The sequence below is a fragment of the Methanobrevibacter sp. TMH8 genome (assembly GCF_020148105.1).
Classification (GTDB): Archaea; Methanobacteriota; Methanobacteria; order Methanobacteriales; family Methanobacteriaceae; genus Methanobinarius.
Genome location: NZ_JAHLZE010000035.1, coordinates 1 through 57,671, shown reverse-complemented (window position 1 = coordinate 57,671; position 57,671 = coordinate 1). Strand labels below are relative to the sequence as shown.

At 26.0% G+C, this 57,671-nt stretch carries 53 protein-coding genes, 1 tRNA gene and 2 pseudogenes; 19 read left to right on the top strand and 37 right to left on the bottom strand.

The features are described from left to right. Window positions 1-454 precede the first annotated feature (454 nt). From KQY27_RS07685 to KQY27_RS07670, 4 genes are all read left to right on the top strand, one after another. Complete coding sequence (locus tag KQY27_RS07685) at window positions 455-910, top strand: MarR family transcriptional regulator (RefSeq protein ID WP_224425991.1); 456 nt, start codon at window positions 455-457, stop codon at window positions 908-910. Between the two features lie 8 nt (window positions 911-918). Continuing rightward, the gene (locus KQY27_RS07680; protein WP_224425990.1) at window positions 919-1,809 is read left to right on the top strand and encodes a phosphatidylglycerol lysyltransferase domain-containing protein; all 891 of its coding nucleotides are present in this window, start codon (window positions 919-921) and stop codon (window positions 1,807-1,809) included. Beyond that, entirely contained in the window at window positions 1,806-2,369 is a 564-nt protein-coding gene (locus KQY27_RS07675) for a GNAT family protein (RefSeq protein ID WP_224425989.1), read from the top strand. Before KQY27_RS07680 ends, KQY27_RS07675 begins: the two co-directional genes overlap by 4 nt. 141 nt (window positions 2,370-2,510) lie before the next feature. After that, a complete protein-coding gene (locus KQY27_RS07670; RefSeq protein ID WP_224425988.1) occupies window positions 2,511-2,930 on the top strand; it encodes a PaaI family thioesterase in 420 nt (139 codons plus the stop codon). A gap of 124 nt (window positions 2,931-3,054) precedes the next feature. Here the strand turns inward: KQY27_RS07670 and comE are convergent, their stop codons facing one another. From comE to KQY27_RS07595, 15 genes are all read right to left on the bottom strand, one after another. Further along, window positions 3,055-3,615, bottom strand: a complete 561-nt coding sequence (gene comE / locus KQY27_RS07665) for a sulfopyruvate decarboxylase subunit beta (RefSeq protein ID WP_224426021.1) — start codon at window positions 3,613-3,615, stop codon at window positions 3,055-3,057. Between the two features lie 74 nt (window positions 3,616-3,689). After that, a complete protein-coding gene (gene comD / locus KQY27_RS07660) occupies window positions 3,690-4,181 on the bottom strand; it encodes a sulfopyruvate decarboxylase subunit alpha (protein WP_224425987.1) in 492 nt (163 codons plus the stop codon). Between the two features lie 218 nt (window positions 4,182-4,399). Further along, entirely contained in the window at window positions 4,400-5,428 is a 1,029-nt protein-coding gene (comC, locus tag KQY27_RS07655; protein ID WP_224425986.1) for an L-sulfolactate dehydrogenase, read from the bottom strand. Between the two features lie 176 nt (window positions 5,429-5,604). Continuing rightward, a complete protein-coding gene (gene purM / locus KQY27_RS07650; protein WP_224425985.1) occupies window positions 5,605-6,630 on the bottom strand; it encodes a phosphoribosylformylglycinamidine cyclo-ligase in 1,026 nt (341 codons plus the stop codon). A 291-nt stretch (window positions 6,631-6,921) separates the two neighbouring features. Further along, window positions 6,922-8,826, bottom strand: a complete 1,905-nt coding sequence (locus tag KQY27_RS07645) for a beta-CASP ribonuclease aCPSF1 (protein ID WP_224425984.1) — start codon at window positions 8,824-8,826, stop codon at window positions 6,922-6,924. Between the two features lie 519 nt (window positions 8,827-9,345). Then, window positions 9,346-9,978 (bottom strand): archaeal proteasome endopeptidase complex subunit beta, encoded by a 633-nt coding sequence (psmB, locus tag KQY27_RS07640; RefSeq protein WP_224425983.1) that lies wholly within the window; start codon window positions 9,976-9,978, stop codon window positions 9,346-9,348. Window positions 9,979-10,984: 1,006 nt separating this feature from the next. Then, window positions 10,985-12,163 (bottom strand): bifunctional phosphopantothenoylcysteine decarboxylase/phosphopantothenate--cysteine ligase CoaBC, encoded by a 1,179-nt coding sequence (coaBC, locus tag KQY27_RS07635; protein ID WP_224425982.1) that lies wholly within the window; start codon window positions 12,161-12,163, stop codon window positions 10,985-10,987. A gap of 98 nt (window positions 12,164-12,261) precedes the next feature. After that, the gene (locus tag KQY27_RS07630; protein ID WP_224425981.1) at window positions 12,262-12,810 is read right to left on the bottom strand and encodes a PsbP-related protein; all 549 of its coding nucleotides are present in this window, start codon (window positions 12,808-12,810) and stop codon (window positions 12,262-12,264) included. Between the two features lie 49 nt (window positions 12,811-12,859). Beyond that, window positions 12,860-13,570 carry a hypothetical protein gene (locus KQY27_RS07625; RefSeq protein ID WP_224425980.1) on the bottom strand — a complete coding sequence of 237 codons (711 nt, stop codon included), beginning with the start codon at window positions 13,568-13,570 and terminating at the stop codon, window positions 12,860-12,862. Window positions 13,571-14,106: 536 nt separating this feature from the next. Next, complete coding sequence (pheA, locus tag KQY27_RS07620; RefSeq protein ID WP_224426020.1) at window positions 14,107-14,958, bottom strand: prephenate dehydratase; 852 nt, start codon at window positions 14,956-14,958, stop codon at window positions 14,107-14,109. A 278-nt stretch (window positions 14,959-15,236) separates the two neighbouring features. Further along, window positions 15,237-16,061 (bottom strand): CBS domain-containing protein, encoded by an 825-nt coding sequence (locus KQY27_RS07615; RefSeq protein ID WP_224425979.1) that lies wholly within the window; start codon window positions 16,059-16,061, stop codon window positions 15,237-15,239. Window positions 16,062-16,170: 109 nt separating this feature from the next. Further along, a complete protein-coding gene (locus tag KQY27_RS07610) occupies window positions 16,171-17,118 on the bottom strand; it encodes a CBS domain-containing protein (protein WP_224425978.1) in 948 nt (315 codons plus the stop codon). A gap of 314 nt (window positions 17,119-17,432) precedes the next feature. After that, a complete protein-coding gene (locus KQY27_RS07605) occupies window positions 17,433-18,128 on the bottom strand; it encodes a 7-carboxy-7-deazaguanine synthase QueE (protein WP_224425977.1) in 696 nt (231 codons plus the stop codon). A gap of 82 nt (window positions 18,129-18,210) precedes the next feature. Beyond that, the gene (locus KQY27_RS07600; RefSeq protein ID WP_224425976.1) at window positions 18,211-18,762 is read right to left on the bottom strand and encodes a 6-pyruvoyl tetrahydropterin synthase family protein; all 552 of its coding nucleotides are present in this window, start codon (window positions 18,760-18,762) and stop codon (window positions 18,211-18,213) included. A 246-nt stretch (window positions 18,763-19,008) separates the two neighbouring features. Next, window positions 19,009-19,659, bottom strand: coding sequence for a DUF366 family protein (locus tag KQY27_RS07595; protein WP_224425975.1), 651 nt, complete (start codon window positions 19,657-19,659; stop codon window positions 19,009-19,011). 252 nt (window positions 19,660-19,911) lie between these two features. Here KQY27_RS07595 and KQY27_RS07590 point away from each other — a divergent pair, with 252 nt between their 5' ends. The 4 genes from KQY27_RS07590 (at window position 19,912) to KQY27_RS07575 (ending at window position 24,688) form a co-directional block, all read left to right on the top strand. Beyond that, window positions 19,912-21,051, top strand: a complete 1,140-nt coding sequence (locus KQY27_RS07590) for a DNA polymerase subunit beta (RefSeq protein ID WP_224426019.1) — start codon at window positions 19,912-19,914, stop codon at window positions 21,049-21,051. A gap of 274 nt (window positions 21,052-21,325) precedes the next feature. After that, entirely contained in the window at window positions 21,326-22,615 is a 1,290-nt protein-coding gene (locus KQY27_RS07585; protein ID WP_224425974.1) for a homoserine dehydrogenase, read from the top strand. A 676-nt stretch (window positions 22,616-23,291) separates the two neighbouring features. Next, window positions 23,292-24,176: a Dna2/Cas4 domain-containing protein gene (locus KQY27_RS07580; protein WP_224425973.1), complete on the top strand. Its 885-nt coding sequence runs from the start codon at window positions 23,292-23,294 to the stop codon at window positions 24,174-24,176. A gap of 221 nt (window positions 24,177-24,397) precedes the next feature. Continuing rightward, a complete protein-coding gene (locus KQY27_RS07575) occupies window positions 24,398-24,688 on the top strand; it encodes a hypothetical protein (RefSeq protein WP_224425972.1) in 291 nt (96 codons plus the stop codon). A gap of 356 nt (window positions 24,689-25,044) precedes the next feature. Here the strand turns inward: KQY27_RS07575 and KQY27_RS07570 are convergent, their stop codons facing one another. The 19 genes and pseudogenes from KQY27_RS07570 to KQY27_RS07480 form a co-directional block, all read right to left on the bottom strand. Continuing rightward, window positions 25,045-25,701, bottom strand: coding sequence for a DUF5612 domain-containing protein (locus KQY27_RS07570; RefSeq protein ID WP_224425971.1), 657 nt, complete (start codon window positions 25,699-25,701; stop codon window positions 25,045-25,047). 203 nt (window positions 25,702-25,904) lie between these two features. Beyond that, window positions 25,905-26,168: an energy-converting hydrogenase B subunit EhbP gene (gene ehbP / locus KQY27_RS07565; RefSeq protein ID WP_224425970.1), complete on the bottom strand. Its 264-nt coding sequence runs from the start codon at window positions 26,166-26,168 to the stop codon at window positions 25,905-25,907. A gap of 103 nt (window positions 26,169-26,271) precedes the next feature. Then, window positions 26,272-27,270, bottom strand: a complete 999-nt coding sequence (locus KQY27_RS07560) for an NADH-quinone oxidoreductase subunit H (protein ID WP_224425969.1) — start codon at window positions 27,268-27,270, stop codon at window positions 26,272-26,274. A gap of 145 nt (window positions 27,271-27,415) precedes the next feature. Beyond that, on the bottom strand, window positions 27,416-28,549 hold the full coding sequence (locus KQY27_RS07555; RefSeq protein WP_224425968.1) for a nickel-dependent hydrogenase large subunit: 1,134 nt from the start codon (window positions 28,547-28,549) through the stop codon (window positions 27,416-27,418). A gap of 115 nt (window positions 28,550-28,664) precedes the next feature. After that, window positions 28,665-29,111, bottom strand: a complete 447-nt coding sequence (locus KQY27_RS07550) for an NADH-quinone oxidoreductase subunit B family protein (RefSeq protein ID WP_224425967.1) — start codon at window positions 29,109-29,111, stop codon at window positions 28,665-28,667. 99 nt (window positions 29,112-29,210) lie between these two features. Beyond that, a complete protein-coding gene (locus tag KQY27_RS07545; RefSeq protein ID WP_224425966.1) occupies window positions 29,211-29,729 on the bottom strand; it encodes a 4Fe-4S binding protein in 519 nt (172 codons plus the stop codon). A gap of 90 nt (window positions 29,730-29,819) precedes the next feature. Then, on the bottom strand, window positions 29,820-31,364 hold the full coding sequence (locus tag KQY27_RS07540; protein WP_224425965.1) for a 4Fe-4S binding protein: 1,545 nt from the start codon (window positions 31,362-31,364) through the stop codon (window positions 29,820-29,822). Window positions 31,365-31,473: 109 nt separating this feature from the next. Next, on the bottom strand, window positions 31,474-31,737 hold the full coding sequence (locus KQY27_RS07535; RefSeq protein WP_224425964.1) for an energy-converting hydrogenase B subunit J: 264 nt from the start codon (window positions 31,735-31,737) through the stop codon (window positions 31,474-31,476). Window positions 31,738-31,740: 3 nt separating this feature from the next. Further along, window positions 31,741-32,250: pseudogene (locus tag KQY27_RS07530) on the bottom strand (MnhB domain-containing protein); the annotation flags it as partial. A gap of 5 nt (window positions 32,251-32,255) precedes the next feature. Beyond that, window positions 32,256-32,618: an EhbH gene (locus KQY27_RS07525; protein ID WP_224425963.1), complete on the bottom strand. Its 363-nt coding sequence runs from the start codon at window positions 32,616-32,618 to the stop codon at window positions 32,256-32,258. Continuing rightward, a complete protein-coding gene (locus KQY27_RS07520; RefSeq protein WP_224425962.1) occupies window positions 32,611-32,955 on the bottom strand; it encodes an energy-converting hydrogenase B subunit G EhbG in 345 nt (114 codons plus the stop codon). The genes KQY27_RS07525 and KQY27_RS07520 overlap by 8 nt, the downstream gene beginning before the upstream one ends. Then, window positions 32,956-34,449 (bottom strand): energy conserving hydrogenase EhbF, encoded by a 1,494-nt coding sequence (ehbF, locus tag KQY27_RS07515; protein ID WP_255596645.1) that lies wholly within the window; start codon window positions 34,447-34,449, stop codon window positions 32,956-32,958. Further along, on the bottom strand, window positions 34,442-34,819 hold the full coding sequence (locus KQY27_RS07510; RefSeq protein WP_224425961.1) for a cation:proton antiporter subunit C: 378 nt from the start codon (window positions 34,817-34,819) through the stop codon (window positions 34,442-34,444). The genes ehbF and KQY27_RS07510 overlap by 8 nt, the downstream gene beginning before the upstream one ends. Window positions 34,820-34,827: 8 nt before the next feature. Next, window positions 34,828-35,064: a DUF4040 domain-containing protein gene (locus KQY27_RS07505; RefSeq protein WP_224425960.1), complete on the bottom strand. Its 237-nt coding sequence runs from the start codon at window positions 35,062-35,064 to the stop codon at window positions 34,828-34,830. Continuing rightward, on the bottom strand, window positions 35,057-35,701 hold the full coding sequence (locus tag KQY27_RS07500; protein WP_224425959.1) for a hypothetical protein: 645 nt from the start codon (window positions 35,699-35,701) through the stop codon (window positions 35,057-35,059). Before KQY27_RS07500 ends, KQY27_RS07505 begins: the two co-directional genes overlap by 8 nt. A 1-nt stretch (window position 35,702) precedes the next feature. Then, window positions 35,703-35,963: a hypothetical protein gene (locus KQY27_RS07495; protein WP_224425958.1), complete on the bottom strand. Its 261-nt coding sequence runs from the start codon at window positions 35,961-35,963 to the stop codon at window positions 35,703-35,705. A gap of 136 nt (window positions 35,964-36,099) precedes the next feature. Beyond that, window positions 36,100-36,417 (bottom strand): Na+/H+ antiporter subunit E, encoded by a 318-nt coding sequence (locus KQY27_RS07490; RefSeq protein ID WP_224425957.1) that lies wholly within the window; start codon window positions 36,415-36,417, stop codon window positions 36,100-36,102. Between the two features lie 315 nt (window positions 36,418-36,732). After that, window positions 36,733-37,557, bottom strand: a complete 825-nt coding sequence (locus KQY27_RS07485; protein WP_342765752.1) for a metal-dependent hydrolase — start codon at window positions 37,555-37,557, stop codon at window positions 36,733-36,735. Between the two features lie 294 nt (window positions 37,558-37,851). Further along, entirely contained in the window at window positions 37,852-38,637 is a 786-nt protein-coding gene (locus KQY27_RS07480; RefSeq protein ID WP_224425955.1) for a succinylglutamate desuccinylase/aspartoacylase family protein, read from the bottom strand. A 1,390-nt stretch (window positions 38,638-40,027) separates the two neighbouring features. Between KQY27_RS07480 and KQY27_RS07475 the strand changes: the two genes are divergently transcribed. From KQY27_RS07475 to fen, 5 genes are all read left to right on the top strand, one after another. After that, window positions 40,028-41,203, top strand: a complete 1,176-nt coding sequence (locus tag KQY27_RS07475; RefSeq protein ID WP_224425954.1) for an argininosuccinate synthase — start codon at window positions 40,028-40,030, stop codon at window positions 41,201-41,203. A gap of 341 nt (window positions 41,204-41,544) precedes the next feature. Next, a complete protein-coding gene (locus KQY27_RS07470; RefSeq protein ID WP_224425953.1) occupies window positions 41,545-41,724 on the top strand; it encodes a hypothetical protein in 180 nt (59 codons plus the stop codon). Between the two features lie 262 nt (window positions 41,725-41,986). Beyond that, on the top strand, window positions 41,987-43,162 hold the full coding sequence (locus KQY27_RS07465) for a homocitrate synthase family protein (RefSeq protein ID WP_224425952.1): 1,176 nt from the start codon (window positions 41,987-41,989) through the stop codon (window positions 43,160-43,162). A 116-nt stretch (window positions 43,163-43,278) separates the two neighbouring features. Next, window positions 43,279-44,535 (top strand): homoaconitase large subunit, encoded by a 1,257-nt coding sequence (hacA, locus tag KQY27_RS07460; protein WP_224425951.1) that lies wholly within the window; start codon window positions 43,279-43,281, stop codon window positions 44,533-44,535. 171 nt (window positions 44,536-44,706) lie between these two features. Then, entirely contained in the window at window positions 44,707-45,693 is a 987-nt protein-coding gene (gene fen / locus KQY27_RS07455) for a flap endonuclease-1 (protein WP_224425950.1), read from the top strand. Between the two features lie 149 nt (window positions 45,694-45,842). Here the strand turns inward: fen and KQY27_RS07450 are convergent, their stop codons facing one another. The 3 genes from KQY27_RS07450 to KQY27_RS07440 all read right to left on the bottom strand — a co-directional run bounded on the left by KQY27_RS07450 (window position 45,843) and on the right by KQY27_RS07440 (window position 48,548). Then, the gene (locus tag KQY27_RS07450) at window positions 45,843-46,475 is read right to left on the bottom strand and encodes a hypothetical protein (RefSeq protein ID WP_224425949.1); all 633 of its coding nucleotides are present in this window, start codon (window positions 46,473-46,475) and stop codon (window positions 45,843-45,845) included. A gap of 14 nt (window positions 46,476-46,489) precedes the next feature. Further along, window positions 46,490-47,134, bottom strand: a complete 645-nt coding sequence (locus tag KQY27_RS07445) for a DUF2119 domain-containing protein (protein ID WP_224425948.1) — start codon at window positions 47,132-47,134, stop codon at window positions 46,490-46,492. A 163-nt stretch (window positions 47,135-47,297) separates the two neighbouring features. After that, a complete protein-coding gene (locus KQY27_RS07440; RefSeq protein ID WP_224425947.1) occupies window positions 47,298-48,548 on the bottom strand; it encodes an adenosylhomocysteinase in 1,251 nt (416 codons plus the stop codon). Window positions 48,549-48,942: 394 nt separating this feature from the next. Here KQY27_RS07440 and KQY27_RS07435 point away from each other — a divergent pair. From KQY27_RS07435 to KQY27_RS07410, 6 genes and pseudogenes are all read left to right on the top strand, one after another. Further along, a tRNA-Met gene (locus KQY27_RS07435) sits at window positions 48,943-49,051 on the top strand. A gap of 424 nt (window positions 49,052-49,475) precedes the next feature. After that, window positions 49,476-50,630 (top strand): aldo/keto reductase, encoded by a 1,155-nt coding sequence (locus tag KQY27_RS07430; RefSeq protein WP_224425946.1) that lies wholly within the window; start codon window positions 49,476-49,478, stop codon window positions 50,628-50,630. Between the two features lie 1,091 nt (window positions 50,631-51,721). Further along, on the top strand, window positions 51,722-53,050 hold the full coding sequence (glnA, locus tag KQY27_RS07425) for a type I glutamate--ammonia ligase (RefSeq protein ID WP_224425945.1): 1,329 nt from the start codon (window positions 51,722-51,724) through the stop codon (window positions 53,048-53,050). Window positions 53,051-53,689: 639 nt separating this feature from the next. Then, entirely contained in the window at window positions 53,690-55,549 is a 1,860-nt protein-coding gene (locus KQY27_RS07420; RefSeq protein WP_224425944.1) for a DUF128 domain-containing protein, read from the top strand. Between the two features lie 436 nt (window positions 55,550-55,985). Further along, complete coding sequence (modA, locus tag KQY27_RS07415; protein ID WP_224425943.1) at window positions 55,986-56,789, top strand: molybdate ABC transporter substrate-binding protein; 804 nt, start codon at window positions 55,986-55,988, stop codon at window positions 56,787-56,789. Window positions 56,790-57,306: 517 nt separating this feature from the next. After that, window positions 57,307-57,671, top strand: a pseudogene (locus tag KQY27_RS07410) (molybdate ABC transporter permease subunit); the annotation flags it as partial.

The window sequence follows — 57,671 nt, the reverse complement described above, 5'->3', positions numbered from 1 at the left end:
TTTGTTAAGATTTTTTATTCATACCCATTAATTAAATAAAAGCAATATAAATACTTTTCTAAATAATCGTAATACTTTTTTATTTATATCGCCAAAAAAGTATTAATTAATAAATATATGTAAAAAAAGGACTATTTAGTAATAATTATTCAATATAAAAAAAATTTAATTAATATTTTTACAATACAAACATAATAACAATTTTAAAAAATATTAAAAATAATAAAAAATATTAATTTTATAAATTTTATTTATAAATTATTTATAAATAAATCTAATTTTTTATAATAAATCAAGAAAAATTATAACTTTTTACCATATAATTATATTAAATATATTAAAAGTTATCAATGATAATTGTTGTCAATGATAACAATTATATATTATGAAAAACAATATTAATTTATGCTTTATTTTATTATGAAATAAAGTAATATAAATTTCGAGTTTTAAAATGGAAAAAATTAAAGATATAAACTATATGAGTTATTATTTAAATTGCTATATTTTAATTCTTAATAAAGCTCATCAAGCATTCATAAGTCCTTATTTAAAAGAAAAGAATGTTAGTTACAATCAATATGAATTGATTTTACATATTTATCGTGATGAAGGTTCTATCCAAGGAAAGATAGCTTCATCTTGTGGAACTGATAAATGTGGAGCATCAAGATCACTTAGAATATTAGAAGATAAAAAGTTAATCATTAAAAAAATTGATGAAAATAATAGACGTTCTTACCAACTATTCTTAACAGAAAAAGGTAAAAAAGTAGTTGAAGATATAATTGAAAAAGAAATCCAATGGGAAAATTATATCTGTGAGAATTCTGACATTGAAAAAGAAAAACTTTTTAAAATATTAAATAAAGCCTGTATTAGTTCATTAAAATTACTAAAAAATGATTGAATGATAAAATGAGAGACATGAAATTCAAACCAATAACTTTATCAGATAAACCTATATTTGACGATTATTTTAATAAAACTGATTTCAATAATGCTGAAAAGAATTTTTCGAATCTTTTCATGTGGAGAAAGACATATGAATATGAATATGCAATAATTAACAATTGTTTGTGTATAAAAGGCAAATTAAGAGATAGTAAAAAACCATTTTGTCATTTTCCATATGGAGGGTGTAATATCAAAGATTCTTTATCTTTAATAAAAGAAATTTTTGAGAAAGAAGGAGAATCCTTAATTATTAAACCATTACTTCCTGAAATGAAAGAATGTTTAGAAAGAACTTTAGAAAATTTTACATTAATAGAAGATAGAGATTCATTTGATTATATTTATACTTCTAATAAATTAATTACATTATCAGGTTCTAAATTACGTAATAAACGTAGATGGCTTAAAAAATTTAGAGAAAATTATAATTATACTTATGAAGAAATTAATTCAAAAAATTTAATGGAAGCAAAAGAATTTACTATAAATATTATTAAAAATTCCAACAATGATAAAAATGAGATTATAGCTATGGAAGAAATGTTTGATAATCTATTTGAATTAAACATCAAAGGATGCATAATTAGAGTTGATGGTGAAATAGTTGGAGTATCTACTGGAGAAGAGTTAACTAAAGATACGGTCATTATACACTCAGAAAGAGCTAATACTAACTTTGAAGGAATATATAATTGTATTAATCAAGAATTTTGCGAAAAACAATGGGCAGATTACAAATTTATTAATCGTGAAGAAGATCTTGGAATCGAAGGTTTAAGACAAGCCAAATTAACCTATCGTCCTGATTTATTATTAACTAAATATATAGCTAAAATAGAGGCCCAATTATGACTTATGTTAATAAATTAGATGGAGATAGAATATTCTTAAGTTTAAGTCAAAAAGAAGATTTAAATTTATACAATGATTGGTTAAATGATTTTGAAATTAATTTAACATTTGGTAGAAGTCATATTGTTTTTAATGAGGAAGAACAAGCAAAATATATTGAAGATTATAATAATAGTAATGATAAATTTTTCTTTGTTATAGTAAAAAAAGGAAATGTTTCTGAAAAAGAGCAGGCTATTGGAATTGGATTACTATATGATGTAGATTTTGTCCATGGAAAAGCTACTTTAGGTCTTTTGTTAGATAAATCTTTCCAATCAAAAGGATATGGAAAAGAATCTGTTAATTTACTACTTAAATTTGCATTCAATATCTTAAATTTAAATAATGTTATGTTATATACTATTGATTTTAATGAGAAAGCCATAGCTATGTATGAAAGTTCTGGATTTAAAACAATTGGTCATCGAAGAGATGCATATCCTATAAATAATAAAGTTTATGACGAAGTATATATGGATATATTAAAAAAAGAATTTAATGAAAGAAACAATTCATAATATAATTAATATTGATAAAATATACAATATAATAGAAAAATAATAAAATATAGTAAAATATATATTTTATCATTATAGTTAATTATAATAAGTTTTTAACAATTTTGCTTAGCTTATTAGGCAGAAACAAGGAGAATCGAAATGAAACTAGATTTAGACCGTGTTAAAAAGTTTTTTATTAATGATAACTTTGCAAAAAGTGCAGGAATTAAAATTGAATCAATAAATGAAGATTTTGTAGAATGTAAAATGGAAATTGAAGATATTCACAGAAATGCAGTAGGAGGAGTTCATGGAGGAGCTATTTTCACTCTCGCTGATTTTACATTTGCAATACATTCTAATTTAGATAATTTACATGGGGCGGATGTAGGCAATACAGTTGGCCAATCATGTAATATATCCTATTTAAAAAGCACCAAGGGGAACTGGCTGATTGCAAAGTCAAAATGCATAAATAAAGGGAGAAATATCTCCGTATATCAAGTAAATATTACCGATGATCAAAATAATGTAATTGCAATAATGATTGGTAATGGATTTACTATAGCTAAAAAATAAACTAATAGAATAATAAAATACTTAAAAAAATTCAAAAACAAAAAATTCAAAAAAAATATTCAAAAAAAATATTCTAAATGAATTATTCAAAATAAACTAATAAAATAGAAATTAATAGAAAATTCTATTTAATAGATTCCAAAAATCTATCTCTTATTTCTTCAGGAGACATATCTATGATTGGAGAATCAGCATTTCCAGGATTTATTTTATAGTGGATAAAAATAGAATTCTTTTGATCATTTTTTAAAATATCTCTAAAATCAATATCTTTATAATTATAACAATTTTCAAACCCAATTCCTTTTGCTACTTCTAAAAGATCTATGTTTTGAGCATAAGTACATTGATTTCCTGTAGATCCATAACAACCATTATCAAAAACAATTAAAATCAAATTTTTAGGATTTTGATTGAATATTGTTACTAAGGATCCCATGTTCATCAAAACAGACCCATCACCATCAAAAACTATAACTTTTTCATTCTTATTTTCTTCATTATCTTTTGAAATAGCTAATCCCAATCCAATAGATGAAGCAAGCCCCATAGATCCTAGCATGTAAAAGTTTTTAGCCCTATCTTTTATTTGGTAAAGTTCTCTAGATGGAAATCCTATGTTACAAACAACAATTTCATTATTAACATACTCCATTATGTCTTTTATTCCATCAAAACGTTCCATCATAACAACCTCAATTCATAAGTAGATTATATTAAAAATTATAAAATTATAGAATTATAAAATTATAAAAAGATTTACCAATAATTAATATCCAATAGTATAGAAATAGGACTTTTTTCCTTAACTGATATTTTCCATGAATTAGATATTATATCTTTTGCATCAATACTATTCTTTGGATTAACATATTTTAGTTCCATTGCTTCTAAAACTTTTGGAGTAGCTTTACCCATAGGGACTTGTCCAATAATAGGTTCTCCTTCTGTTCCTCTGTGACTCATTATCATTACCAAAGGTAAAGAATATAACTGAAAAAGAGATCCTAAAGCATTTACACAATTTCCTAAACCGGAGTTTTGCATTAAAATAGCAGTTTTTTTACCTCCAAAGTAGGCACCAGCACATATTCCAAGTCCTTCTTCTTCTCTTGTAACTGGAACATGTGTGATTTCTTCATCATCATCAATTAGTTCAAGGATTTTCCCCAAATTAATACAAGGAACACTAACAATAAAATCTATTCCAGCTGATTTTAATCCTTGATATACTGCTTCACTACTGTCCACAAAATAACCTCAATAAATCAATTATATTAAATATATATTAGATATATATTAAATTTATTTAATAAATACATTTTAATTATTATATTTCATTTTAATAGATATTTTTAGATAATATTGCCATTAATCATGAAAAAATAAAATAAAATAAGCAATTAAAATAATAATAATTATAATAATTAATAAATAATGATTAAAAATTAATTAAAAAAATTTATAAATTAATTAGAAATATATTCCTTAAAATCAATTTCTAAATTTTCACAAATTTTGTTTAAATTAGCATAAAGCTTTTCATCAACTTTTAATCCAAATTTTTCATTTTTTGCTATGTTTTTTACTTCAAGATCGCCAGGAACAAATGTATCTCCACTTGCCCTTACTTGATCAACAAAATCTTCTGTTTCACTCTTAAATTGATCCATATCAACAAATTTAGAAGGATCTATAGCTATAAAAAGATCTCCTTTAGTACATTTTTTAGAATGATTAGCAGTTCCAGTAACCCCAATTCCACAAGCTGCATTTACTAAAGGTCCTGTCATTAATTCAATCATAAATGCAAGAGCATATCCTTTATGGGCACCGAAAGGCAATATTGAACCCTTTAAAGCCTCTGTAGGATCAGTTGTAGGATTACCTTCACTATCTAAAGCTACATTCTCAGGTATTTTTTCACCTTTTCTTTGCGCTTCTAATAGTTTACCTCTTGCTGAAGCAGAAGTAGCCATATCAACAGCAATATAAGTATCTTCTGCAGGAATACCAATAGCAATTGGATTAGTACCTATTATTGGATCTTTTGCCCCTAAAGGAGCGATTGCAGGATCCGTATTTGCTGTAACAACACCAATGACTCCATTTTTTATAGCTAAATCAGAATAAAAGCCTGTAACACCGAAATGGTTAGAATCATGAGTACCTACAGCAGCAATTCCAACCTTTTTAGCTTTTTCAATAGCTAACATCATAGCTTTATATGCTACTACCTGCCCAAAAAGATGATTACCATTTATTAAAGCCATTGCTTCAGTTTCTTTTTCTATTTTAATTTCTCCATCAGTTAAAATATTTCCACTTTCAATTCCATGAATGTATTGTGGAAATCTACCAATTCCATGAGAAGTAAAACCTTTTAAATCAGCATCTAAAGTAGCTTTAGCTACAATTCCAGCATCTTCTTCACTTAAACCTAATTTAGTCAAAATTTCTATTATAAGTGATTTTTCTTTTTCTGCTGTTAATATCATGACCACACCTTTTTAAATTTAATAATATTAATAATTTTTTAATAGTTTAAAAATAATTTTAATAGTTTTAAAAGTAATTTAAATTATTTAAAATATTTCCAATAAACATATGAATAAATTTATTTATTATTGGATATTTTAGTGATAATTAAATAATAATTGTAATTAATATATAATTAATATATAATTTCAGTATTTTCAAATGTCTTAATCTTGATTTCATTTGAATTAGAAGTTACTTTTCCAATCTTATAAGATTCACAATACTTATTTAAAGTATTTAATATTTTTTCAGTATCCTTTTCTTTAGCAACAACTACAAATCCAATTCCCATATTGAATACTTTATACATTTCTTCTAAAGGAACATTTTGATTATATATTAATTTGAATATTTCTTGAGGTTCAGGGAGATTATAAATATCAAAACCTACTTCTTTATTCAGTCTTTTAAGGTTAGTAAATCCTCCACCAGTAATATGAGCTAAACCTTTAATATCAAAGTCTTCTTTAAGTAAATTTACAATAGGTTCTACATATAATTCAGTTGGTCTTAATAATTCTTCACCAATTGTAATTTCAGAATTATCTAGAAGAGAATCAGTAACTTTAAACTTATGATTTTCAAGAAGAGCTTTTCTAGCTAAACTTAACCCATTGCTGTGAATACCACTACTTCTAATACCAATTAGTACATCATCTTCAACAATAGATTCTCCAGTTATAATTTTATCAATATCTACAAATCCAATTCCAGTTCCAGCTAAATCAAAATCATTAACAATTTCTGGAAGTGAAGCAGTTTCTCCACCTATGATAGCTATTTTAGATAGTTCTGCTCCTTCAGCAAGACCTTTAGCTATTTCTTCAGCGATTTCAGGATTAGGTTCCTCAACAGCTAAATAATCAACTAAAGCTATTGGTTCAGCACCCACGCACAGTATATCATTTACAACCATAGCTATACAATCAATTCCAACAGTATCATACTTTTCCATCATTTTAGCAACTAAAATTTTACTACCAACACCATCAGTACTCATTGCTATTGCACGATTACCCATTTTGACTAATGCAGCAAAATGTCCACTTTCAGTAATTATATCTCTGTATTTTAAAGTTGGTTTTAGTTTTTCTGCTAATTTTGCAACTGTAACTTCTTCAAGATTAATGTCAACACCAGATTCGGAATAGTTAACCATTTCCACACCATTTTTAAAATAAAATTTTTTAATCTATAGTTTAATCTTTCAAATATAATATCTAATCAAATACAATATCTAATAATATCTAATATAGTTATAATAATATATTCAAAATATTATTCAAATATTTTAAAACATAAATTTTATAATACAAATTTTTTATAGCATAAAATTATAACACTAATATCTATGTTTTTTATATTATTTATAATATTTATAATTATTATGCAATATTTATACACTATCTAATTTTTATAATATCAATATAATAATATTATTTTTATGTTATTATTGAATTCTAGTACATTCTAGGTTAAGAGGAGTTTTAGTTTCAATTTTATAACTTCTATGAACACTAGAAGCTAAATCCATAGTTTTATATGCGTCTCCGTGACACATGATAACTTTTTCAGGTCTTGGTGAAAGTTTTTTAACATATTCCATTAATTGACGTCTGTTAGAATGTCCACTGAAACCTTCAATAGTTTTAATCTCCATTTTAACATTATAAACTTTAGTTTTTCCTTCTTCTTTTAATGGAATTTCTTTCCAGCCTTTTTGGATTCTTCGTCCTAAAGAACCTTCAGATTGATATCCTACAAATATAAGAGTACTTTTTTCATCTTCACTTAACCATTTAAAGTATTCAACAGAATTTCCCCCAGTTAACATACCAGAAGTTGAAAGAATAATACAAGGCTCTCCTTCTACTAAGTCTTTTCTTTCATTGATATTTTGAACTTTATGGAAAGCTTCTGAAATAAATGGGTTTCTTCCCATATGGAATATTTGATCCCTAAGATCTTTACTTAAATATTCAGGTCTTGCAGTATGAATAGCTGTAGCTTCCCAAATCATCCCATCAATATAAATAGGCACTTCTTCAATCATTCCATGACGCATATATTCTTCTAGAACAATCATTAACTCTTGTGCCCTTCCTACAGCAAATACTGGGAGAAGAACTTTCCCTCCACGTTTAAGAGTTTTATAAATAGTTTTCATCATTTGCTTTTCAGCATTATTCCTAGAAGGTTGAACATCTTCATGACCACCATAAGTACTTTCCATAACAACAGTTTCTACTCTAGGGAATCTTACAGTAGCAGGTTCTAAAAGTCTACTTCTTTCATATTTGAAGTCTCCAGTATAAACCATATTATGCTGACCATCCCCAATATGCATATGAGCCATAGCTGAACCAAGAATATGTCCTGCATTGTGAAGGGTGAGACGTATATCAGGAGATATATCAGTTACTTCGCCATAATCAAGAGTTATTGTATGTTTTATACTTTTTTGAACGTGTTTTATGTTGAAAGGTAATGGATCATCTTCCCTATGTGCAATATCGATATGATCCATTTGTAATAAAGTCATAAGATCCCTAGTAGGTGTTGTACAATAGATAGGGCCCTCATAACCATAATGATAAAGATAAGGTAAAAATCCAGTATGATCCAAATGAGCATGAGAAACTACAACTGCATCAAGATCAGCTAATGAAAATTCAGGCACATTGAGAAAAGGATAAGCATTTTTTTCGTCACCTGCAACATTAACCCCACAATCAAGAAGTACTCGACTATTTGGAGTTTGAAGGAGCATACAAGATCTTCCTACTTCCCTAAATCCGCCCATGGAAGTTAATCTTGCCCATTCATTTTCATATTTAGATCCTTGATGAATCCTAGCACCAAGATCTTGAAGTATCTTCTTTCGCTCTTTACTATTGTGTTTAAGAGTGTTTCTAACCCTTTCAATAATTTCAGAAGATATTGGAGGAGTTCTTAGAATTTTTGGAGCCCAACCAGTATTTTTAACAATTTCTCTAGAAGTAACTCCATATTTTCCAATAACAAGACCAGGCTTTTTAGCTTCAATTATAACCTCACATGTAACTTCGTCAAATGAAATATTAGTAATTTTAGCTTCTTCTGGTACAATTTCATGTATTTTATCAATTGTTTTTTCAGGATCTAAAAGTACAGATTTATCAGAACGAATAATTATCCGTTTTCTTAAATCTTTAGCTAAATTTCTTATTAAATCGCCATTTTCAGTTATTATTTCAGGATTTTTAGTATAAATAACAACTTCCGGTCCTTCAAATTCGACTTTAGCTACCTGTACTCTTTCAGGCAATCTTTGTACAATTGTTTTTTTGATTTCTTCGAGAATTTCTGAAGTCATATAATCACTTTTGAAAAATAGATGTGTAAAAATCTTGGTTTAAACAATAATTATTTGATTTAACAAAATAGCCCTTGTGAAAATAGCTTAATTATATAATAATATTTTGTTTGCCCAAGTCTTTTCTATCACACATTAAATAAAATAAGTTTTAATAAATTTTTAAATAATTTCCATGATAATATCTAGTAATTTTTAATAATCTTTAATAATTTATAATAATTTATAATAATGTCTATTAATGTTTATTAAAGTCTAATAACTCTAATAATATCTAATGATTTTAAAATATTTTATAAAATAATCTCTAAATAAACTTAAATAATCTAAATAAATCTATATAAATCTATATAAGTCTAAATAAATCTAAATGAATTTAAATAGAAATAAATAAGAATAAATAAAAATAAAAAACTTTAAATAATTTTTTATTAATCATTTGATGATTTTAAAATAAATTTAAATAAATCTAAATAAATCTAAATAATATTCAATGGTAAAAAATTAAAATTAGCTAACTTAGCTAATTTCTTTTAATTTAGCTTCAACTTCTTCTTTTGATAACATTTCAAAGCCTTTATCTTTAGTAACAGTAGCTACTAAAATACCATTTCCAGAATAAGTATCACGTTCCATAGCTGATCTTATGGCCCTTACAGCCACATCGACACCTTCTTCAACAGTAATACCTTCTTTAACTCTGTCTTCTAATACACCATAAGAAAATGTAGAACCAGAACCAGTAGATATGAAAGAATCCTTAATCATGCCTCCTGCAGGGTCAAGGGAATAAATTGAAGCTCCTTCCTCATCCACTCCTCCAAGAAGAGTTTGAACATATAATGGGGAAGAATGTAAAATATTTGCAGCTAAAGCTGAAGCAGATTCAATACTAATAGTTTCTCCATTTCTCATTTTATATAAAGAAACTTCAGCACTAATAACTTTCATTAAACTTTGTGCATCTGCAACAGATCCTGCTATAGTGGCGGCAATATGATCATCAATTTTGAATATTTTTTCTGCGACTTTGTGAGCTATTAAATTTCCCATACTAGCTCTTCTTTCGCTTGCGAAGACAACTCCATCAGTACAAGTAATACCAACAGTTGTAGTTCCTTCTAATGTGTCTATTGTGTTTTTATCATTCATCTAACAACACCTCATGTGATATAGTAAATTTATAATAATAGTGAATAAATTATATATAATGAATTTCAGGAAAAGATCACCAATTAGATGATTTATATTATAATAATATTTAATTTATAATCATTACTGATGATTTATAATCATTACTAATTTATAATAGAATTCCAGAAAGCATTATTTGAATATTAAATTTAAATCAAATTTTAATAATAATAAAATGTTAAATATCATAAAAATTAGTATGATTCAATTAAAATCCATTAATTGCTTAAACAACAAAAATATTAAATTAGTGTTATTAATCACATTAATAATCAGAACTAATCATATTCTAATTTAACAATATATTGTCTAAGTATTATTATTATATGTTCTACAATATATATAATCTTTTCTATAACTTTATATTTTTTTCAAATAATTAACAAATTGTAGATATTAAAAAATATTAAACTAATTCTAAACAAAATCTAGTTAATATAAACAAATTAATCTAAATTTAAACAAATTTAAACAACATAGATTAAATTAATTAATAATTTTAATATCAAATCATCTAGCTCTGATTGAATCATAATTAGTCAAAAACTAGCATTGATAGTATTAAAGCATTTTGAAAGTTCTATTAAAGTATTATTAACTTAAATCATTCTAATTTTCACGATAATATTCTTTAATTCTAAATAAAGTTACAAAAACAATTTAAAATAAATATATTAAAACATATTCCAATTTATATTCTAATTTTTATAAATATTTATATTATATATAATTATTCAGTTTATTCTATATGATTTAATAATACTAATTTTGTACCTTCAACATAATAAACTTTACTATTGTTATAATAAAATATTAATCTTTATAAATAAATAATTCTGTTTATAAAAAATATAAAAATAAAAAAATATTGAAATATAAAGATATGAAAAAAATAATAAAAATTATAGAAAAAGAAAAATGTAACAAAAAATCTATAAATAATAATTATAACAAGATGTATTGATTATAAATCTTTATCCAGTTTATCAAATACAATTTTTGCAATTTCCTTCTTAGAACATTCTGAAATTTCAACAACATCATTATCCACTAAAATAACTTGATTAACATCAGAACCAAATCCGCATCCCCTTATGCTTACATCATTAGCAATGACTAAATCAGTTCCAACCTCTTCAATCTGTTTTTTAGCTAAATTTATCATCTTATCTTCATCTATATCATATTCTGCTTTAAATCCTACTAAAAATATATTAGGGTTTGTTTGTTTAATCTGTTTAATAATTTTTTCAGTAGGTTTAAATTCTAAAGATAGATCAATTGAAGAAGATATTTTATAGTTCTCTTTATTTATTGGAGCAAAATCAGATACAGCTGCTGTAGCAATGAAAATATCAAAATCATTAATAAGCTCTTTAGTTATATTATTCATTTCTTCACTAGATTCGACAAAATTAACATCAAAACACTTAGGTATTTTAACATCAACAGTACCTACTATTAATTTTACATCCATTCCTCGAATATAAGCCTCTTTAGCTAATTCTAATCCCATTTTTCCAGAAGATTTATTTGTTATGCCCCTAATTGGATCAATAGCCTCATAAGTTCCACCTAAACTTATCAAAATCTTTTTATTGGCTAATTTTGAAGGATCTTTTTCAATTTGATTTAAACTAATTATTCTTTTAGATTCTAATATTATATCTTCAATGCTTGGAAATTTAGCTTTTCCTTCTTCCATACGAGGTTTTACAAAATCAATTTTAGTTTCAGATTCCTCTAGTCTTATTTTCTCAATATTTTTTGAAATTGATTTATACATAGAATCATGCATAGAAGGAACAAATAAAATAGGAGTATCATGACCATGGGCAGTTATAAGAAGAGTGTTAATAAGATTATCGGCTATTTTATATGCAAATTTACTTATAACGTTAGCTGTTGCTGGAGCAACTAAAATCAAATCTGCTTTAGCATATTTAACATGTTCAATCTTTCCAGTAATATCCAATACTACATCTTGACCTGTTGCAAATTCCATAGAATTAGGATGAATAATTTTTGTTCCAGCATCACTCATGAAAGATTTTACATTGAATCCTTGCCTTTTAAGTTCTCTAGCTAACTTTATAGATTCTGTAGCAGCTATACTTCCAGTTACACATAATATAATGTCCATTTTTAAACCTACATTTACAAAATTTTATAAAAATAAAAAATAAAGAATATAATTAAGAAATTAAATGAAATAACTAAGGATATTAAGTTATTAAATCATTAAGTTATTCTAAAGTTCGCTAGAATAAAATTAAAATTTTTAACTTGACTCTGATATTCATTTTGAGGAGCTGTAAACAAAATAACATAAAGTTCATTATTATTCTCTATCCAAAGGGCCCTATGTTGTTTTACTGTTCCATTAGAGTTTTCAGTGTATAATGCTTCTAAAGCATTATAAGACCCAATAGATACATTACCTTGAGCAATTGGAGTAAAATTGGAATTAGAGAATAATTTTGTATATGTTTGATTAAAATAACTCTCTAAAGATGATGGAAGACTTCTTTTTTCAATATTTACATTAACATTACTATAACCGGTAGCTGGGTCCTTAGAGCTAGGATCTGCAACAGCAACTATTGAATCATTAGAAGCTGAATTTGCAACAACCCATGTTCCAGGATATTTAATAATTATTCCATTTTTAGCTAAAGTTTGAGGAGGTGTATCATTACCAGTACTATTATTATTGTTGCTATCAGTAATACACCCAGAAACAAATATAACAGCTAATATAATTAGAATGCCCAATATATATTTCTTCATTAATTCACCTTGTTATGAAAAGTCGTATCCAATAAAGACTTTATTTAGTTTAACCTTCTGTAGAGCCACCAGAACCACTACCAGAACCGCCATCAGAACCACTACCAGAACCTCCGCCAGAACCGCCATCAGAACCGCCATCAGAACCACTACCAGAACCACCATCAGAACCACCATCAGTTGTTCCATCACCCGTATCTGAATCTGTAGTATCAGTAGTTGTAGTACCTATACCCCCAGTATTTGAGTTAGATTGATCTCCACCACTATTTGTAGTAACATTTGAAGCATTAGCTAAAAAACTTGGAAATGCACTATCATCAATTAAAACAGTTGCACCTGGAACAGCAGATTGAGGTCCACCACTAAACAAGCCAAAGCTGATTCCTACTAAAAAAGCACCTATTAAACAAACGACTGCCAAAATAGCATATTTGCTCTTGTTTGATGATTCTGGAGCTGTTTGTACTTTTTTCTGTACTTTTGGCTTTACAATATATTTATCAACAAGATCTTTATCCTCTCTCCTACTTGCTTCAGCCATACTCCTTTGAGCAGCTTTAGAAGGAGTCTTTTGATTATTTTCCCGACCCTGCATGCTTCTTATTCTATTAGTAGCATCTAAATTAGCTAATCTATTAGAATATTCTTTAGACAAATATTTATACTTATCTTCAGAAATGTTTCCTGCTTGATAATCTTTTTTAAGCTCTTGCATGATTTTTAAAAGCTTTTGTTTATCTTGACTAATATTACCCACCTCTAGGCTTTAATAATCATTTATAACATGTTTATTAATTGTATATTTATTATTTACTAAATAGATTGAAATTAAACTGTAGTAAATGATTAAAAAATAATTCATTTATAATTTTATTACATTATAAATTTTAAAGATAATTTTAAAATTTATTGTTAAATTTGTGAAAATTTATTATTAAATTAAGTTAAAATTTATTATTAAATTTCATCATATAACTATATATAACATTGGTATTATGGTTTTTTTATATAATATAGTTTACTAATACATTAAAAAAATATAATTATAATTATTAATAATTTTTATTATTTATATTATTTATATTATATTAAATTATATTATCTTAAATTTTAATTTATTTATATCATATTAATTAATCAAATTATTTTTATATTATTTTTATAATTATCATAATATATTAGAATTATTAGAATTTTTATTAAAAATAACAGAATAATAAAAATAATATAAAAATATTTAATAAAAGTATAGAAAATTGAAAAAATATTAGAAATATTAGAATGTTAGAAATGTTAATCTTTGTTAAAATTAGCCATTGGATAAGATCCCAATATTTTCATAAAAGATGTCTTTTTTCTAAGAGTATCTAAAATATTTTTAATTTTTTCATCATTTTTATGTCCTTCTAAATCAACAAAAAATATATATTTTCCTAAACCTTCTTTGGATGGACGAGATTCAATTTTAGTTAAGTTAATACTATTTTTTGCAAATACTCCCAAAATTTCATATAAACCACCAGGATTATCATCAGAAAGTGAAAATAAAATAGAAGTTTTATCATGTCCAGTTATTCTAGATGGATTTTTAGACAATATAATGAATCTAGTTTGATTATTTTTAATATCTTGAATATTTTTATCAATAGGTTTTAATCCATATAATTCAGCAGCCTTTAAAGTTCCAATAGCTGCGACACCTTTTTGTCCTTTAATTGATTTAGCTGCAGCTGCAGTACTTAATGTAAAGTGAGTTTTCATATTGTGATTTTCTAAATAGTTTTGACACTGTGCCAGTGCTTGAGAATGAGAATAAACATCAATTATGTCACCAATATCCTCAGTATCATATATATCCTTATCTACAAGAAGGTTATGGCTAACAGGAATAATAATCTCTTTTTCAATATTAAGATCAATTTTATGAGCTAAAAGATCTAAAGTCAATCCAACCGGACCTTCAATAGAATTTTCAATAGGAACAATACCTTTTAAACACTCTCCTTCAACAACAGAATTCATGACAGAGGGAATAGAACAATAAGAGACTAATTCTCCTTCTAAAACTGATGCAGCTTCATGAGTAAAAGTTCCATTAGGCCCTAAAAATGCTATTTTAGAGTTTTTCTCATTATTTGATTTGATGCTTATAGTAAAACCTCACTTATTATTTAGAAATATATAATATATTTTATCATTTAATAAGATAAATAAAATATATTAGATTAAAGAATATATTGAGTATTATTAGAATATATTAAGGTATTAAAAATGCTAGGGATACTAGATAATATAAATCATATGTATAAATCATTTTATAGTAAAATATAGAGATTAATTATATATTGAATATAAATATTAAATATAAAATAAGCAAATAAAAGTATTAAATTGTTAAAAATAGAAATAGAATAGCTAAAAAGCTATTCTGCTAATTCTAAATCAACAATTAATCCTAGTAAATCAGATTGTGTTACAATACCAACAACATTATCATTTTCGTTTACAATAGGATATCCATTATAACCTGTTTCTAACATAGCATTAGCTATTTCAGCGACGGTAGAATTTACAGACAATGTTTTTACATTTTGAGACATTACTTCTTCTACAAAGATATTTTTTATTTGCGCTTGTTGATGATTTTCAGGAACATGTTTTCTAAAAGATATTAAAGCTCTAGCTATATCTTTAGATGTTAAAATACCTGCAAGTTCATTATTATCATTGATTAAAAGTCTACCAATATTAGAATCCATTATAACTCTTCTTGCATGAATTAATCTATCTTTAGCACCAACAGATATTATCTCACTACTCATAATTTCTTCGGCAAATATTTTTTCATATGCTTTTCCTTTACATATATCAATAAAATCAGATTTAGTAATTATTCCTACTAAATCACCATTAGAAATTACAGGTAAAGCCCCAATATTTTTTTCAAGAATCATTTTAGCTGTTTTATCAATTTTTTCTGTTTCATCAGCTATTATGACATCATTTACCATTACTGTTGAAACATGAAAATGAGAAGGAGCCATATTTCCATATTTAGAAGACCCTAATTTTGTAGCTATATCTTTTTCTGCTATTATTCCTACAAGTTCTTTTTCATGGTTTTCATTAGTGTTAATAACAGGTATTCTAGATATTTTATGTTTTTTCATTAATCGAAGAGCATCACAAATGTTTTGGTCTTTATCAATTGTTATTAGTTCTTCAGACATTAAATTTTTTATTTGCATTTAAATCACCAAAATAAGGTAGATCATTCTTTAATTCAAATTTTAATTACTCTTTACTATCTCTTTCTTTATTATTTTTTATTATTTTTAATATGATTTTAATATGATTTTATTTGCGGATAGCTTTTAGAATATCACTTTCAGTTAATATACCTAATAATTCCCCATTTTTAACAACAGGGACACCACCAATATCTTTTTCTCTGAAAATTTCACATAAATCGCCAAGTCGAGTTAATGGTTCTACAGTAGTAACATTTTCAGCCATTATTTCAGAAATTTTAGTATCTAAAATTTCGACACCACTATTAGATTCCATTTTGCTGAATAGTTTATTATCCCCTAAAAATTTTAAAACATCATTAGATGTTACAATTCCTTCTAATTCTTCAGTTTCACCATGAGCTGCTGTATCTTCCATAGCTTTACCCATTATAGGGACTCTTCTTAATTTATTTCTAACCATTATTTTGGACACCCCTTCAATAGGTGTTCCAGGAGTGGTAGTAATAACATTAGTAGTCATGTAATTTTCTACCAATTCATCAGTTAAAACTCCGGCCATTGCTAAAGTAAAATCTCTTTCAGTGATAATACCAATGACTTTATTATCTTCATCAACTATAGGAAGAGCTCCAATATCAGTTTCTAACATTAAGTCAATACAATCATTGATTGAATCTTTATTAGTCATGAACCGAACTTCACGAGTCATAATTTCTCTTACAGATTCATTTATAGCTGCTAAAAAATTATCATTGTATTTTTCTTCCACAATATTGAATTTGTCTCCCCCTCCTAAGAAATTCAAAATGTCCATAGCTGTTACTATTCCTAAAAGTTTTTCAGAACCGGGATCAGTGACTGGGAGTCTTCTAAACTTATGATTTACCATTACTTCAGCAACTTCAATAATAGTAGTGCTTGGAGGGACAGATATAACATCTTTATTGGCTAATGTCATTATGTCTCCTTCATGTTCTGAAACTCTGGTTTCATGTTCTATAGATCCACGACCCATAGATTTCCTTAAGTTTATGGCACTTTTATCTTTCATTTCTACACCTCTAGAGATATAATAAAAAAATGGTATAAACAAAAAATTCATTAATTAAAGACTTTCATATTCTTAATATATATTTAAGAATCTATATATTTTTCTATAAAAATGATAAAATATTATAATATTAACACATACTAGTATTAATTTTATTATAATTATTATCTAAGAAGTATACCTATTAAACAATTGACATTTATATAAAGAATTTTTGATTTAATGATTAATAATTAAATAGTACAATAAATTTTTGATTCAAAGATTAAATAATAAAATAATAAAATTTTACAAGAAAATTGCAATAAAACTTTTTACTCGATGTTTAAAAGTTTATGAGTCTGAGGAATGATTAAAACCTCCATATATTCTCCAATCACTTCTGAAAATGTAAATAACTTATTGCTTGAATTTTTCCATTGTTCAATAGGACTTACAGGTTGAATTACTATTGGAATACTATTATTTTTTACTTCTTCAGATAATCTTTTTGTTATTTTTCTTAAAACATTTAAATCAGTTGAAGGTGATACTACTAATTTACAATATAACTTTGTATTTTGTTGTATTAATAATTTTACTGAATCAAGTTCTTTTTCAAAAATACTCTCATAAGTATCTTTTCCAAAATGTTCAGATAACTTAATATCTAAAGAAACACAGTCCATTTTATTAATATTTCTAAATGAATTGGGTAAAGTTCCATTAGTTTCAATCATTATCTTAATATCAATTTTTTGGACCAATTGATTTATAAATTCTGAATATAAAAGAGGTTCTCCTCCAGTAAAAGAAATAGAGTGTAAATCTGGGGTTTTCAATCTTTCAATTTTTTCCAAAACTTCATCAACAGTCATTGAAATTCCGTTATCAGAAGATCTACTTTCAGGAGTATCACAATAATTACAGTCTAAATTACATCCTGCAAAACGTACAAAAATTTGTCGCCTCCCAATCCATAAACCTTCTCCTTGAAAGCTTGAAAAAATCTCAATAATAGGTGCTTTCATAAAATCATCCTCAATTCAATTCAATTAGTGCGCTTAAAAACTAAATTCTAAAAATTTAAAAAAATAAATTAAATAACTATGATTATTCTCTTTTAAAGAATGCTCCCTGACCTATTCCCTCGTTTACACATACAGAAACAAAATCAACTTCGTATCCTTTTTTTCTTAAATCTTCAAAAACAATGTTTGCAAAATATTGAGATAATTCTTCAGCAGAAGAATGTTTTAAAGGGAGAAGAACACAGTCTTCCATTGGGAATTTATATTCTTTATTCCCTACACTAAATTCAACATAATCATTATTGCAAAAATCAAGAACAGATAGTTCACTAGAATCGACGTAGTCTTCAGAATCAACATTTTTTTCAGAGTTAGAAATGCCTTTAAACATCATATTCTTATTATTAATAGGAATCAAAACCCGATGATCTAATTTTTTACATATTGATCTAACAACATTTTTAACATCTTTAAAATCAACTACAAATTCATATTCTCCAGATCTCTTTCCTTCAATTTCTACATCAACGAAGTATGAATGTCCATGTATAAACCCACATGAAGAGTGTACAGGTATGATATGAGCAGATGAAAATCTCAATCCTGCATTGATTCCATTAACTACTATTTTCATTATTTCACTCCTATTATTAGAATACTATTTTATGTTATTTATTAAATTACTTATATTCTGATTATATTCCACTTATATCATAATTATATCATAATTATATTAAAGTTATATTAAATTTATTATAATTATTATAATTATATACAATTTATATCCTAGTTATATCCTAGTTATATCCTAATTATATCCTATTCATACCATTATATGTTATTTATATATTATATTCTATTATCTATTAATTTTATATTATTATAATAAATTAGTTTTGCTTATATCTAGTTCGATATCATTTAATTCATTTATATAACTATCGACAATTGTATAGAGAAAATCAACTATATTATTTTCATTAAAATTATTATCTACATCAGAATTATTATTTAAATTATTATTTAACTCAAATAAACCTATAGCATCAACATCATCAGGAGTTCCATCACTGAAAATATTAATACCAAGATGAATTTTCATTGAACTAGGTGAAACCGTAGCTATAGAAACTGTAAGCTTCTTTAAAATATTAGAATCAGGATTATCAGGATTGTCAGAACAATCAGAAACAATATAAATATCATCCCCCTTTCTGACTGAAATAATACCTTTGTTAGATAATTCTTCTTTTAGAATCATTACTAACATTCTTTGGCGCATATAAGCCAATCGCAAGTTAGCTGGTTGTTGGTCAAAATGTTCTACAATGAAATGAAGCATTTTATCAGATTTAATTTCAATACCAATATCCTCAAAATCCTTGAGATTTTCTGGAAAAATGTTCATTGGACCAATCCAAGTTATTATACTTGAACCTTTTATTTCAAATGATTTAAAAGCCCATGATTGTTCAATCTGGCTGCCATCATATTCAAAACTTTCATCAATATGTTTATGAGTAATCAACATATAAATTCCACTATTATTTTTTAAAATTTTTAATAATAAGTTTATATAATATTAGTATAAGTCTAGTGCAATATTAGTATAATTTTTATTTACTAATTTTAATAAAGTATAATAATATATGAATCTAAACATTATTATAATTATTTAATATAAAATATAGTATAATATAGTGTATATTAATAATGTATATAATCAAATAATAATTTTATGAATATTATATTCTATATTCTATTCATAAAAAAATATAGTGAGATTATGAAAGTTCGTACAAGAGATTTCATCTATACAACAGATAATTTGTTTTTCGCATCTACAAATTATATTCATCCTGAAGATAGATTTATTTCATTTTTAAGATATATCCCTGATGAAAATGGAGACCGAACACAAAATGGAAAAAAATACTCTAAAGTTACATCAGAAGAAGCATATGATTACCTTAGGAAAAATCATCCAGAATACTTGTATTTTTGTGAAGTTAGTCAGGTTGAAATGATGGGAGTTCCACATAACAAAGTGAAAACAATTATTAAACCAGAAGAAAGACTAAATGAAATAATAAGGCAGGAAAAAGAAATACCTTCTGAAAATCCAATTATAAAGAAATTATTAAAAGTAGCGGATTTTTTCCATTATAAAGCAGGCATTAGCTATGATAATTTAGGAATTTCAGGATCTATTCTTCCAAATCTACAAAAAAACACAGTTTCCGATATAGATTTTGTAGTTTATGGTTTAAAAAATCATAGAAAAGCTATGGAAACCTTTAAAAAATTTAAAGATAGAGAAGTTGATATTGAAATAATATCTAAAAAGGATTCGGATGAAATAAAGAGTATAAATAAAATAACACTTAATTCTATACAAGATAGCTATTGGGAAAGAATTTACAATAAAAGAATGAAAGATTCTAGTTTAACAAAAGAAGAATTCTGCTGGTATGAAGATAGAAAAAATAATAGAGGAATTATAGATGGAACCCTGTTTGATATTCTAGCCACACGTAATTGGAATGAAATTGAAGGAAAATGGGGAGATACCCGTTATGAAGGAATAGGGATAGCTACAATAGAAGCTACAATAGAAGATGCAATTGCTTCTTTTGACAATCCAGCTACCTATAAAATTAAAGATTTAAATGTTCTTGAAGTAGATTCGGGAGATATAGATTTAATTGCTCAAATAAGTGAACTTGCATCATTTACACATACATATGCTGGAGAAGCTATTGAAGAAGAAAGAATAATAGCTAAAGGTAAAGTTGAAAAAGTTTTAAAGGATATTGATGGTGAAACTGAAGAAAGTTATAGATTAATTGTTGGAACAACTAGAGAATCTATAGATGAATTTATAAAGCTAAAAAATATTCCTATAAACAAAATTGTTTCTTAGTGTAACTTATAATCTCATATTATAAATTTTTGTTATACAAAAAAACTATAATTGATAAAAATATTAAATATAAAATAAATGAAAATAATTAATTATTGAAAATAAATTATATTGATTTTAAGATATTAAAATAATATAAATATATTAATATATAAAAATTATTTGATAATAGATTTAATAAAAGATTAAAAAGATTTAAAAAATTAATAAAAAATATATAAAAATATATAAAAATCAAAATTATCCAATTTAATTTTATATCTGAGGAGATTTAATGAATAAAAATGAAATAAACATCGGCCTTATCGGTTTTGGTACAATAGGTGCAGGAGTAGTTGAAATATTTAATAAAAACCAAGATATACTTTCTAAAAAATGTGGAAAACCTGTAAATCTTAAAAAAGTAGCAGATTTAGATATTACTACAGATAGAGGAGTAGAAGTAAAAGATGGACTTTTAACTACAGATGTTAATGATGTTTTAGAAAATGATGATATTGATATAGTCATTGAATTAGTTGGAGGATATGAACCTGCTAAAACATTTATATTAAAAGCTATGGAAAATAAAAAACATGTAGTTTCTGCAAATAAAGCATTAATAGCTAAGCATTGGGAAGAACTAATGGAAACAGCTGAGAAAAATAATGTTAGATTTTGTTTTGAAGCTAGTGTTGGAGGAGGAATACCAGTACTTCAACCACTTAATGAATGCCTAGCTGCAAACAAATTCGATTCTGTTTATGGAATAATGAATGGAACAGCCAATTACATACTTACAAAAATGACTGAAGAAGGTTCTGCATTTGAAGATGTTTTAAAAGAAGCTCAAGAAAAAGGTTATGCAGAAGCTGATCCAACATTTGATATAGAAGGACATGATACTGCTCAAAAGTTAATAGTACTTACTAAACTTGGATTTGGTGAGTATGTTCCTCAAGAAAAATTTTATGTTGAAGGCATTACTAAAGTAACTCCAGAAGATATAGAATTTGCTAAAAATGAATTAAATTATGTTATAAAATTATTAGGGATAGCTAAACAAACTAATAGAGGATTAGAAATTAGAGTTCATCCGACATTTTTGCCAAAAAAACATTTATTAGCTTCAGTCAATGATGTATTCAATGCAATATATATTGTAGGTGATTTTGTAGGGCCAGTTATGCTATATGGTCAAGGAGCTGGAAGAATGGCTACAGCAAGTGCAGTAGTGGGTGATTGTCTTGACATTGTATTCAATGAAGATAAAAGAATTAGCTATGGTCCAGTTGACTCACAAGTAAACTCAATCAAAAATATGAATGATGTTATATCAAAATATTATATTAGTTTAAAAGCTCTTGATAAACCAGGAGTCCTTAAAAATATTACTGAAATTTTAAATAAGAATGGAATTAGTGTTGAATCAATTACACAAAAAACTAGCTCAGAAAATGAGGCAGTTCCAATCATAATTGTTACCCATGAAACCAAAGAAGAAAATATTCAAAAGGCTATAAAAACAATAGATAATTCAGAATATGTTGAAGAAGAAAGTAAAATAATTAGAATATTAGAATAATTAATATTCATTATTATAATAATTTTTATTTTATTAAATCTTCTTATATTTCATATATTTCTTATTGATTCTTTATATACTCTTTATTTATTATTTATTTAATAATTTCCATCATTTTAATTTTCCTTAAATATTCTAATTATTAAAAAATCACTTTAATTTTTTTCTATTTTTTAAATCAGATTTTCTTTTTAATAATATTGATTTTTAATTCTATTTATTATTATAATTCTATTTATTAGCATCTAATTCTTATTAATCCATTTTTTTATATTTATGATTATTATTATAAAATATTATATTTCCAAATAAATTTTATTATTATAATTCAATTTAATTATATTAAATAAAATTATAAGAATGAAAACAATATTTATTATCAATATGAAGATAAAAATTCTATTTAATGAGAATTTTAACATTTAAAAGCAATATTTATCTGAAAAAAAGCTCAAGTATTTATTTTAGAAGTAATAATAAGATAATTGTTGGTAATAATAAAAAACTATATTCTAAAAATTATGGCTAACTTTCAATTCTTTAAAAAGGATTAATGAATTAAAAGAATTAGATAAATAGAGAATTAAAAAATGGAAAATGAAAAAATAAAGTAATAAAAAATGGATTAATAAAATAATTAGAAAATAAAAATGTTAAAATTAAAAAGAGGATTAAAATGATTAGTACATCTTCAATAAGAACCTATATGTTCTGTCCAATAAAATTATATCTCCAAAAAAGCCTTGATGAAACAATAAACAATGATATTCTTTTACACAAAACTATAAAAGAATTAAGAATCGATTTACATGATTTATTTCAAAGAAATTTGAGAAGAATTAAAAAAGAAATGACTTTGATTGAAATAGAAGAAAATTTAAGTAAAAATATAGAAGAATATATACAAAATTCAATTAATATATTAAAAAATAGTGAAAAAAAAGTATTAGAATTAAATAATATTGAAAATAAAGAAAATGTAGATTTATTTGAAAAAGAAGTTGAAAAAGAAATTGAAGAAATAGATAAAATAGAAGAGATGAAAATAGAAATCGAAGCTGAGGTATATTTTAACATAAAGATATTAGCTTTGAAAGCTCAAAAATCTATGGAATTAAATGATAAAGATGGAAGTCAGATAGCTGAGTTATTTTTTCCAACTTCTATGCATAGCTATTTAATGAGAGATAATCAGCTTGAAATTGTAGGAACTTGTGATAAAATTGAAATAATTGATGGAAAATATTATCCAATAAGTTTAAGATCATCAAAACCACCATTAAAAGGAACATGGGACGGAGATTCAATAGAATTAGTAGCAGCTGCATTATTAATAGAACAAGAGTTCGATACCGAGGTGTTCGTAGGATTTGTTGAATATTTAAAAATTGGTGATAGGAGACCTGTTATAATGGATGCAAATCTTAGAAAAGGACTTTTTAAAGTTTTAAAAGAAATAGATGATATCTTAAATGAAAAAATAGTTCCAGAAGTAAATAAAAATATGGAAAAATGTTTAAATTGTGATTATAATACTGTTTGTAATCAAGAAATAATATAAAAAAGACTTGATAAAATAAAAAATACCATATAGACAGATAAACTTAAATAGAGTAAAAAAACCTTAGAATAATACAAATAAAGATCTTGCTAATCTGAAAACAATTAATATATAATTTGAAAACATTCAAACAAAAAATAGCAAGTAAAAATAAATGATAATAATTAAGTATATGAAAAAACATAACATAACTATATTTATACTATGAAGTAGGTGTGAAAATGAAAGACGAAGAATTGATGAAAAAATGTGAATCCTGTGAACTAAACGAAGATAATGACTTGATAAGCAATTGTAAAGCAGTTTTATCCGACATAGATGAATGTAAATCAGAATTAGGACTATCAGATGAAGAAGCTGATACTTATCTTAAAATGGTTGAAAATTTAAAACCTCAAGATGTTTCCAAAGTTTTAGAATTAGCTCTTAAAATAAGAGAAAGCGGAAATATTAAAAACCCTGAAATTAAAAACGATGCAAGTAGATTAATCAGAGCTATTGAAATGAGTTAATGATAATTTATTGCATTTAACCTTTTACCCATATATAAATAAAACATAGAAGATTTAAAACTTCTATTATTCTTTTATTTTCTATTTATTATTTTTTATTTTTATTCTTTATTTTTAAATTTTTTACATAATTACTAATTTTAAATATTCATACCTGAATATCATATCTTTAAATATAAAATAATCTAATTATTGAATAATATATAATAGTTAAATAAAAAATAATAGAATAAATAGTAGAATAAATATAAAATAAAGATAATAATAAAAATTAAAATTACAAATTATAAATAAGCTATAAAATAATAATATAAAATAATAATACAAATAGAATAATATAAATAGAATAATACTATCTAAAATTTATTTTTTTTCAATTTTTTAATATCAAAAATAGCTGTATCAGCAATAGCCATCACAGCCATTACTCCAGCTTGAATTGGATCAGATACAATAAGATCAGCTATTTCAGTCACTCCACCAGGCATGTTGAGACTTATAACAATTAAATTTTGCTTATTTTTTACATCAGATATAGCATCAACAATTTTTCCACCCATTAAAGATCCTGCAAGAACAAGAACACTTACTCTCGGAAGTCTAGATAAGGCATCAACTGCTTCAGCTATATCATCTTCACCAACTAATGGAGTTGTATCAACGCTTATTCTTTCTCCACGGATATTATGGCGGTCAGCTTCTGTTATGGCACCCATTGCAACTTGAGAAACTTGAGCTCCACCACCAAAAATAATAACTCTTTTTCCATAGATATCATTAAGAGACCCATGAACTTCCACAGACTGAACAGCTTCAATAGATTCAATATCATTAATCAATGAATCAATATTACCTGTATTTTCAAGCTCTAGATTAATAAAACCAACATCATTTTTTTCTATGAAAAGATGAGTATAACTAATATTAATACCATAAGAAGATATTAAATTAGTTATTTCGTCTAGGACTCCTTTTTCCTCTAAACTTTTAATTGTTATAGCTGTATTTGGCATTTAAATCATCTAATAAGATATAATATAAAATAAAATTAACCATTAAATAATATGGGAATATAATATGAGTATATTAATTACTGCAAATATTAATACATAATATAAAATATTATACTAATGTTAATAGTAATATTATACAAACATTGAATTAATACTAATATTAACGACAACATCACAGTAATAATATATATTTATAATATCTATTAAACATTTTCTGCTTTTATCAAATCTAAATCAGCTTTTGCTTTTTTAAATAAAGAAAGAAAACTATCATCATCTTTAACTAAGATAACATCTAAACCTAAATTTTTATGTTCTTCAATCCATTCTTCATTAAATACAGGAATTTCCGCTTTAATTGGTTCAGATGTTTTATTAACCAAAATAACATTCCTATAAGGGAAATTTCGCTCTACAATATAGCCCCCAAGGCTTACAATATGATGAGCTCTTACCACAAATTTCAATATAATCACCACAAATTTAAATTCTTTAACTTTCACTTAGTTATTGATTATAAATATTTTAAATAAATTTACTAAATCTTTAGATATAATAATTATATACAAATTATAATAATCCAATAGCAATAGCTAAAACACCTAATAGAGATGTCGCGATTACAACAGGATAAAATTGTCTATATGTAAATACTGGAGAAAAAGCACTCATTATTCCCATCAAAATTGGGAAAATAATAGCTACAGCTATATTGACCAATATTCCCCAAGATAAAATATTTGGAGGAATACCAATGAATAAAACTGAAAACAATGCCCCAAGAGTAAACATTAAAAATCCTCTTGTAATATAAACAAAAGAACGATATTTAGAAGCATATTCCATATAAGGACCTTCAATAACATCAGCTTTAGATTTTAGTATATTAAAAGGATATTCATTAAGAAGAATCATGTAGCCAATGAAAAAAACAATAGCTCCAATAGCTCCAGCTACAGTGAGAATAAAAGGACCATGAATATGCTGATAATTTACAATATCACTAAGAAAAATACTTCCAGTAATAGCTACTGGTATAAAAATTGCTAAATATAATGGAAAAGAACCAAAAGCTATCATTCTAAAAGCACGATTTGAACTTAAATCTTCAAGATAAGATCTTTCAGCATTTGGATATGCAGCTCCTTTAGCTAAATCGGGAAAAGGGAGTCCAAGAGACATAATAGATTTAGAGAGAGATCCCATTAAAACATAAGCTACTTCTTCTACTTTTAAAAATCCTATAATAGCTATTATACTAGTTAATGCTCCAAAAAAATACATTTGAGGAGTTAAAGCCAATAAAATCAAAATTACAATAATGAAACAAACAATTGGCAATGATTTATAGAGACCAGGTACTGGAGAATTAGGAGATATATTTTCCTTAAAGAAAAACTTTATAGGAGCCATAATTCCAGGACTAGTAACAGGAGGTCCAACTCTTTGCTGAATCCTCGCTTGAATATATTTTCTTTCAATTCCAGGAAGAAGACTTCCTATGATTAGGGCTAAAACCAATGTACCAATCACTGCTAAAATTGAATATATAATTGTGATAGTTGACATTTTATTTCCTCTTTTATTTAATCATCTAAATTTTATTAAATATTTTATCAATATTTTATCAATACAAATTTTATCAATATAAATTCTAATAATTTTTATAAAAATTACTTTAAACATTACTTGGACATATAATTTCTTTGTTATATTAAATCTTAATTACCTTAATAGCTCTATCTGTACAAGTAAAACATGGATCACACTGAACAATACACAATTGTGCATCAGTTACATGGTCACCAATACATGCAGTTTGCATAGCTCCAATATTAGACATAGACGGAGTTCTAATTACACTTCCTCTTACTCTACCATCTTCAATAGCATAAGAATGATATAAAGTTCCTCTTGGAACCTCAATATAACTTTTAGTTATGTCACAATCAAACATTTCCCAAGATCTATTTACTATAGGGCCTTTAGGAAGATTTTTAATAGCTTGACGAATAATATTAATAGATTCTGGGATTTCAAGAACTCTCATCAAAATATTAGATTTTACATCCCCATCATCCATAGTTACAACATTAAAATCAAAATCATCGTATTCTTTCATTGTAGTTCTCAAATCTTGAGCTATTCCAGTAGCTCTAAGTGTAGGACCTGTAACTTCAAGAGCTTTAGCTTGCTTTTGAGTTATTACGCCTATTCCCTCAATCCTACTCATAACAATAGGATCAGATGCAAATCTATCTGCAAAATCATTTATTCCTTTTTCAAGAGCATTCATTCCTTCAGCTATTTTTTGGATTCTCATTTCATCAAGTTCACACCTTGGCCTTACTCCTCCAATAATAGAAGCACCATATTGAACACGATTTCCTCCAATCATACGAAGTAATTCCATTACAGTTTCTCTGAGATAGAAAGCCCTCATAGAAAAGGTTTCATGGCCTAAAACTTCACTTCCGTGAGCAAGATAAAGACTATGACTATGTAAACGTTCCAATTCTTCAACAATAACTCTTATATAATTAGCACGTTCTGAAATTTCAATTCCAAGACCTTTTTCTGCAGTTAAAACAGAATTCCAAATGTGTGCATTAGAACATATTCCACAAACTTTCTCTGTAAGAGCATTTGCTTTTTCTACAGGAAGACCTTCCATTATTCTTTCAATTCCACGATGGTTCACACCAATTGTGATTTCTGCATCTTTTACAATTTCATCTTCAACAAAAAGCCTAACTCTATATGGTTCTAAAGCAGCAGGATGGACTGTTCCCATTGCAACCTCAGTTTCTATTACTTCCTGCTTTTTTGGTCTGTTTTCATTTTTCATTATATCCCATTAATCATAATAATTGAAAAATATCTTTAAGATATTTTTATAAAATTTTAAATTTCTAAATTTCTTATAATATTTTAAAAGATTTATAATAATCTTCAAATAATATTTAATCTGCTTCTAATAATTTAGGGAGTGCAGCTACAACTCCAGAAAGAATATCTTCTGGCCTAACAGCACAACCAGGTACTTTTGCATCGACTGGGATGATATTTTCAACTGGTCCCATAATTTCTTCAGATGGAATATCTCCATGAATATTTTTATAGACACCACCCATTAAAGCACATGCTCCTGCAGCTACAACAGCTTTAGGTTCTGGAATTGCCTCATAAATCTTCTTTAGAGGTTCTTCATTAAATTTAGTTACTGGACCTGTAACAACTAAAACATCTGCTTCACGAGGATTCCATGTTAAAAAAACCTTATATTGCTCAGCATCAAATTTAGGTGAAAGAACACAGTTGACAATCTCAATATCGCAACCATTACATCCTCCAGTATATACTAACATTAAATGGACAGCTCTTGCCCTTGAAAATGACTTAAGGCTCATTAAATCCCTCATATTATATATCTATATTATTTTGTATTATACAGTTGTTAATTTATTTTAATTATTATTATGTTAAGTATTTATATCAAATTAAGTTAATTATCTATTCAATTTATGTAATTTTTCAAGTTTATTTTCATCAGTATTTTTCAATACAGTTTTATCAGATAAATATTGAGAAATAAAAGAAAGTTTATCCTCAGAAATCTTAAATGGTTTATTCATATTTTCTTCAAGATTTATTTCTACTTCACCAACATCATTAGGATGTATAGTAGCTTTTTCACCGAATAATGCATAAACTGGACAAAAATCATGACAATGATAACAGAAAACACATTTTTCACTATTAAGATTTGGAACTTGAGTTTTAGTCCAACCATCCATCAATACTTCAGGTTCATCTAAATCAACCATAGTAACTGCATTAGTCGGACATACATTAGCACAACCAGAACAACCAATACAAGCATCAGTAGCTACCTTATTTTTTGGTTTGATTTTCCCTCCTAAAATAGCTTCACGCATTTCCATATCAGTTACTCTATTAGAAGCGAAAAAAATCTTTTTAAAGTTTCCAAAAGCTCCTTCTAACATTATTCTTATTAAATTTTTCATTTAAACACCATAAGTGTGATTGTAAATTACTACAATTAATATTGTCTATAATTATTAATATAATTATTCAATATATGTTACTATAAATCATTAGGAAGTATTATCATTAATTTTATCATTCAATTCTTCAAATTCTCTCTCAAATATAAATGCTTTTGCAGGACAAGCATTACGACAAGCACCACAATATATACATTTATTTTCATCAACAACCATCATGCCGATGTCTTCACGATCGATAATTGCATCTTCAGGACATATTCTATAACATAATTTACAATTCATACATAGTTTATTATCTATTAAGTTGAAACCACTAGTTATGCGTTTTTTAGCCATAGTAGTTTTAGGAATAGCATCTACAGGACAATGGATTCCACAAGTTTCGCATAAAATACATTTATCCTTATCAACTTCTATAGTACCTCTTTTTAATGTGATTGCATCTTTTGGACAAAGTTCACTGCATATTCCACAAGATATACAATCTTCAGAAACTGATCCATCCCATTTAACTGTGATAAAGCTGCGTGCATGTTGTCTGTCACATACTTTCACACATTTACCACAAGATACACAATAACCAACAAGTCCAGTATCATTTTCTTCATCTTCTCTTAATGTAGAAACTGGACATCCATTAATTGCTCTTTGATTTAGTTTTTCAGATTCAACTTCAACTTTCAACAATTCTTTAGCTAATGCCATATCATCAGCTACACCAATATCATCAAGTTTAGAATTATTATCATCAAATGCATCATCTAGAATATTATCAAGAATTTTATTATCATAATCATTATTGTCTAGTTCATTAATAGCTACTTTCAAATCAATGGAAGGATCATATCGCATTTTTCCATCAATTTGTTTTAATGCACCAGTACTACTATTATCAGCACACAAACCACAGTTAAGACAAGAAATAATTGAACCAGTAATTTCTTCATCAGATTTAATAATATTGACTTCAAAATTATCTGCTTCGATTGCTCCATTAGGGCAATTTTTAAGACAATTTAAGCATAAAACACATTTATCATGATCAATAACCCCATTTTCTATAGCATCAGCAGGACAAACATCAACACAAATTCTACACTGAGTACAAACACCAGCTTGATCAGTGCTTACATTAATAGCTTTTGTAGGACAATAATATTCACACCTTCCACATAAAATACACTCTTCATAATCAGTTCCAACACAATTTCTTTTAACTTCTGTTTTTACAGCTTTAGATTCTCGAAGAGTAGGAATAGCTAAATTAAGAGATTTTAAGAAATTCAATTGTTTTTCTTCAATTAAGTCAAAACCATCAATTCTAGCATCAATTGGACATGCATCTATACATATTCCACATCTAGCACAAATACCTTTAGTTACACCATCTTCAATATGGATACTGTTAACTGGACAAGTGTATTCACAAACTCCACAGGCATTACATTTAGCTCTGTCAACTACATATCCCCCATATCTATTTTTGAATATTGCTTGATTTGGGCAAGCTTCAAAACACGCCCCACAAGTAATACAACTAAAAGCTTTACCATTGATAAGGCGAATAGCTTCGGTAGGGCATATTTTAACACACTCCCCGATTCCTTCGCATTTATTTGTTGATAAAAACATGATTTTAACTTCCTATTATCTTAAATCTTTCAAATAATGAATATTTTATTATTTATAAATTAGTATTATAAATTATTATAAATTAATTCTCTTTATAAATTAATTTTGATTAATTATTATTTCTATGATAAATTTTTGTAAGTATATTACCTACTATTAAACCTATTGCTCCAGATAAGAACGATGTAGATATTGGGACATCGTCGAAAAATGGATATGGTCCAGATTGCCATGCAATTACAATAGCTACAATGAGTATAGTAATATAAGATCCAAGAGTAAAGCTAATACCACTTCCAGGAATATCTCTAATTCGTATTCCTACAATAAACCCTATTAAAAATCCAAATATTACTGGTCCCAAATATAACATAGTTTAATCTCCTGCTCCATCATCACTAACATTATCCTTATCATCATTATCATCATTAGTAATATGATCTTTAACTTTATCAAATTGCGAAAATGCAATTACAACAGCACTCAAACCTACAAATACTTTTAAACCAACTAAAATATTAAAGTAAGGAACTATTCCTGCGTTGGTTGGATCTGGATAATGGAATATATTAACTAAATACTGAGGAAGCAATCCATAAAAGTCTGTACCTACGTTATAAAGGAAGAATCCTGAAGCAAATAAACCAACCAATCCAAGGCTAATGTATCCAAGAGCACCAATACTTTCAATTGCAGATATGAAATCGTGGGAAAAATGAATAGGACTGTATTCAAGGCCATAAACAATTATACACAATATAACTCCACCAGCTATCATGGCCCCTCCTTGGAAACCACCACCCGGAGTAATATGCCCCCCTAAAATAGTCATTATTCCCAAACAAACAAGTACAAATGCAGTTGGAAAGGCAAATAACTTAAGAATAGGATTCATTGTTTTTCCTCCTCATTAGTAATATTTTCATTTTCATTTTTAGTAATACCCACATCCTCATCAGTATCTCCATCAACCAAACCTCTTCCAAATATCAAGAGAACAACAATTACTGCAGTAACTAATATTAATGATTCACCAAGAGTATCATAACCTCTCCAATCAAATACTACTAAAGTTATCATATTAGGTTCAATAGAAGTACCTAAATAATTGTAAATTTTACTAATACCGGGATCAATAATCTTACTAAATCCAAACATAACATCGAATAATGTTATAGAGAAGAGAGCTGTGGCTATTGACAATATAAGAGTTCTAGTTCCTTTATGTTCATTAGATTTATTATCATTAGACATGTCTAGTCCCCCAGTAAATTACTGTTATTAGTATACCTAAGGTAAGAATAGCATAAAATGCCATTTTATCTAAAGAATCACTTTGTTCTCTTTTTAGTTTTGGAATTAAAGGCATATTTGTGACTAAAAATAAGCCAATTGCCAAAACCAGTATTATGGTTAATAAAATACTAATACGCCTAAGTAATATTATTGCAATAAGAAGAGTTGAAATAAGAGTTAATTCTGCAGCTAAAGCTGATGAAACAGACTCATTAGTAGCTAAATCTTCTTTTAGCCTTTCTTTAATATTTGTAACATTTTTAAAGGAATTTATTATTTTTTCATATAAACCCATCTAAATCAACCCCATTGCAAATTGTGAAATGCTGTCTGTAGCTAAATGTGGGAAAAGTCCCAATATAATACACAATATCAATAATACAGTTATTGCAAAAACTGATGATTTTGGAATTGGTTTATCCAATATTTTCAAATCATTTGGTTTTGGTTTTAAATAAATTGAATGGAATGCTTTTACAAAAACCATGAATGTTACAATACTTACTAAAACAGCAATGATTGATATTTCAGGAAATCCTGAATTTAAAGATGCTTGAATAATCATTAATTTACTTTGGAATCCATTTAAAGGAGGAACACCAGCCATGGCTAATCCACCTATTAATACCATTATCGCTACTATTGGGTTGTTTACAATCAATCCCCCAAGTTTATTAGTGTCTGACGTTTTAGTAAGATATAATACAGTTCCTAATCCAATGAATAATAATGCAGTTACTATTAATTCATTGACTGCTTGGAAAAGACCCGCTGTTATTGAAAATTGAGTTCCAAGAGCAAATCCAAGTAAAATAAAACCAAGCTCACCTAAAGCTAAAAATCCAAGCATTCTCCTAAAGTCAGTTTGCATAATAGCCATCGTGACACCTAAAATCATTGCAGCTAATGAAAATAGTAATAACAATGTGTGGAAGAATGGTAAATAGGAAAATATTCTAAATATTGCTATTCCAATACCTATAAATGTTATTACAGTAAAGGCTTGAAGTAATGCTGCAGAGTTTGGAAGAGCTTTACTATAAATTCCTGATTTAATAGTGTGAAATGGAGGTAAACCTGATGCATACAGCCAACCAAAGAATATTAAACCAAAAGCAAATATTAATGCTGGTGAAAATGGATTAACCAAATTATGAGAAATTGCATAAACAATATCAGTTATATTTACACTACCTATTACCCCTAGGACAAATCCTATACCTAAAAGCATCAATGGGCCACCAATAGACCCTAAGATCAAATATTTAAGGGCCATTTGGTAATTATTATCTGATTTTGAAGTTAAAATAATTCCAACTTGAGTTAAAGCAGCTATCTCAAAGAAAACATATATATTAAAAATATCATCAGAAAGAAGTATTGCAGTAACTGCAGCTGTTCCCATGAACATTAAAAACATTAAAGGTCCTGAAACCTTTTTGTTTTGATTTAATGATGTGAAAATTGCAAAAAATGCTACAATTCCCAATATAAATATAAATAATTTCTGGAAAGCTTCAAATGAATATGTAATAGCTGGATGGAAAGTAGCTAAAGTAGAATTAGCAATTGACGCTGGAAGTGTACTTAATAATGTTGGGTCAGTTATTAAAGGTGCATGTCCACCAAAATAGTGTAAACCATAGTTTGCAATTAAAGGAATGATTGGTATAGCAATAGCTACTATAATAGCAATTATTTTTACAGTTCTATCTTTTTTATGGAAAAGATTAAGAAGTAGTGCACAAATTAATGGAATGACTACCATCAAAGGAATTAGTTCATTCATTATTATCACCTAACAATACTGATGCACTTAATGTACCATGTTTCCTATATAAAATCATAGCTATAGCTAACATTACAGCTAATGTACTTGCTCCAATAACAATACTTGTGAGAACTAAAGCTTGAGGTAAAGGATAAGCAGAATTTGCTGCAAACCAATTTTGTGTCATACCAGGCATTATAATTGGAACAACTCCACCAGCTTTGTAACCAAGAGTTATAATAAATAAATTAGCTCCTTCTTCAATAAAAGCTATTCCAATAATCTTTTTTATAATATTATCCAAAAATATAGCTGCATAAAGACCAACAACAATAAAAGCAGCTGAAGTGAGCAGTGCTAAAAGTTGAGTATCTGTTAGAAAATTCATCAAATCAATCATGATTCATCAGTCCTTTGAGTTTTATATACAGCAAGAGCTAAAAATACTGGAACAATGGCTGCACCAACAATAGCTTGAGTTAAAGCTACATCTGGAGCTAATAAAAATTGAAAAAGAAAAGCTACAGATGCTCCATTGATTCCAGTTAAAATAGCGGCTTTAAGTAAGTCTCTCTGCATAACTGCAAGAATACATCCTAGAACTGCAATAATCATTACTACAATTTCAATCATGCTTTTCTCCTCCTTCCTCATCTTTATTTCTATTATCCATATTATTATCTTTATTGTTGCTATTGTCGTTATTGTCGTTATTGTCGTTATATTCTTTATTATCGTTATCAATAGCATTAATGTCTTTGTTATATTTATTGTCTTTATATTTACTTAAATTGCTATTTTCAATATCATCAGTAGTAACTTCTTTAATAACAACATCACGTTTATCAGAAATAAGACCTTTAAATTCTTCAGATTTAGTATAAGATACAATATTAGACTTAAATTCAGCATCAATCTTTGTATTATTATTAAGAGCTAATTCTGTATATAAATTATCATTTACTCTACCTGTAAGTTCATCATTAGTTTCATACTTACGATCATCTTCACCAAAATAATAAGCATTAGCCATTGCATGAGCTACAAATGGAGCTAATATAAAGTAAAGTCCTGCAAGAAGATATTGGCCCAAACCAATCATAGCCAGTACACATGCAATATCAACCATTCCCAACATGTGAATCCTTACATATATTACTTTCTCCATACCATCATCAAGACGAAGTATTCCAAAAGCAGTTATCAATATTATAATAGCTGCAATAATAAGACAAATTGATTGAATAATTTCTATAGCAAAACCAAGCATATTATTCCCTCCTTAATACTATTGCAAAAGCTATTGTACCTATAACACCTAAAAGAAGCAATGCTAAAGCTATATCTTTAGTAAAATCAATAGAATACAAATCTCCTGCTATTAAAAGGAGTACAGCAGTAGCTAAAGAAAATGTAGAGCATCCAATAAGCCCCATAGCTATTGTCCTATGAGTAAGTATCCTAACAGAAGCGAACATGAATATTACAAGTGCTACTATTAAAATATATTTTGAAATCAACAGTACATCCATTGTTATCACATTTTACATGATTTAAGAAAATTTAAACGACAAATTTACATTAATTATACTGATTATTAAATTATATTAAATTATTTATATATTAAATTATTAAATAATAATTTTGAATTATAATTTTGAATTTATTTCATTCTAACATTTTTTTAATATAAGGCTCAAATGGAATAACATCCTTGACATCTCTTGGTGCTATAATAGCTACTTTAAGCAACTGATTTTCACTATCTACATCTATTGTTAATGTTCCAGGAGTAAGTGTAATACTGTTAGCTAATATTGTCTGTGATACTGGACGTTTGAGGTCTGTTTTAATGTCAATGACTATCGGGTCAATAGTTTTCCCACCTTTAACAGCCCTAACAGCAGTATCAATAGTTGCAAGTATTATCTCCTTTATAAGTACTATAAAGTAAGATATTCCATAATAAATTCGAGTTAAGAACATTTTAAAGAATCTCCATTTGTTAAATCAATGCAAAGCAAGATTATTTTTGATATTTATAGATATGCTTATACATTAACTTAAAATTATATTAATTAGTTTTCCATAAGTTAATTTCTATTTATTTCTATAATTAATTATAATATAAAAACATGAAAAATTATTAACATATAATTTAATCATGATTATTAATTAAGATTATCATGATTATTTATTATAAATCTTTCTATATTCATCAATATATGAAAGATAAAAATGGATAAAAATTAATTATAAAACATTATTATAAAATAATTTTTTACTATTATGTGATATTAATTAAGCAAATATCAAATTCCAATTCAAAATAGCTAATATAGTAAAAAATAGTATTGAAATTAATACTAATGAAAGCAATGCGAACTTTTTATGAAATTTTTTTGAAGAAAATGGAGCAAATAGCTTTATTCCTGCAGGAGTTAATGCATCAAGAATTAAATGACTGAAAAATCCTAGAAATAATGGTAAAAATATAAATATGGCAATCATATAATATTTATAGTTAAAAATAAATTGTAAATAATCAAAATATACATTATTTAAATAATTTAAAAAAACTATAGAATAAATATATCTATAAATATCATTATAAAATGGAAGCAAAAATCTTAAAAATCCTTCTGGTAAAAATAGCATTCCTAATAAAAATAATAACAAAAATGGAGCTATAATCTTTTTATTTAAAGTTAAAACAGCTAAAATTATCACTATCAAACTCATAGCTAATAAATTAAAAGGAAAAATTCCATTCCCCATATTCATTAAATCAAATGAATTTAAAAATGGTGATAAAATATTTACTGCCATTACCACTACACAAAATATCAATATTGATAGAATAATAATTCCTAATAACGAGTGAGTAAATCCCCTATGATTAGAATAATAAAAGATAATTGGTAAAATACACAGAATAATCCCAATAAAATAAGGAAGTTTAGCTATATACAAAATTATAAAGAAAAGGAGACCTATTATTTCCATCTTATAAAGGTTAATTTTTTTGATATCATGATCAAAATCAGGTAAATTAGCTCCGATTAAAGCAATAGCTATAGAAATAGGATTTGGAAAAAATAAAAATGCCAAAAATAATGCAAATATAGAATGACCTTTATAAGAAGAAATAATATCACCAAATCTAAAAAATTAATCAAAATAATAATATAATTACTTTTATTATCATATAACTTATCAATTTTCCAAGATGATGAAAAGTAATTTATTGCAAAAATAGTAAATAGTATTTAAAAATTAAAATAGTTTAAATAGATTAAAAGATTGAATAGTAAAAAATTAATTAGAAAATTAAAATAAGAAATTAAAATAAGAAACAAAAGTTATTTATTATATAATTAATCACTGATTACAATTAATCAGTGCTGATGAAATAAATAACTATGAATCAGCAGGTATTATTCCAAAATAAGATAAATAAGATTCCATTTGTTCTAAAGATCTATTACAAGTATCTTTTTCAGCAATACCATTAGCAGATAAAACTTCACATGTAACAGATGGGATTCCCATCATATTACATTCATCTTCAATTGCACCTTGATATGCATTACCAGCATTTTTGTAAAATAACAATTCTGATTCAATAGAATCTGCAATAAATTTACCAATTTGAAAACTTTCTGGAGAAGGTTTTAATGCACAAAATATTCCTTCTTTACCCGGCACACTATTAAGAGAAGTTGAATGAAAATCTCCTACTGATTTTATATCTAATTTTTTAACTTTAGCTAAAATATCATTACTAAGTGAACCATGAACAGTACTTACTCTATTTAAATCAACTCCATCAAACCATCTTGAATTAACCATTGTAGACTTTGGAGCTGAAAAAGGAATTATATATACACTTCCATTTAAATTATTTTCTTTATGAAGATTATATAATTTATGTATCAACTGTATTGCAGCTATTTGGGGAGGTAATTCATTACCATGGATCCCTGCAACTATCATTAATTTCAGAGGAGCAGATCCTATTTTGATTATAGGTGTTCCTTTTATAGATTCTTTTAAAATTTCCCGAGAAATAGATGTATTGGGAATATTATCAAAAACTTGATAATTAGCAGCTATATAACCACCAGAAACATAAGAAATGCAAGAAATATCCAAATCATTTTGGAATTCAAATTCACTAAATTGTTCCGATTCCGTTTGATTCATCTGAAAATCAATCCCATTCTTAATTTTAGTGTTTAACTTTTTTTCTCTAATTTTTGTGTTATGATTTTTGATAGAAATCCCCCACTATCTATTCAATAAAAGGTCAAAAGATTTATAACCTTTTTATATTCAATTTAATTATGATTTAGAGATTAAATAAATATAGTTTATAAATATAATATAATTATCTAATAATACAATTATTTTATAAATTTATAAACAAATATTTAATCTTAACATTGTTAACCAAATATGAAAAAGATTTTTAATAATTATTTACTTAAAGTAATCTTATTAGTTTTTAATCTTTAAAAATTTTATTTATTAACTGATAGTAATTATTCAAATATATTAAATAATGAATAATTATTCAAAATATGTTAAATAATGAATGATTTTTATATAATCATAAATATTTTAATTATCTATAAGAATGTTATTATTATTAGTTATTATTTTTAATATCATTGTATTTAAATTTTGTTAAACATTATACAAAATTTTATAAAAATTAGAACAATTATACAAAATTTTATAGAAACCAGCCCATTTATAAAAAAAATTTTGCACACTAAAAGTTGAGAAAAAATAATTTGGAAAATAATATGGAAAAATATATATTTTTTATTTTTTTCAATTCTTATAAAAATCCATGAAATTACGCTAAATAAAAAGTATAATTATAAAATATTTATATTATTGAGTAATAATCTATTATTAAATAAAATATCAGTGTTAAAGAATTTAAAGAAAAATATAAGAAAAATAATAGACTATCAAAAATTTAGGCATACCTAAATATTTATATACTATGAAGTACAATTGTTAATTGTGAAATCTAAAACATCGAAAATTGAAAAATTTGAAATGGGTCTCACTCCTCAATTGACAAAAACTGTTCTTTCACATGTCATCTCAGCCTTTTCATTTTAATAGCCACGTCAATTGAGGACTTTTCTTCTGTTTTAACAATGAATAGAATATCTTGAATATTTAGATTTTTTTTGAGTTTATATCCTTTGAGTTTATATTTGTGATTTATATATTTTAATTATTTTGAAATAAATATTAATCATCTATATTACTTTAGTAGTTGATATCTATTGATTATCTAAAATGATAACGTATAAATCTATGATTATAAAAAATAATAAATATATCCCCATAATTATAAGAAATGATAATATAAAAAATGATAATTTTAAATTATACGGTCATGAAATATAATTTTATAAACTTATTACTCTTATCAATTACTCTTATTATACTTATAATTCTTATTTTAATTATGTTTAAATAATATAATAAATAAAATTGTTATATTGTTGATAATTATAACTCAATTCATGATTAACTAAATTTATTATATCAACTTTATATGGTGAATCAAATGGACAAAGTAATTCTTGCATTTAGTGGTGGATTAGATACCACTGTATGTGTTAAATTATTAGAAGAAGAATATAATTTAGAAGTAATAACTGCCTGTGTAGATGTTGGACAAGGCCAAGAAGAAGTAGAAAAAGCAGAGAAAGTAGCTAAAAATCTTGGAGTAAAACAGCACTATACAATAGATGCTAAAGATGAATTTGCAAATGAATATATAACTAAAGGGATAAAAGCTAATGCTGTTTATGAAGGATATCCATTAAGTACTGCTCTTGCAAGACCACTTATAGCTATGAAAATTATTGAAATAGCTGAAAAAGAAAACGCAAAGGCAATTGCACATGGATGTACTGGTAAAGGTAATGATCAATTCAGATTTGAAGCAGTTATTAGATCTATGTCTGACTTTGATATTGTTGCCCCTATTAGAGATCTTAACCTTACAAGAACAGAAGAGCAAGATTATGCTAAAAAACATGGAATACCAATCTCTTCTGATAAAATTTACAGTATTGATGAAAATATTTGGGGAAGATCTATTGAAGGAGATCTCCTTGAAAATCCAGAAAATGAACCTCCTGAAGACATATATGCCTGGACTGCTTCAGCAGAAGATGCAAAACATCATCCGACTAAAATAGCTATTGAATTTGATGAAGGAGTGCCAATAGCTATTGATGGTAAAATAATGCCACTTATTGAGCTTATTGAAGAAGCAAACAGAATTGCGGGAGAAAATGGAATAGGAAGAATTGATACCATAGAAAATCGTATGATTGGGCTTAAAAGTAGGGAAATCTATGAAGTTCCTGGAGCACTTCTTATCATTAGAGCACACCAAGCTTTAGAAGAATTAGTACTTACAAAAGACGAACTTCTCTTTGCTGAATACATGAGTACAAAGTATTCAGATCTTATTTACACTGCACTCTGGCAAGAACCTCTTAGAGAAGATATGGATCAAGCAATAGACAATATGCAAGGAAGAGTAACAGGAAAAGTAGTAATGAAGTTATTTAAAGGTTCAATGTTACCTTTAGCTAGAGAATCTGATTATAGTTTACATGATATTGAATTGATTAGTTTTGAAGATAAAGAAAATGATCAAAAAGAAATAGAAGGTATGATAAAATATCATGGTCTTCAAGCAGCTATATATCAGAAACTAAATAGATAATTAATAGATTTATTTATATAATACATTATATAGGTTTTATCTTAATCCTATATTTTATTTTTTATATTTTAATCTTTATTTTAATTTTAAACTCTTAATCTTCATTAGAATTAATATATTTCTTTTAATTTTTTTATTCTTTATTTTTTTTTACATATTTCTTATTTACTCTTTCTTCTTTATTCATTTCTCATTTTTCTTTTCTCTTCTCTTCTTCTCTTTCTTCTTTAATCTTTTCTCTTTATTCCTTTCCCTTCACTCCTTTCCCTTTAAATTTGTCCTCATAATTTATTTTTATATAAATTATATCTTTTTATTCTCTATTATTTTTAATATTAATATTGATAAAGAAAAAGATTAAAAGAATAAATGACATAATTATAATCATGAATGATAAAATAAAAGATTTAGTAGTTGACAAAGATGTTAAATGTCCAAAATGTGGTGGAAAAATGAAAAAATGTGGGACATTGAACGGGAAAAGTCAATTTTGTTGCGTAAAATGCGGATATAAAATATAAATATAATTATAACAATTTATAAGTTATTTTTATTATTTTTATTAATAATATATAAAAAATAATATAATAAAATACTAATTAACATGTTAAAATAGAATTAAGATTTAATAAAAAATATAAGTAATAGACAATAAAATTAGTAATTTATTATTGTAAAATATAATTATTAAAATTATTAAAATTACTAAATTGAAATACTAAAATACAAATAATGCTAAAATATTAATATTTATAAATTTATTTCTAAATCTAGGTGAATCAATTGCAATATTATGTAAGTCCCTTTAATAAAGAAGCTAAATTAAAATTTCCAAAAAAAATTACAATTTATGACACCACGCTTCGTGATGGTGAACAAACTCCTGATGTATGTTTAAACCCAGAAGAGAAATTAGAGATAGCTAAAAAGCTTGATGAACTTAGAATACATCAGATTGAAGCAGGTTTTCCTATTGTTTCTAATCAGGAAAAAAAAGCTGTTAAAACAATAGCTAATGAAGGATTAAATGCACAAGTAATATCTCTAGCTAGAACAAAGAAAGAAGATATTGATGCAGCTCTTGACTGTGATGTTGATGGAGTCATATCTTTTATGGCCACCTCTGACCTTCACCTTGAACATAAGTTACATTTAAGCAGAGAACAAGCTCTTAACGTTTGTATGAATTCTATTGAATATGCAAAGGACCATGGACTTTTTGTAGCTTTTTCTGCAGAAGATGCTACTAGAACTGATCTTGATTTCTTAAAAAGAATCTATAAAAAAGCTGAAGAGTTTGGAGTAGATAGAGTTCATATTGCAGACACCGTTGGTTCAATAAGCCCTCAAGGAATGGATTTCCTTGTAAGAGAACTTAAAAAAACAATCAATCTAGAAATAGCTATGCACTGTCATAATGACTTTGGAATGGCTCTCTCTAATTCAATAGCTGGACTTCTTGCAGGAGGAAGTGCTGTATCAACAACTGTAAATGGTATTGGTGAGAGGGCAGGAAACACTTCTCTAGAAGAGCTAATAATGGCATTAAAAATAATATACGGAGTAGATTTAGGGTTTAAAATAAAACACATTCAAGAACTAGCTAACCTTGTTGAAAAATACACAAAAATTAAAATACATAATAATAAACCGATTGTAGGAAGAAATATATTTAGACATGAATCTGGAATCCATGTAGATGCTGTTATTGAAGAACCTCTTACATATGAACCATTTTTACCAGAACTAACTGGGCAAAGAAGACAATTAGTTCTTGGAAAACACTCTGGTTGTAGAGCTGTAAAAGCTAAACTAGATCAATGTGGTGTTGAAGTCACAAAAGATGAACTTTGTAAGATTGTTGAAGAAGTTAAGAGAAGTAGAGAAGAAGGAAAATATATCAATGATGAAGTATTTAACCATATTGTTAAAACCGTACGAGGTCCTTTTGATCTCTAATTCATTTAATCTTAATTCTTTTAATCATTAAATCCTTTGATCTTTAATTAATAAAATAGTTAATAAATATTTCAAAACATTAAAATTTATTGAATCTGATTATAGAAGTGTTTAAATTGAATATTACAGAAAAAATCCTTTCAAACAAAGCAGGATATAAAGTTACACCTGAAGAAATCATAGAAATAGAAGTAGATCTAGCTATGTCTCATGATGGAACATCTCCTCCTGCAATTAAAACATTTGAGAAAATAGCTAAAAAAGTTTGGAATCCTGAAAAAATAGCTATTGTATTTGACCATAATATTCCAGCTAACACTATTGGTTCAGCTGAATTTCAAAAAGTAGCTAGAAACTTCGCAAATGAACAACAAATAAAAAAATTATATACTCATGGTGAAGGAATATGTCACCAAGTTTTACCTGAAAAAGGCCTAGTTGAACCTGGAATGATAATTGTTGGTGCAGACTCTCATACTTGTACTTATGGTGCTTTTGGAGCGTTTTCTACAGGAATGGGTTCTACTGATATAGCTATGGTTTATGCCACTGGAAAAACCTGGTTTATGGTTCCAGAATCTTATAAAATTGAAGTAAATGGTTATCTCCCGACCAATACTACTTCAAAAGACATAATACTCAAAATTATTGGAGAAATTGGGGCAGATGGGGCAACATATAAAACAGCTGAATTTTGTGGTGAAACTATAGATAATTTAGATGTTAGCTCTAGAATGACAATTTCTAATATGGCTATTGAAATGGGAGCTAAAAATGGAATAATGGAACCTAATAAAGCTACAATTGACTATGTTATCAAGAGAACTGGAAAATCACAAGAACAATTAAATATATTTAAATCTGATAAAGATGCTACCTATGAAAAAGAATTTTCATTTGATATTACAGATATTGAACCTCAAATAGCTTGTCCAAATGATGTTGATAATGTAAAAAATATTTCAAATGTATTAGGAACCCATATTGATCAAGGTTTCATTGGTTCTTGTACCAATGGAAGATTAGAAGATCTTGAACAAGCAGCAAAGGTACTTAAAGGGAAAAAAATTCATGATGATGTTAGATTAATTGTATCTCCTGCTTCAAGTGAAATTTATGAAAAAGCAATGGAACAAGGAATTATGAAGACATTTATTGAATCTGGAGCCATTATCTGCAACCCTGGATGTGGGCCATGTTTAGGTGGGCATATGGGTGTTTTAACAGAAGGAGAAGTGAGCATATCTACTACAAATAGAAATTTTAAAGGTAGAATGGGAGATCCTAATTCTGAAGTTTATTTAGCTAACCCAGGAGTAGTTGCTAGTTCAGCCATCAAAGGATTTATTGAAAATCCTGAAAATATTTTATAATATTTTAAAACATTTATTAAATTATAAATTAAATTATAAATTGATTATAAATTAAACAAAAATCAAAGATAAATCAAATATGAATTGAATTATGATTTAAATATAATTAAATTAATTATTAACCAATATAATAAAAGAAAATTTGAAATAAAAAGATAAAAAGGTGCTAAAATGGGAGTTAAATTTAAAGATATTGTAACACCTGAAGATATTAGTTTTAAAGATCTTGATGGGAAAGTAATAGCTATAGATGCAGCTAATACACTTTATCAATTTTTATCAAGTATTCGTCAAGTTGATGGAACTCCTCTCATGGATAGTAATGGGAATATTACATCACACCTTAGTGGAATACTATATAGAACTTCAAATATTGTAGATAAAGGAATAAAACCAATTTTTGTTTTTGATGGAGAACCTTCTGAGTTTAAAGAAAACACAATAGCAGAACGTAGAGAAGTTCGACAAGATGCAGAAAAAAAATGGAAAAAAGCTTTAAAAGATGGTGATGCTGAAACGGCTGCAAAATTTGCCAAAAGATCATCTCGAATGTCACCATACATTTTGGAATCAGCTAAAGAATTGCTTGAAATTATGGGAATTCCATATGTTCAATCTTTTGGAGAAGGTGAAGCTCAAGCTTCTTACATGGTTGCAAATGGAGATGCTTGGGCAGTAGCTTCACAAGATTATGACTGTTTATTATTTGGTTCACCAAAAATCATTAGAAATCTTACAATAAGTGGAAATTTGTCTGATTTAGAATATTTAGAACTTGAAAAAGTATTAAAAAATATGGATATTACAAGAGAACAACTAATTGACATAGCTATACTGGTTGGAACTGATTTTAATGAAGGCGTGAAAGGAATAGGTGCTAAAACTGGTTTCAAAATAGTTAAAAATTCTACAATAGAAAATTATCTTGAAGAAAAAGATATTTCACTAGAAATAGAACCAGAAAAACTTAGAAATATCTTTTTAAATCCAGAAATTAATAAAAATTACAATATCAAATGGAAACAAGTTGATAAAGAGAAAATAATTGATTTTATGTGTAATCAGCATGATTTTTCTAAAGAAAGAGTTTTAAGTGCAGTTAAAAAAATGAAAAAACTCAGCACAACTCAAAAAAGCTTAGAAGACTGGTTTGGATAAAAAATTGATCCAAAAAGTGCTAAAGATAAAAAAAATAAAAATATAAAAAAGATAAATAAAAAAATAAAATAAAAATGATAAATTAAAAAGATAAATAAAAAGGATAAATGAACAAACATATAAACAATTAAAAACTTCATGATAATATATTAAATTAAATTACTAAAATCAAGTCGAATAAACTTTTTGTTACTTGGTAAATCATATTTTTCTTCTAAAATACATTTATATTCTATTTCATTCATTTTACTTATTAAATCATTTTTATCTATAGAAACTCCTAATTTTGAGATATTTTTTAAGGAATCTGAATATATAGAATCAACCACAAAATTATTTTTATCATTTAGATTATCATCTATTTGAATTACACAAGAAACATATTTAGGTTTAATTTTTTTTATTTGACTTGTAAAATTATTCAATCCAATATATTCAAGTAATAAGTTAGCTATAACTAAATTTACTTCAGGTAAGTTTAAAGAAATATCATTTAAATCTAATTTTTCTAAAATTAAACAATTTAAATAAGAATATCTTTTTTCAATAACATCTAAATATTTAATATTAATATCAACACAATAAACTTTTTTAAAATCATTACAAGATATATATTCCAATCCATTTCCACCAGCTACTCCCCAAATAGCAACAAAATCAATATTATCTAGTGAAAGTTGAGATTTCATTATTTTATTTAAAAGAGGAATCTGTGCTACATTTTTTAAATTCATATGACTTTCATAGATATCCAAATCTAATGTTTCCCATGGATTTTCCATTATCACACCAGTAATTAAAAAGGAGGAAAATATTTTCCAAATATTTCTTTTGCATATTTTATAGCTAAATCAACTTGTTTTGGATATAATTCTACCATTTTATTTTGAAACTCTTCCCTATTTTTTACTTTAGCTAATATTTTAAGAATATTTAAATAAATATTAGCAGAATCTGTATCCATTGAAAAGTTTTCACCTACTCCACTATTCTTTTTAATACATGGAATTTCTAAAGTCTTACAAACAGTTTCCATTTGAAAATATTTTTTTCTAATAAGTGGAGAAACAGAACTTATTAAAACGTGATTTTCAAGATTTATCAAAGGAGGAATCCCTTGAGATTCCATTCTATCTTTAGATGTCAACTTTTCATAATTTTTAATATTATAACAATGAAGTTCTGTGTAAAAATCAGGTTTATGTTTTTTAATAATCTTTATAAGATATTTGCCCATATCTGAATCAAAATATTCTTTTTTTAAAGTAGATATATAACGAGTATTATCAAAATTATAAATAAAAGTTTTACCATTAGAGAAATCTGAAAAGATAAGAGATTTAAAAAAATCAATAGTGGTTTCTCCTTCATTACCATGAATTCCGCCTACAAATAGCTTTGTAGGTCCTTTTCCTTTATTAATGAATCTAAAATATGACATAGTAAGATAATAGTAAGATAATAATAGTAATATAATGATAGTAATATAATAATATAATTAATATAAAAGAATAATTTAAGAAAAACTAAAAATAAAAGATAAAAAAGATAATAATTTAGATAATTTCTTAAATGCTAAAATAAAAATAAAATAACGAAAAAGACTAAGTTCCTTCTTGCCAATCATTTAAATATTCATTTTGACGATCAGATAAATTATCAATTTCAATACCCATAGCTTTAAGTTTTAATCCAGCAATTTCATAATCAAGTTCATCTGGAGATTTCATAACTCCTACATCAAGATCATTTTCAAGAATAAATTTAGCTGATAATGCCTGAGCAGCAAAACTTAAATCCATAATTTCAGCAGGGTGACCTTGACCTCTCTCAGCAGCCAAATTAACAAGACGGCCATCAGCTAAAAGATAAATTTTTCTTCCATCTTTCATAGTGAACTCTTCAACACTTTCTCTTACATCCTCAACAGAGACAGATTGATTTTCAAGATCTACTCTGTTAATTTCAACATTAAAATGACCAGAGTTAGCTAACATACACCCATCTTTCATATTTTTAAAGTCATCTCCACTAATTACATTAATATTTCCAGTGACTGTAATCATTAAATCAGCGTATTTTACAGCTTCACTTGTAGGCATGACTCTGTAACCATCCATTCTTGCTTCAAGTGCTCTGATTGCATCAACTTCAGTTACAATAACATTTGCACCAAGACCTGCAGCACGAGTAGCTACACCACGACCACACCAACCATAACCACAGACAGCCACAGTTTTACCAGCTATTAACATATTAGTAGTTCCCATAATAGCATCAAATGTAGATTGACCAGTTCCATACCTATTATCAAAGAGATATTTAGTATATGCGTCATTTACAGCTATAAGAGGTATTTTAAGTGCACCATCAGCATGCATAGCTTCTAATCTATGAACACCAGTAGTAGTTTCTTCACATGCCCCCATGACTTTGTTAAGTAGTTCTTTTCTCTCTTGATGAAGAACCAATATCATATCTGCACCATCATCAATAATGATGTCAGGCTTATAATCAAGAACATCATTTATAGTTTCATAATATTCCTCTTCTGTTTCTTCTCTCCAACCATACATGTTGAGTCCAAGTGCCGCACCACCAGCTGTTGCATCATCATGAGTAGAAAGAGGATTACATCCAGTCATAGCTACTTCTGCACCACCAGCTTGGAGAGTTAGACCAAGATTAATAGTTTTTGGTTCAAGATGAAGGCAAGATCCAATAGTTATTCCTTCGAAAGGTTTTGTTTTCTCAAATTCTTTTTTAATATGTTCAAGAACCGGCATGTGTTTTTGAACCCATTTAATTTTTCTAATTCCCTCATTAGCTAAATTCATATCTCTTACTTTACTCATAATTACCACAAAACATTTTATTAGAAGAATAATGTAATTAATATGTAAAATCAGTACATAATTACATATTATTAATACTAATATTATAAATATTAATATTCAATTTTTATTTTACATTATATTTTCATTTTACATTATATTATTTTTATATTATATTATTTCATTTAATATAATTATAATTTTCTTATAATATTTATTATCCATATTATTTATTATCTATATCTAATGTTAGTAATGATATGTAACTGTATGATTACATAATTAATTTGATTTTTCATTATTAAAAATACAAACCATGTTCATGAAAAATTTATAAATAGTTGAATTGTTTAAAATACTGAAAAATAATCGAAAAGTTTAAATGATATAATAAACTGATAGAAGATAGTCAGATGCCGGGGTGGCTCAGCTGGTTAGAGCGCACGGCTCATAGGGTTTTAAGCAGTGCTCTGACTAATTCCTGGGATACCGTGAGGCCGCGGGTTCGAATCCCGCTCCCGGCATCCTACTTATCCCAGGAAACATAAAATTTTTATTTTTACAAATTTTAAAGATATTTTAAAATTAAATTCTATTTTTAAAGCGATTTTATATCATTCTGATAATATTAACGAATAATTCTATTTTTTTAATATAGTTAATATGAATTATAAAAATATTTAATTAATTAAAAACAAATTAGATAATTAAATAATGAATACTCAAATAAAAAATATTTAAATAATGAATATTTAGATAATAAATATTTAGATAATGAATATTTGAATAAAAGATATTTTAATAATAAATATTCAAATAATAACTAATAAATCAAATATTAATAAAAATCATTTATAAATAAAATAAATCAATCGTTTATAAATAAAATAAATCAAATATATGTATATATAATGAATTTTAGTAAATTTATCAATTACAGGTGCTATAATGCTTTACAGAGAATTAGGAAAAACTGGTGAGAAAGTGTCGATTTTAGGATTTGGAACTATGCGTTTTCCAACTATTGATAATCAACCTAATAAAATCGATGAAAAAGAAGCTTCAGCTATGTTGAAATATGGAATAGATAATGGAATAAATATTATTGATAGTGCATACTCTTATCATTCCCTTGATTTTGATGAACCTGGAGAAAGTGAACCATTTATTGGAGAATTCTTATCAACTGGTTATAGAGAAAAAGTATTGATATCTACAAAGTTACCTAGTTGGATAGTTGAGAAAAAAGGAGATATGGAAAGATTTCTTGATCAACAACTAGAAAGATTGCAGACTGATAGTATTGATATCTATTTACTTCATTCACTTAAAGAAGATTACTGGAAAAACTTGACTAATTTAGATGTATTTGAATTTATGGATACAATATTAGGAGATGGGCGAGTAAAGCACATAGGATTCTCTTTTCATGATGAATTAGATCTTTTCCTTGAAATTCTCGATTCCTATGATTGGGAAGTTGTTCTTACTCAAATGAATTATGTTGATGAAGAATATCAAAGTGGAATCAATGGAGTGCAATATTTAAGTAGTATAAATATGGGAAATATGATTATGGAACCACTTAGAGGAGGAAACTTAGTAGATAACATACCAAATGAAGTTCAATCTCTTTGGGATAGTGCTCCAACAAAAAAAAGTCCTGTTCAATGGGCATTCCAATATCTTTGGGATATGGAAGGAATTAGTACAGTGTTTAGTGGAATGAGTTCATTAGAACAGGTTAAAGAAAACATAGCTATAGCTGATTTTGGTTATCCTAATACATTAACAACAGAAGAAAAAGATATCATTAAAGAAGTAGCTAAAGCTTATAAACAAAGAAAGGACATTGCTTGTACACAATGTAAATATTGCATGCCATGTCCAGAAAAGGTAGCTATTCCAACATGTTTCAAAGAATATAATATAGCAAAAATGCTTGACAATCCTGAAGCAAGTTCAATGCAATATTTTTCACTTCTTAATGAGGAAAATTATGCATCATCATGTACTGAATGTGGAGATTGTGTACCTATGTGTCCTGAAATGATAAACATTCCCGAGGAGCTGAAAAAAGTTAAAAAACTTTTTGGACAATGAACAAATATGAAAAAACAAACCAAAAAGGAAAAAATAGAAAAACAATAGTTAATATTGTAGAATCTCTATAATCTTTAGAAGCATTTAAAGCATTTAAATTAATAACAGTAGTTGGAACTGTTACATTTACTATCTGCTCTAAAAATTCTCAATATAGATTTATTAGATTTAAATTCTTTTAATTATTTAGAATTATAATACTATAATAATTACTATAAATATTATTTTTATATATTTTATCTGAATTTAATATCAATTAAATAATCATAACTAAATAATTAACATAATTAAATAATCTATATAATTAATCATATTATTTCATATATTTTAATATTTTATTGAAATATTTAATTATTTAAAATAATATTGAAATTAAATTATATATTCATTTATTTTAAAATTTTTAATTTTATAATATTTTATACACTCAAATTTATAATTTTTATGCAATTTTTGTGCTATGTTATTGTTATATTATTAATATTCAATAGTATTTATCCAAATTTAGCTATTAGTACCATATTATTAAACTTTTTATCATTTTATATATTATCATTTTTAATCGCTTATATAACGAATTATTAATCAATTATAATTATGTTCAAAAAATTTTAAAATGTATTACAAAATGTTCATGATAAATCATGTATTAATAAACTATATATTAATTAAAAAACATATTTTTATTGATAATAAATTTACTATTATATTTTATATTTATTATAAAATATCAATATGATAAAATTATCAAAACCTAGACATATGAATCAATAAAATTAAAAATAAATAAACTATTTTATAAATTAATTAAATTAATAAATGAAGATAATACAAATATCAAAAATAATAATAAATTAGAAATATTTATATGTGATAAGTAGGAAATGTATTTCCGACTACTAAAAATCATAATTATTAAAAATACTAAAAAATTTATTAAAATATAAAATATAAATTAAAATATAAAATATTTGTAGTCCAATTAGTTGCTTAATATCTTAAATAAATGAAATTAATGTTAATAAAATATGATATTCTAATATAATATTCTAAATAAGTACCTAAGTTAACTAATTTTTATTGGAGAAGATTTGATGGATGCTATAGGAAAAGCAATGGAATTAATGAATAAAAAAGGAATTAAGTTTGTAAGATTACAATTTGTGGATATAAATGGAATCCCAAAAAGTATATCTGTTCCTTTTGGAAGCGATGAAGAACTAGAAGATATGTTTAATGATGGAGTATTATTTGATGGATCTTCTGTAGATGGTTTTGTTGAAATTCAAGACAGTGATTTAATAATGAAACCAGATCCTAACACATTTTCCCTCCTACCATGGAGACCAGAAGAATCTGGAGTATGTGGATTTATCTGTGACATATATAATACAAATAATAAACCATTTGAAGGTGATCCAAGAAGCATACTTAAAAAATCATTGCAGAAAATCAATAAAAAAGGATATAACTACAATATTGGACCAGAACCAGAATTTTTCATAATAGATGAAGATGAAGAAGGAAATTTCATCCCCCATGATAATGGAACATATTTTGATGTTGAGCCTATTGATAAAGGTCCTAACTTCAGAAGAAAGTTAGTTGTAGATCTTGAAGAACTTGGTTTTGAAGTAGAAGCAAGTCATCACGAAGTAGCTCCAGGTCAAAATGAAATTGCATTTAAATTTGATAATGCATTGAAAACAGCTGATGCAGTAATTACATTCAAACAAGCTATTAAAGCTATTGTAGACAATATGGGTTATAGAGTAACATTTATGCCAAAACCTTTCTTTGGAGTTAATGGTAGTGGAATGCACTGTCACCAAAGCTTGTTTAAAGGAAATGAAAACTTGTTTTCTGATGAAAATAGTGAAACTGGATTATCTAAAGAAGCTTTATACTTTATGGGAGGATTACTTAAACATTCCCCAGCATTATCTGCTGTTGTAGCTCCTACTGTAAATTCCTACAAACGTTTAGTACCAGGATATGAAGCACCTGTTTATATAGCTTATGGTCTTAAAAACAGATCTGCACTTATACGTATTCCTGCGGCCCGTGGAAAAGGAACAAGAATTGAATATAGAAGTCCCGATCCATCTTGTAATCCATACCTTGCATTTGCAGCTATGTTAGAAGCTGGTTTAGATGGAATAAACAACAAAATAGACCCAGGAGAACCTGCTGAATTCAATATATACAATTTAAGCAATGAAGAATTAAAAGAAAAAGGCATAGAAACACTTCCTGCAAGTCTATGGGAAGCATATCATGCATTTGAAGAAGATGATGTCATTATAAATGGTCTTGGAAAGCATATAAGTGAAAAATTCTTAGCTTCAAAATATGCAGAATGGGATGAATACAGAATACAAGTATTTGGATATGAACAGAAAAAATACATAGGTCTCTAAATAGGGCCTATAATATTTTTATTTTTTTATATTAAATACTATTTATATTATTATTTTTTGATATGTTTAACCAATTATTCAATAATATATAGCTAATTATTTTAACTAATTATTTAGCTATTTTTAGATACAATATTTATTCTATATTAATAAAGTATTATTTTTTTAAATATACTTTAATATTTAACTAATTTAACTATTTTTTAGATATGTTAATATATTTTTATTTAGTTAATTACAAATAATATATAATCATGATAATATCATATATATTAAAATATAAAAAGTATAAAAAATATAAAATAAAAAAGTGAAATATTAAAAAAGTAAAAATAAAAAAGCAAAAAGAATATTAAAAACAAACAAAATATTAAAATTATAAAAGAATAAAATATTTACAATAATATAAATTTTAAAAGACATTAGATAAGAATATTAAATAATATTAAAATTAAATAATATTGAATAATACTGATATAATATTAAATAATAATTAAAAATTATTTAAGATTATTAAGATTATTAACATGAATCTCTAATATTATTTAATATCCTATTATTACATCTTATTACAATTTTACGCCAATATTATGTTTTTATAAGCTATTAAAGCAAATAAATCTTATTTTAGGTCATTATATGTCAAAATCTCAAGAAAAAATCATAGAAATATTAAGAATTATAGAAGAGTATGATAAACCTGTTGGAGCTAGAATCGTAGCTAAAGAACTAAAAAACAGAGGATACGATTTAGGAGAAAGAACTATCAGATATCATATGCAAATTCTTGATGAAAAGGGATATACTCAAAGAAAAGGATATTCTGGAAGAATTTTGACTTCCCTTGGAAAAGCACAATTGAAAAATGGACTTATATATGATCATGTGGATTTTGTATTTTCAAAATTTGAAGAGTTAATTTATCAAACAAATCTTGATGAAAAAAATAAAAAAGGAAATGTTGTTATAAATGTTTCAAAAGTTATTTTAGATGAAGATTCATTAAAAGATGAAAAAAACAATCCTATTGCAATTATGAAAAAAGCTTTTTCATCTGGTTTAGCTGTTAGTCCACTAGTTGATATAGAAAAAAAGAAATCAGAAAATTCAAAAAAGAATGAATTTATCATTAAAACAATTTGTGGAACAACCATTGATGGTATGTTATTGAAAAATGGTATCCCTAGTCTTCCAATATATGGAGGATTGTTAAAAGTAGAAGATTATGTTCCTCAAAGATTTACTGAGTTGATTTCCTACAAAAAGACATCAATTACTCCAATAAATGCTTTTGTAGCAGATGGGATGACTTCTATTTTAAACGTTTTAGAAGATGGGAATGGAATTATTCCTGCTAATTTTAGAGTTATTCCTACAAAATCTCTTGAAAAAGCAAAAAAACTTTTCGATGATCTAGCTAAAATCGGAATAAACGGAATTGTTTCAATTGGAGAAAGTGGTGAAAAGGTTTTAGGAATAAATGTAAATGAAAATTTTTCAGGAATCGCTATAATCGGTGGAATAACTCCTCTTTGTATATTAAAAGAAATGGAAAAATTTGTAGAAGTTAGATTAGCAGATGAATTATCTGATTTTGAACAGCAAAAATTATTTAATAGTAGTATAACTAATAAAGGAATCCTTAAGAATTATGAAGGAAATAAAGATAGCAATAAAAAAGATAAAAAAATAGATACAGTATTTAAAAATAGCATTTTAAAGCCTTCAGCTAAAGAAAAAGAACTAAAAGTATCATTTTTACTTTCAAAAGCCTGGAATCTTATGCAAGATGTTGATTTTGATATCGAAACTCATGAAGGTAATTTAATCGGAAATTTATCTTATGTGAATAAAGATGACTTAGATTTATCAATTAACCATATGAAAAAAGCATACAGATCAGCTAAAAAATATATAAGCCCTTATTATAAAATAGTAGAACCAAAAAAGGACAGTGCACATTACAGAGAGGATAAAATCGGGATAGCTACTATTTGTAGTTTATCTTTTGATGGAATTCTTATTAAAAAGGGAATAATGTCAACTCCCAAATATGGAGGGCTTTTAGAACTTGGAAATACCCCTCTCTTTACAGAACTCATTTCATATGATGGATCTTCAATTGATCCCCATGAAATATTTATTTTTAAAAATATGACCTCAATTAATAGGAATCCTCATAAATATGATTCTATTACTGATGAAAATGAGTTTAGCACCAATTTCAAGAAAATTTTAGCTTCTATAAAAGAAGTTCCATTTATAGCAAGAGAACAAACAAAAGAAATACTAAATGAAATGGGCAGTATTAAATTACCAATTTTTAAAATAGGGAAACCAAGAGAACTTGTTTATAATGCAAAAGTTGATACCTATAATTTTGGTTTTGTTACTGGAAGTGGATTAAATCCAATAGCAGCAATAAAAGAGAATGGAATTGATGTTGATTTTAAAACCATTCAGGGAAATATTCAATTAGATAATATGGATACATTATAACCTATTAAATTTAAATTTATAAATTTCTTACATTTTCTTTTTAATTATCTTTTTAATCATATTTACTAAATTATATCATATATTTACTAATTAATTATATCAAAAATAAAAAATATTTTAATCTTATTGTTAGTTATTTTAATGCTATATTATATTCTATTCTCAATTAATTTTAATTAATTTTAAATATTTTTTAAATATATTTTAATATACTTTAATATTTTAATATTTTAATATATTTTTAACCTGTTTTTATGTATTTTTAATCTATTTTTAATCTATTTTGAATAATCATGTTAATTTTATGTGTTATGAAATTTCTTTATCTTCAAAATCAAATCATAAACTATATAAGATATATATAACAAATATGAGTACGATATGAATAATAATTCATAATATCCATATCAGTTATAAAGGAATAAGAGAGATAACTATGAATAAAAATAATAAAATAATAATTTTAATTATAATAATTATAGCAATATTGGCTATTGCAGGTTTATACCTAAGTGGAGCATTAAATACTGGAGGTTCAAATGAGCAAGGAAGTGTTGATGTACTGATGGGTGCAGGTTTTAGTAAAGTTGGTGCTGATCTTATTAGTGAATTTAATAAAAAATATCCTAATATAAAAGTAAATGCAAAGTATGGCGGAAGTGGTGAATTATTCGCTACACTAGAAACTCAAAAGAGTGGAGATGTTTTTTTACCTGCTGATTACAAATATATGCAAGATGCAATGGATAATGGATATGTTGAAAACAACACTGTGAAAAATATAACTAAAAACGTTCCAGTAATAATTGTTAAAAAAGGAAATCCTAAAAACATTACATCACTTAAAGATTTAGCTAAACCCGGAGTTAAAGTAGCTATTGGAGAGGCTGACGGTCCAGCTATTGGTAAAACAACCGCACAAATATTAGAAAAAAATAATTTAACTGAAGCAGTTGAAGGAAATGTTGTAGTTAAAAGTACAACCGTTAATCAACTTCTTACATATCTTGTAACTGGACAATGTGATGCAACCATAATTTGGGAGGATATGACTGTTTGGGAAGAAGGTAAAGGAAAAATTGAAGTAATTAAAATACCTGCTAACGAAACAGTTGAAAGTACTGTACCAATTGCAACTACCACATTTGCAAAAGATAAAGATGCAGCTACAAAATTCCAAGAATTCATAACTTCTGAAGAAGGTAAAAAAATCTGGAAAAAATGGGGATTCGAAGTATAATATTTTTTATCTCCATTAATTTTTTTATTTTAATCTAAACTTATTCTATTTAATTATAATAAACCTATAAAATAATATTTAAAACTAATTAATCTAATATAAATACTATTAATTGATTTATTCTATAATTTTATATTTAAGATTTAATCATTTTTACTTAAAGAATATAAAACAATACAGAAGAGATATTATTACTAATTATTGTATATCTATTATTATATTTATTATTAATATATAAATGAAAATAAGAAATAGAAATAAAAATAGAAATAAATTAATAAGAAAATAAAATAATAAAGAATAATAAATAATAAGAGAGAATAATAAATTATAGAAAAAATTATTAAAAAATAATAAAGCGTATAGAAAAATAATAAAAATAATAAAATTATAGTATAAATTAAATTAGTATAAATTAGTAAAAATAATAAAAATAGTAAAAATATTACAATGTAATAAAAATAGTAAAAATAAAATAATAATAAAATAATTAAAATATCAATAAGTTGGTAGAAACATGCGCTCAAAATTTGAAATAAGCTTTATAGCATTAACCATATTCATTACACTTCTATTTTTTGTAGTAATTGGAAGTATGTTTTTAATACCAACATTTCAAGGATTTATAGATGCATTATTCTCACAAGAAATGTTATTTGCCATTTCTTTAACTTTATCTACTTCTGTAATATCTGCAATACTAGTTATGCTTTGTTGTATTCCAATGGCATATACATTAAGTAGATACGAATTTCCATTAAAAGGATTGTTTAAAATTGTCATTGACTTACCAATGGCATTTCCTGAAATTGTAATAGGAATTGCTCTTTTAATGTTTTTAGGATCTAATGGAATAGGAAGTTATCTTGAAAGTGGAGGAAT

Coding starts and splice junctions, on each gene's coding strand:
- KQY27_RS07605 (WP_224425977.1), bottom strand. CDS start 18,128: ATGAAAGCACCTATTATTGAGATTTTTTCAAGCTTTCAAGGAGAAGGT.
- KQY27_RS07440 (WP_224425947.1), bottom strand. CDS start 48,548: ATGAGTAAAGTAAGAGATATGAATTTAGCTAATGAGGGAATTAGAAAA.
- KQY27_RS07500 (WP_224425959.1), bottom strand. CDS start 35,701: ATGCTTGGTTTTGCTATAGAAATTATTCAATCAATTTGTCTTATTATT.
- fen (WP_224425950.1), top strand. CDS start 44,707: ATGGGAGTTAAATTTAAAGATATTGTAACACCTGAAGATATTAGTTTT.
- KQY27_RS07595 (WP_224425975.1), bottom strand. CDS start 19,659: ATGTTGATTACTCATAAACATATTGATGAAAGTTTTGAATATGATGGC.
- KQY27_RS07670 (WP_224425988.1), top strand. CDS start 2,511: ATGAAACTAGATTTAGACCGTGTTAAAAAGTTTTTTATTAATGATAAC.
- KQY27_RS07685 (WP_224425991.1), top strand. CDS start 455: ATGGAAAAAATTAAAGATATAAACTATATGAGTTATTATTTAAATTGC.
- KQY27_RS07420 (WP_224425944.1), top strand. CDS start 53,690: ATGTCAAAATCTCAAGAAAAAATCATAGAAATATTAAGAATTATAGAA.
- psmB (WP_224425983.1), bottom strand. CDS start 9,978: ATGAATGATAAAAACACAATAGACACATTAGAAGGAACTACAACTGTT.
- KQY27_RS07520 (WP_224425962.1), bottom strand. CDS start 32,955: ATGGGTTTATATGAAAAAATAATAAATTCCTTTAAAAATGTTACAAAT.
- purM (WP_224425985.1), bottom strand. CDS start 6,630: ATGGTTAACTATTCCGAATCTGGTGTTGACATTAATCTTGAAGAAGTT.
- KQY27_RS07475 (WP_224425954.1), top strand. CDS start 40,028: ATGGACAAAGTAATTCTTGCATTTAGTGGTGGATTAGATACCACTGTA.
- KQY27_RS07570 (WP_224425971.1), bottom strand. CDS start 25,701: ATGCCAAATACAGCTATAACAATTAAAAGTTTAGAGGAAAAAGGAGTC.
- modA (WP_224425943.1), top strand. CDS start 55,986: ATGAATAAAAATAATAAAATAATAATTTTAATTATAATAATTATAGCA.
- KQY27_RS07540 (WP_224425965.1), bottom strand. CDS start 31,364: ATGTTTTTATCAACAAATAAATGCGAAGGAATCGGGGAGTGTGTTAAA.
- KQY27_RS07430 (WP_224425946.1), top strand. CDS start 49,476: ATGCTTTACAGAGAATTAGGAAAAACTGGTGAGAAAGTGTCGATTTTA.
- KQY27_RS07445 (WP_224425948.1), bottom strand. CDS start 47,134: ATGTCATATTTTAGATTCATTAATAAAGGAAAAGGACCTACAAAGCTA.
- KQY27_RS07615 (WP_224425979.1), bottom strand. CDS start 16,061: ATGCAAATAAAAAATTTAATGTCTGAAGAACTAATAACAATTGATAAA.
- KQY27_RS07535 (WP_224425964.1), bottom strand. CDS start 31,737: ATGTTATATTTGGGACCAGTAATATTTGGATTTTTAATAGGGTTTATT.
- comC (WP_224425986.1), bottom strand. CDS start 5,428: ATGATATTAACAGCAGAAAAAGAAAAATCACTTATAATAGAAATTTTG.
- KQY27_RS07630 (WP_224425981.1), bottom strand. CDS start 12,810: ATGAAGAAATATATATTGGGCATTCTAATTATATTAGCTGTTATATTT.
- KQY27_RS07505 (WP_224425960.1), bottom strand. CDS start 35,064: ATGATTGAAATTGTAGTAATGATTATTGCAGTTCTAGGATGTATTCTT.
- comE (WP_224426021.1), bottom strand. CDS start 3,615: ATGGAACGTTTTGATGGAATAAAAGACATAATGGAGTATGTTAATAAT.
- KQY27_RS07600 (WP_224425976.1), bottom strand. CDS start 18,762: ATGAAAATAGTAGTTAATGGAATCAATGCAGGATTGAGATTTTCATCT.
- KQY27_RS07555 (WP_224425968.1), bottom strand. CDS start 28,549: ATGAAAAATGAAAACAGACCAAAAAAGCAGGAAGTAATAGAAACTGAG.
- KQY27_RS07545 (WP_224425966.1), bottom strand. CDS start 29,729: ATGAAAAATTTAATAAGAATAATGTTAGAAGGAGCTTTTGGAAACTTT.
- KQY27_RS07610 (WP_224425978.1), bottom strand. CDS start 17,118: ATGAAAGATAAAAGTGCCATAAACTTAAGGAAATCTATGGGTCGTGGA.
- KQY27_RS07495 (WP_224425958.1), bottom strand. CDS start 35,963: ATGGATGTACTGTTGATTTCAAAATATATTTTAATAGTAGCACTTGTA.
- KQY27_RS07585 (WP_224425974.1), top strand. CDS start 21,326: ATGAATAAAAATGAAATAAACATCGGCCTTATCGGTTTTGGTACAATA.
- KQY27_RS07575 (WP_224425972.1), top strand. CDS start 24,398: ATGAAAGACGAAGAATTGATGAAAAAATGTGAATCCTGTGAACTAAAC.
- KQY27_RS07450 (WP_224425949.1), bottom strand. CDS start 46,475: ATGGAAAATCCATGGGAAACATTAGATTTGGATATCTATGAAAGTCAT.
- KQY27_RS07550 (WP_224425967.1), bottom strand. CDS start 29,111: ATGAGCCTTAAGTCATTTTCAAGGGCAAGAGCTGTCCATTTAATGTTA.
- KQY27_RS07680 (WP_224425990.1), top strand. CDS start 919: ATGAGAGACATGAAATTCAAACCAATAACTTTATCAGATAAACCTATA.
- KQY27_RS07560 (WP_224425969.1), bottom strand. CDS start 27,270: ATGTCAACTATCACAATTATATATTCAATTTTAGCAGTGATTGGTACA.
- ehbF (WP_255596645.1), bottom strand. CDS start 34,449: ATGAATGAACTAATTCCTTTGATGGTAGTCATTCCATTAATTTGTGCA.
- KQY27_RS07480 (WP_224425955.1), bottom strand. CDS start 38,637: ATGAATCAAACGGAATCGGAACAATTTAGTGAATTTGAATTCCAAAAT.
- KQY27_RS07645 (WP_224425984.1), bottom strand. CDS start 8,826: ATGACTTCAGAAATTCTCGAAGAAATCAAAAAAACAATTGTACAAAGA.
- KQY27_RS07490 (WP_224425957.1), bottom strand. CDS start 36,417: ATGTTCTTAACTCGAATTTATTATGGAATATCTTACTTTATAGTACTT.
- KQY27_RS07580 (WP_224425973.1), top strand. CDS start 23,292: ATGATTAGTACATCTTCAATAAGAACCTATATGTTCTGTCCAATAAAA.
- KQY27_RS07675 (WP_224425989.1), top strand. CDS start 1,806: ATGACTTATGTTAATAAATTAGATGGAGATAGAATATTCTTAAGTTTA.
- coaBC (WP_224425982.1), bottom strand. CDS start 12,163: ATGGACATTATATTATGTGTAACTGGAAGTATAGCTGCTACAGAATCT.
- KQY27_RS07525 (WP_224425963.1), bottom strand. CDS start 32,618: ATGTCTAATGATAATAAATCTAATGAACATAAAGGAACTAGAACTCTT.
- KQY27_RS07510 (WP_224425961.1), bottom strand. CDS start 34,819: ATGAATTTTCTAACAGATACTCAACTTTTAGCACTGCTCACTTCAGCT.